The following is a 55,122-nucleotide window of genomic DNA, read 5'->3' as shown; positions in this document are numbered from 1 at the left end:
CTGATCGGCCTTGCGCCGGTTCCGGGTCGTGCAGTCGGACCGGGTCAGCCGGTGCAGCCGCTCGAGCAGCGGGCCCGCGTCGGTCACGTAGCGGCGGACCGCAGAGTCGGTCCACGCCCCGTCGCCGTACCCGTGGAAGCGCAGGTGCAGCTCGGTGAGCCGCGCGACGGCCTGCACCGTCACCTTGTCGAACCGCAGCTCGCGGAGCCGGCGGGCGACGAGCTTGGCGCCGACGACCTCGTGGTGGTGGAAGCTGACGACGCCGCCGGCCTCGAACCGTCGGGTCGCGGGCTTGCCGATGTCATGGAGCAGCGCCGCGAGGCGCAGCACGAGGTCGGGACCCGGGACGGGGCCAGCGGGTCCGGTCTCGAGCGAGATCGCCCGTTCGAGGACCTGGAGCGAGTGCTCGTAGACGTCCTTGTGCCGGTGGTGCTCGTCGCGCTCGAGGTGCAGCGCCGGCAGCTCGGGCAGGACGTGCTCAGCGAGGCCCGTGTCGACGAGGACCTCGAGCCCGGGTCGCGGCACAGGGGCGAGCAGCAGCTTCGTGAGCTCGTCGCGCACCCGCTCGGCCGACACGATGGTGATCCGCTCGTGCATGTCTCGGATCGCTGCGAGCGCGTCGTCGTCCACAGCGAAGCCGAGCTGAGCAGCGAACCGCGCCGCCCGCATCATGCGCAACGGGTCGTCGTCGAAGGACTGCCGTGCCGCGACCGGCGTCCGCAGGACCCCGCGCGCCAGGTCCGCGAGGCCGCCGAACGGGTCGACGAACGTCAGCCCCGGGAGCCGGACCGCCATGGAGTTGACCGTGAAGTCGCGCCGCGACAGATCGCCCTCGAGCGAGTCCCCGAACGCGACCTCCGGCTTGCGCGACGACGCGTCGTAGGCGTCCGTCCGGTACGTCGTGACCTCGACGACGACGTCCTCGCCGCCGTGGCGTCGACCGTGCCGCCGCGCACCGATCGTTCCGAACGCCTTGCCGATGTCCCAGTGCGCGTCGCCCCACGCGGCGAGCAGCGCCTCGGTCTCGTCGGGGCTCGCGGACGTCGTGAAGTCGAGGTCGGCGCTCACCCGGCCGAGGAACGCGTCCCGGACCGGTCCGCCGACGAGCGCGAGCTCATGACCCGCCGCCGCGAACGTCTGCCCGAGCTCGATCGCCTCAGGCGCGAGGCCCGCGAGCACCCCGAGCGCGCGACGCTGGAGCGCGAGCAGCGCGCCCTGATCGGGCGCGCCTCCCCCGGAGGTGGCGGTCACGGACGGGTCGGTGGATGGCACAACGCCCAAGCGTGCCAGATGCCGACGCCCCTCGACGGCTCCGATCGGGCATCGGACGGGGACCGGACATGCACAAGACCGGCACGAGCCCGACGCCACGGGTGAAAGCGGCGAACCAGAGAGTCGTTACAGTGTCGATATGTCGAGCCCAGCGCGTGACGGAGGCGTCCCCACGCCACCCGGCGGTCACGCCCTGCGCATCGACCCCCACGCGCTCGGCGAGCGGGCCGTTCCGCACGTCCTCCCCGTGGTCGAGGAGACCTCCGCGGGTGGGCTCGTCGTGCGCACGCAGGACGGCATCCACCGCGCGGCCGTCATCGCGCGCCGCAACCGGGCCGGGCGCCTCGAGTGGTGCCTGCCCAAGGGTCACCTCGAGGGCGATGAGACCCCTGAGCAGGCGGCCGTCCGCGAGATCGCCGAGGAGACCGGGATCGTCGGTCGCGTCGTGCGCCGGCTCGGCATCATCGACTACTGGTTCACGGGCGACGATCGCCGCGTCCACAAGGTCGTCCACCACTTCCTCCTGGGGGCGGTCGGCGGCGAGCTGAGCGTCGCGGGCGACCCGGACGGCGAGGCGGAGGACGTCGAGTGGGTGGCGTTCGCCGACCTCGCGGCACGGCTCGCGTACCCGAACGAGCGGCGGCTCGCCGAGGCGGCACACCTGGTGCTCGCCAGCGGGGCATGAGTCCGTCGCGCCTCGGCCACGCGATGCCCCTCCGGTGGCGGGCCCTGCTGTGCGTGCTGGCGCTCGTCGGGCTCGGCGTCGGCGGAGCGGTCGGCGGACCGTTCGGGCCCGGCTCGGCGTCGGCGGCCACGCCTGCTGCGACTCCGGTTGCCGGCGGCGTGCTCGTCCAGGTCACCGCCGTCGAGCCGCAGGTCCTGCAGCCCACCCAGGACCTGGTCGTGACGGCGACGATCCGCAACGACACCGCGGCAGTGCTCGAGAACCCCCGCGCGACGCTGCGCATCAGCCGGTTCAGGCTCGCGTCGACGACCCAGCTGGAGACGTGGGCAGGCTCGGCGGTCGCGGCGGACGCCGGCAAGGCGGTCGGCTCGGTCGACATCCCCGGGCCTCTCGCGCCAGGCATGAGCGTCCAGGCGACCCTGACGGTTCCCGCGTCGGCGTTCGCGCTCCTCAACACCCCCGACGCCTGGGGTCCCCGCGGGCTGGCGGTCGAGCTCACCGACGCGGGCCGGCGTCTCGGTCTCGACCGCACCTTCCTGCTGTGGCTGCCGGACGAGACCGCGCCCACGGCGTCACCGGTCAGCGTGCTCGTCCCCGTCGTCGGCCCGGCGTCCGCGCCCGCTGCGACCACGACACCCAGCCCGGCACCGACCCCCGCGTCGACCCCGAGCCCGGCCGCGACAGCAAGCGTCGGCTCCTCGGCGGCCGCACTCGCGCTCGACGCCCTGACCAGCGCGAGCGGGCGCCTGCGCGCGGTGATCGACGCGACGGGCCACCACACCGAGGTGTCGTGGGCTGTCGACCCCTCGCTCGTCGAGGCCGCGGCTGCGGGCGGGTCGAGCTCGACGTCCTGGCTCGCCGACCTGACGCAGCGCTCCGCCCGGCGGGACGTGCTCGCGCTGCCCTGGGGTGACCCGGACCTGGCCGCGATCGCGCACGCCGACCGACCCGACCTGCTCACGCTCGCGCGCGATGCGTCCGCGAGCTCCGCGGCGACGGTGTTCGGCGGGAGCCCGCAGACCCAGCTGATGTGGGCCGCCGACGACATCCCCGATGCGACGACGGCCTCGCTCGCGGTGCGGTCCGGAGCCCGCGCCCTCGTCGTCGGCCCCCAGGCGCTCGCCCCGACCGACGGGGCGACGCCGACGAGGTCGGGCACCGTCGCGGTCCAGACCGACGCCGGCTCGCTCACCGCCCTCGTCCCCGACGCCGCGCTGACGGCCGCCCTGACCGACGCGAAAGCCGTGGACCCGGGCGCAACAGCCGCCACCGCGGCCCAGCGGATCCTCGCGGAGACCGCCGTCGCGGCGCACGAGAAGGCCTCAGCCGGGCAGCACCTGCTCGCCGCCCTCCCCCGCGACTGGGTCCCCGACGTGCCGATCGTCCAGGCGCAGCTCGACGCGCTCGCGACCGCACCGTGGGTCGACCTCACGTCGGTGACCGGACTGATCGGCCGTGCCCGCGACAGCTCGGCCCGCACGCCGCTGCCGACCAGCACGCGCAGCGCGCAGGAGCTGTCGCCCGCGCACGTCGGTGCGCTCGGCGACGCCCGGGCAGCGGTCGCGGCCTTCGCGACCGTCGTCGCCGTGCCCGACGCGCTGCTTGCCGGTCTCGACCGCGAGATCCTCAGCCCGCTCTCGGTGGCGTGGCGCGACGCCCCGTCGAAGCGCAGCGCCCTCGTCAACACCGTCCTCACGGACGCCAACGCGCGGCGCACCGGCCTGTCGGTCCTGGTCAGCCCCAAGTTCAACGTCATCGCGAGCGCGACCCAGATCCGCCTCACCGTCCACAACGCGCTCCCGCAGGCCGCCACCGTGCGGGTCGACCTCCGCCCGCGCAAGGCCTGCCTGACGGTGCCCGACGGCCCCACGCCGGCAACCGTGGCCGCCGAGAGCGACGCGACCGTCACGGTCGACGTGCAGGCCAACGCCAACTGCGACGTCGCCGTCGACGTGTACCTGCTGGCCTCGGACGGCACCATCGTGGCGTCGCCTGCCCAGTTCAGCGCGCGCCTCGCACCCACGATCGAGAACGTCGGGACCCTGGCCGTCGGTGCCCTGCTCGCCCTCGGGCTCGTCGTCGGGATCGTGCGGACCGTCCGGCGCGGGCAGACCGCCAACCGCGGCGCGCGGGTGCCGGCATCCGCCGCGACCGCTCCGGCTGAGGAGGACATCCCGTGACCGGGCCGATCGAGCCGGTCGACCCCGGCGCCGAGCTGGCGGGGGGCTCGACCGCCGGCCTCGGCCGCTCGACCGCGCTCATGGCGTCGGGGACTGCCGTCTCCCGTGTGCTCGGCGTCCTGCGCGGAACGATGCTCGTCTGGGCCATCAGCCTCAACGGCAACGCGGCGAACGCGTTCGCCCAGGCGAACAAGCTGCCGAACATCCTGTACCTGCTCGTCGCGGGCGGTGTCCTCAACGCCGTCCTCGTGCCCCAGGTCGTGCGCGCCTACCGGCGGGCGGACGGCCAGGACTACGTGGACCGGCTGCTGACCCTCGGGATCGCGCTGCTGCTCGGGCTCGGTGCCGTCCTGACCGTCGCAGCACCGTTCCTGATCGGGTTCTACTCCGACTTCACGGACCCGGCGGTCACGGCCCTCGCGGTCCTGTTCGCGTACTGGTGCATCCCGCAGATGTTCTTCTACGGGCTCTACTCGCTGCTCGGTCAGGTGCTCAACGCGCGCGGGAGCTTCGGCCCGTACATGTGGGCCCCCGTCGTCAACAACGTCGTCGCGATGGCTGGGCTGGCTGTGTTCATCGCGGTCAACGGCCCGTTCTCGAGCCACGAGGCCGCCTTCAACGACCCGGCCTGGTGGGGTGCGCCGCAGGTCACGCTCCTCGCGGGGACGTTCACGCTCGGCGTCGTCGCGCAGGCCGTCGTCCTCGTCATCCCGCTGTACCGCAGCGGCTTTCGCTACCGGCCGCGCTGGGGCTTCCGCGGGGTGGGTCTGCGGACCGCCGGCCGGGTCGCGTACTGGACCTTCCTCGGCCTGCTCGTCGGGCAGGTCGGCGTCTGGGTCGTCAGCCGGGTGACGACGGCGAGCGCGAGCAACAACCTCTACGACAACGCGTTCCTCATCTTCATGCTGCCGCACTCCATCGTGACGGTGTCCCTCATGACGGCCCTGTTCACGCGGCTCTCGGCGCGCGCCGCGGCCGACGACGTCGACGCCGTGCGCGCGGACCTGTCGCTGGGGCTGCGCACCGTCGGCCTGTTCACGGTCCTGGCGACGGCTCTCATCGCACTCCTCGCGCTCCCGCTCAGCCGGGTGCTGTTCCCCTCCGAGAATCTCGGCCCCCTGGGCAACCTGGCGCCCGTGATCGTCGCGATGGTGCTCGGTCTGGTCGCGTTCGGGGCCTGGTCCCTCGCGCAGCGGGTCTACTACGCGTACGAGGACGCCCGCTCGATGGTCCCGATCCAGGTCGTCATGGTCGTCGTCGTCATCGGCGGGACCCTGCTGGCGCGTGTGCTCCTCGCACCCCGGTACTGGGCCGTGGGTGCCGCGGGGTCCATGACGCTGTCGTACGTGGTCGGTGCAGCCCTCGGCCTGGTCGCGGTGGGTCGACGCCTGCACGGCATCGACGGGCGCCGTGTCCTGCAGGTCCACGTCAAGGCCGTCGTGGCGGCGGGCCTCGCGACGGTGGTCGCCGCGCTCGTCCTGCACCTCCTCGGCCCCGTGGGCGGATGGACGCACGCGGTCGTCATGTGCGTCGTCGGAGGCGGTGTGATCACGGCCGCCTACGTGGGACTGCTCGCCATGATGCGCGTCGAGGAGCTGACGGTGCTGATCCGGACGGTGACCGGGCGCCTCGGTGGCAGGCGGGCCGCGCGACGCGGTTGACGGTCCGCGTCTAGCATGGGGTCTCGGCGCACAGCCGGACTCATGGACCGCAGGAGGCCTGGTGGTGGACGTCGTCGGACGTGGCACGGTGCTCGCAGGACGGTATCGCGTCCTCCAGCCGCTCGCGTCGGACCTCGAGGGCTCGCCCGCGTGGCAGGCGACCGACCAGATCCTCGACCGTTCGGTGCGCGTGCGCATCCTCGTGTCCGGCAACGTCCCGCAGGCGCTCGACGCCGCCCGGCGTGCCGCCCTCGTCTCCGACCCGCGGCTCGTTCGCGTGCTCGACGTCGGCAGCCACGAAGGCGTCAGCTACGTCGTGACCGAGGAGGTCCGCGGCCCGTCGCTCGCCGACCTGCTCGCACGAGGACCACTCACGGGCGACCAGGCCCGCGCGATCGTCGGAGAGGTGGCCGCAGCGCTCGAGATCGCGCGCCGCCGCGGGGTCCACCACCTCGCGCTGCGTCCGTCGGTCGTGCACATCACGCCCGACGACAGGGTGCTGCTGACGGGTCTCGCGTTCGACGGTGCACTGCTGGGCCAGGGGCTCGGCGACGCACGCACGACGACCCGCGCCGACACCGTGGGCCTCGTCCGGCTGCTGTACGCCGCCCTGACGGGCCGGTGGCCGGTCGGTCCCCAGGACCTCGTCCCGACGACCGGACTGGGTTCGCTGCCGGCTGCGCCGCTCGCCGCCGACGGACCGGTGCCCCCGGGCGACCTGGTCGCGGGCGTCCCTGCCGACCTCGACACGCTGTGCGTCGTGACGCTCGGCTCGAACGACGACGGACCCCACAGCCCTGCCGAGCTCGTCCGTGAGCTCGAGCCCTGGGGTGAGATCCGCTCGATCGGACTGGCCGGTCGCGCCGACTCGGGCCCGTCGGTGCCCACCGGCGCCGCCGCGGCCGCGCCCGCCCCGTCGCTGGCTCCGGCACGCGTCGACCGGCAGTCGGTGCGCGCCACGTTCGAGCAGTCGCCCGCCGGCCCTCGGCTGACCGGTACGCCCCCGCCGGCGCACCCCGGCATCGCGTTCCCACCCGTGTCGAGCGGTCCGGAGCCCGCCGCAGCTCCTCCGCGTGTCGAGCGTCCGACCGTGGTCGGCCCGCTGTTCCCCCCGGTCGAGCCCGTCGTGGCACCCGCGTTCGAGCCCCGTCCCGATCCGGGCTTTCCCCCCGGTCCGCCGCCGTCCGTCCCGCCGGCACGCGCCAGCGCCCCCTGGAGCGAACCGGAGCGGCCCGGCGGGTTCGGCCTGCCGTTCGACGACCGGACCGACGAGCCGGAGGCCTTCTCGGAGCGCCGATTCGACCCGACGAAGCTGGTGATCGCCTTCGTCGCCGTCGCCGTCGTCATCGGTGTGATCATCGCGTTCCAGCTCCTGACGAAGCCCGTGACGCCGCGCGACGACGTCGTGCCTGCGCCCGTCGTCACGAGCTCCGCGCCCGCGAGCTCCACGGCTCCGGCCGCTCCGGCCGCACAGGCGACCTCGGCACCGCCCACCGTCCCGGCCGGCGGTGCGCCCGTCATCGCGTCGGTCTCGACGATCGACCCGTCGGACCTGGCTGCCGGCGAGCACCCGGAGCTCGCCGCCCGCGCGGTCGACGGCGACCCGTCGACCGCCTGGTACACCCGCACCTACACCAAGCCGAACTTCGGCGGAATCAAACCGGCGGTCGGGTTCGTACTGAGCCTCGCGTCGCCCGCGACCGTCACGTCGGTGACGCTGCACGTCAACGGCACGGGCGGCAACGTCGAGCTCCGGGCGACCGACGCCGCAAGCCCCACCGCGGGCCCGGTCCTGGCCTCCGGGCCGCTCTCGGCCGACACCGTGCTGACTCTGTCCACCCCGACACAGACGTCCTCGATCGTGCTCTGGTTCACCGCGCTCGCCCAGACCGCGGACGGCTCCAACCGCATCGAGATCACGGAGATCACGGTCTCCTGACGCTCGTTCACCGCTGCCCGCCACCGCCGGAGATCCGGAACAGATCCGGCCCCGGATCTGTTCACCGATCACCAACCGCCGACCCGCAAGGACTCCCCCGATGACCGACCAGACCTCTCCGCGCGACCTGATCATCGTCGGCTCCGGACCCGCCGGATACACCGCAGCGATCTACGCGGCACGCGCCGGCCTCGCTCCGCTGGTCATCGCCGGGTCGGTCACCGCGGGCGGCGCGCTGATGAACACGACCGAGGTCGAGAACTTCCCGGGCTTCCCCGATGGCGTCCAGGGGCCCGAGCTCATGGAGAACCTCCAGAAGCAGGCCGAGAAGTTCGGCGCCGAGGTCCTCTGGGACGACGCGACGTCCCTCGACCTGACCGGTCCGATCAAGACCGTCGTCGTCGGAGGTGGCGAGACGTTCACCGCCAAGGCCGTCATCCTGTCGACGGGCTCGGCCTACCGCGAGCTCGGACTGCCCGACGAGAAGCGGCTCTCGGGTCGCGGGGTGTCCTGGTGCGCGACGTGCGACGGCTTCTTCTTCCGCGACCAGGAGATCATCGTCGTCGGCGGTGGGGACTCCGCCGTCGAGGAGGCCACGTTCCTCACCCGCTTCGGCAAGCGCGTGACGATGGTCCACCGCCGTGGTGAGCTGCGCGCCTCGAAGATCATGGCCGACCGCGCCAAGAACGACCCGAAGATCGACTTCGCGTGGAACAGCGAGATCGTCGCGATCCACGGGACGGACAAGGTCACGGGTGTGACGCTCCGCGACACCGTCACGGGCGAGACCCGCGAGCACCCCGCGACGGGCGTGTTCGTCGCTATCGGGCACGTGCCGCGCACCGACCTGGTCGTCGGCCAGGTGGACCTCGACGAGAACGGGTACATCGAGGTCGTCGGGCGCTCGACGGCGACGAACCTGCCCGGCGTGTTCGCGGCAGGCGACGCGGTCGACCACGTCTACCGCCAGGCGATCACCGCCGCCGGCTCAGGGTGCGCTGCGGCCCTGGACGCCCAGCACTACCTCGCCGACCTGGAGGACGCCCGATGAGCACGACGTCGCCCGTCACGGACGCCACGTTCACCGCCGAGGTCCTCGAGTCCTCCATCCCGGTCGTCGTGGACTTCTGGGCGCCGTGGTGCGGCCCGTGCCGCCTCGTCGCGCCCGTCCTCGAGGAGCTCGCCGAGCAGTACGCGGGCCGCATCAAGATCGTCAAGCTCAACTCCGACGAGAACCCCGTGGTGACCGGGGACTACGGGGTCGTGTCGATCCCGACGCTCAACTTCTACTCCGGTGGCGAGCTGATCCGGTCCGTCATCGGCGCCCGCCCGAAGCAGGTCCTCGCGCAGGAGTTCGAGGCCGTGCTCGCCGAGGTAGCAGGGGCGTAGCTGCGTGCGTCGCTGACGGCGTAGCCCGGGCGTTCGGGGCAACACGCGGGTCGACGTCCGGACGAGGCCTGGAGCGGCCCTGCGCTCGTGCGACACTCGGGGGATGTTCCCGCACCTGAGCCCCGGCGACGCGACGTCGGGCACCCCGCCGACGCCCGCTGCCGGTACTCGGCTCGACCCGTGGCTCGGCGCCTACGCCGAGCGTGCGCACGCGATGCGAGCCTCCGAGATCCGGGCCCTGTTCGCGGTCGCCAACCGGCCCGAGGTCGTGTCGCTCGCGGGCGGCATGCCGAACCTTGCGGGCCTGCCGATGGACGTCCTCGGCGAGATTGCCCAGCGGGTCATCGCCACGCAGGGCGCGACGGCGCTGCAGTACGGCTCCGGTCAGGGCGACGAGACGCTCCGGGAGCAGATCCTCGAGGTCATGCGCCTCGAGGGAATCCATGCGCACCCCGACGACGTCGTCGTCACAACCGGTTCGCAACAAGCCCTGGACCTGGTGACGCGTATCTTCGTCAACCCCGGCGACGTCGTGGTGGCCGAGGCCCCCAGCTACGTCGGTGCCCTCGGGGTGTTCCGGGCGTACCAGGCCGACATCGTGCACGTGACGATGGACGCCGACGGGCTCATCCCCGCGGCGCTCGAGTCGACCCTCGCGGCGCTCGCCGCAGAAGGTCGCCGCGTCAAGCTCCTGTACACGGTCCCGAACTTCCACAACCCGGCGGGAGTGACCCTCTCGGCTGCGCGCCGGCCGCAGATTCTCGAGATCGCTCGGCGTTACGGGGTCCTCGTCCTGGAGGACAACCCCTACGGCCTGCTCGGGTTCGACAGCGAGCCGCTCGCCGCGATGCGCTCGATCGACGACGAGGGCGTCATCTACCTCGGTTCGTTCTCGAAGACGTTCGCGCCCGGCTACCGGGTCGGCTGGGCGGTCGCCCCCCACGCCGTCCGGGAGAAGCTGGTCCTCGCGAGCGAGTCCGCCATCCTGTGCCCGTCGAACGCTTCGCAGCTCGCGATCAGCGCCTACCTCTCGACCTGCGACTGGTACGGCCAGATCAAGTCCTTCCGGGAGATGTACCGCGAGCGGCGCGACGCGATGCTTGGCGCGCTAGCGGAGCACATGCCGGACTGCTCCTGGACAGTGCCCGACGGCGGCTTCTACACGTGGGTCAAGCTTCCCGACGGTCTGGACGCGAAGGACATGCTGCCGCGCGCCGTCACAGCTCGCGTCGCCTACGTGCCCGGCACCGCCTTCTACGCCGACGGCCAGGGCCGCGACCACATGCGCCTGTCGTTCTGCTACCCGACGCCGGAGCGCATCCGTGAGGGCGTGCGCCGCCTGGCCGGCGTCGTCGCGGGCGAGAGCGAGCTGGTCGACCTGTTCGGGACCAGCGGCGGCGACGGGCGCGACGGCGTCCAGACGCCCGGCCCTGACCTCGCCTGACTCGTTCGCCACCCCTGACCTACGGAGCGACAGACCTCGTGACCCCCTCCTCTGCAGTGACATCGCCGCGCGTCGTCATCCTCGCCGGCGGGCTGTCGCACGAGCGTGACGTGTCCCTGCGATCCGGTCGGCGGGTTGCCGAGGCGTTGCGCACCGTCGGGCTCGAGGTCAGCGTGCACGACGTCGACGCCGACCTCATCCCCGCGCTCTCCCAGACCCGTCCTGACCTGGTGTGGCCCCTGCTGCACGGGGCGAGCGGCGAGGACGGATCGATCCGTGACGTCCTCGAGCTGCTCGGGCTGCGTGCGCTCGGAACCGGGCCGCGGCAGAGCCGCATCGCCTGGAGCAAGCCGATCGCGAAGACCGTCGTCCAGCGTGCCGGCCTCGCAACGCCGGAGTTCGTGACGCTCCCCCAGAGCCTGTTCCGCGAGCTCGGCGCCAGCCGAGTGCTCGACGCGATCGTCGGTCGCCTCGGTCTGCCGCTGGTGGTCAAGCCGTCGAGGGGCGGATCCGCCCTGGGTGTCAGCTACGTCACCAGCGCGGCCGACCTCCCCCGTGCCATGGTGGCGTGCTTCGCCTACGGCGACACGGCGCTCATCGAGCGTGCCGTGATCGGCACTGAGCTCGCCGTCAGCGTCATCGACACGGGCGACGGGCCGCACGCGCTCCCCGCCGTCGAGATCGTCACCGACGGACCCTATGACTTCGACGCCCGGTACAACCCGGGGCGGACCGAGTACTTCACGCCAGCCCGGCTGACCGCCGAGGTGGCCGATCAGGTCGCCGAGATGGCGATCGCCGCGCACCGGGCACTCGGGCTCACGCACCTGTCCCGCACCGACCTCATCGTCGACGACGCCGGGACGGCACAGTTCCTCGAGGTCAACGTGGCGCCCGGCATGACCGAGACCTCACTCTTCCCCCAGGCCGCCGAAGCCGCAGGTCGTCCTCTCGGCGAGCTGTACCGGGAGCTCGTGATGGCGGCGCTAGCTCCCTGACCTGCGCAGATGCACTGTTTCACGTGAAACGGCGGCCCCGGACCGGCGATGGCGGCACAGGTGCAGACCTGGCTGCGGGTCACGACCCTGACGTGAGCCCGGCGTAGACGCGACCCCTGCGTACGAACGGCAGTCGGGGCGCAGGCGCCCACCGAACGGGGTCATGAGCGTCTTCACGTGACGCGGTGTCCAGAACGGCACGCGCGGCTCTCGCACCCGACGGGCTGCAGGTCACGAGCGCCTCCACGTGAGATGCGCTCGCAACGACGACGGCGGTCCACTCTCTCGAGCACACCGCCGTCGTCGTTTGCGGCTGCTGAAACTCAGTTGCGCAGGAGGCCCGGGTCGTCGGGAGCGAAGCTCTCGAGGATCCGGTTGAGGTCCTGAACCGACGCGAACTCGACGGTCAGCCGCCCGCGCTGCTTGCCCAGGTTGATCTTCACGCGAGTCTCGAAGCGGTCCGAGAGCCGGGTGGCCAGCTCGTCCAGAGCCTCGTTCCGGTCACCGGCCCGTGGCCTCCGCCGGACGGCCGGAGCCGCCGGATCGCCGCCGAGCGAGACGATCTCCTCGACAGCCCGCACTGACAAGCCCTCTGCCACGATCCGCTGAGCGAGCCGCTCGATCGCCGCGCCGTCCTCGAGTCCGAGGAGAGCGCGTGCGTGACCGGCCGACAGCACACCGGCAGCGACGCGTCGCTGGACCAGCGGCGGCAGCCGCAGGAGACGGAGAGTGTTGGAGATCTGCGGACGCGATCGGTGGATCCTGCTCGCGAGCTGCTCATGCGTGCACCCGAAGTCGTCGAGCAGCTGCTGGTAGGCGGCGGCCTCCTCCAGCGGGTTGAGCTGTGCACGGTGCAGGTTCTCGAGCAGCGCGTCGCGCAGCAGGTCCGAGTCCTCGGTGTCACGAATGATCGCGGGGATCGTCGTGAGGCCCGCCGCCTGGGTGGCGCGAAGCCGGCGCTCCCCCATGATCAGCTCGTAGCCCGAGTCCCCATCGGGTCGGACGATGATCGGCTGCAGGACGCCGACCTCGAGGATCGAGCCGACCAGCTCGTCGAGCGCATCCTCTTCGAAGATCGTGCGGGGCTGGCGCGGGTTCGGCTTGATCGAGTCCACGGGAAGCTCAGCGAACCGCGCACCCGGAACGGCGACCAGCCCGTCATCTGCGGGGTAGCCGTTGTCAGCGCCGGCGAGGCTCGCGCTATACGTCGAGGAGTAGCCGTTGCCGGACACTGAGCCGTTGCCGGACACAGGGGCGTGGCTGGACGCGGAGCCGTTGCTAGACGCGGAGCCATTGGCCGACGCGGAGCCGTTGTCGGACGCGGTGCCGTTGGCCGACGCCGAGCCGCCAGCCGATGGTGAACCGTTCGAGGAGCGCAAGCCGTCGCCGGAGACCGCGCCGCCCGTCGTGGGCGAGCCATTGGACGTGCCGGAGCCGTTCAAGGATGACGCGTGGCCAGGCGTCGCGGTGCCGCCCTCGACCGAGGACTCATGGCTCCCCGGAGGTCCCGCCGTTTCACGTGAAACAGCGGCCTCGCCGTTCGCGGTGGCCGTCAGATCGGCGACGCCGTCGGTCGGGAACGTCTCACTGTGCGCATCCCGGCGGTTCTCCGGGAAGAAGACGTCAACGGGACGCTGTGTGTCGGACGACCGCTGCCCGTCAAGTCCCGTCGGGATGAGTGCGCCCAGGCCACGGCCCAGACCACGTCGCTTCTCGCTCACTGCTCCTCCTGATGACTGCCCGCGATGCTGCCGACGACGCTGGGCGAGCCGCCGGCCGTGCCGTTCGTGTGGTTGATGCGATCGCCGCCTGGTGCGGAGAGCGAGATCGCCGACGCTGCTCCGTCGCTGTCGGCCCCGGCGCCTGTGTCCGCGGCCCCGCGCTCGGCCAGCTCGCGCGCGGCTTCGAGGTAGGCCAGGGCCCCTGACGATCCGGCGTCGTAGGTAATGACCGTCTGTCCGTAGCTCGGCGCCTCCGAGATGCGGACGGACCTCGGAACAGAGGTGCGCAGCGTCGTCTCGGGGAAGTGATCGCGAACCTCTTGTGCCACCTGCTGCGCCAAGTTGGTGCGCGCGTCGTACATCGTCAGGAGGATCGTCGAGACGTGCAGACCTGGGTTCAGATGCGCCTGGATCAGCTGGATCGTCTTGAGGAGCTGAGTGAGACCCTCGAGCGCGTAGTACTCGCACTGGATCGGGATCAGGACCTCGCGTCCGACGACGAAGGCATTCACTGTCAGCAGACCCAGGCTCGGGGGGCAGTCGACAAAGACGTAGTCGATCGGCTCCTGACCTGCAGCGATACGACCGGCCAGATATGCGTCGAGTGCCGTCCGGAGCCGAGTCTCCCGCGCCACCATGGAGACGAGCTCGATCTCCGCGCCTGAGAGGTCGATCGTCGCGGGGACGCACCACAAGTTCGGGACGTCAGGACACTCCTGGACGGCGCCCGCCATGGGCGCCTCGTCGACGAGGACCTCATAGATCGATGGTGTGCCGGCATGGTGCGCCACACCGAGAGCCGTCGACGCGTTCCCTTGGGGGTCGTTGTCGAGAACAAGGACGTTCAGTCCTGACTGCGCGAGCGCCGCGGCTACGTTGACGGTGGTCGTCGTCTTGCCGACCCCGCCCTTCTGGTTGGCGACCGTGATGATCCGGGTCTGCGCCGGCCGAGGGAACTTCCGGCCGCGCAGCTGGATCCGACGCGTGGCGTCTGCCTGGATCTGTGCCATCAAAGGCGTGTCTTCATCGGCGTCGGGCAGGCTGTCGACGAGCGCCGCTCGGCGCGCCTCGTCGTCGTGACCGGCTCCATGGATCACGTCGGGCTGACTGGACACGTCCTCGTTCTCTCCTGTGCGGTCGGGCTGAGCAGGCGCAGCATCAGCCGTGAAGGGGCCGGCGCCGACCCCGGCGCTCCCGACCGCCGTCGCCGACCCCGGAAGGTGTTCTGTTTCACGTGAAACACCGGCTGCAACCTCCGACGCCGGTGGCTGGCTCGCCAGAGCACGCGGTGCGCTCGAGAAAGCACTGTGCGCAGCTGCGGAACCGTCGCGACTGGTGCTGTCTGTGGCGCCGAGACCGAAGCGGCCAGCCGCGTCGGGGCCGGAGCGGCCTGCCGCATCGGGGCCCATGGTGTCTGCCTGGTCCGGCCGGCTGGGCAGCTCACCACCGAGAGGCGCCGACGGCTCGTCACCGGCTGCCTCGCGCGCGGGCTCCGTTGAGCCCGCGCTCCACGACCCCCGGTCGGGGCCGACCTGCCCGTTCAGCGACGACCGCGCACTGTCCTCGGGGTGGACCAGGACACCGGGCTCGACCTCAGTACTCCGCGGAGCTCCTGCAGACGGCACCCAGGCGGTCGCGGTGGTGGCGAATGGGCTGGTTGCGGCCTCCCCCGTCAGGGCCTGATCGGCAGAAGGACCGGCGGGCCCGCCAGTGAGGTCGCCGTGATCGCCGACTGCAGTCCCCTCATGTGCGCCTGTTTCACGTGAAACCTCCGGCGAGTCCCCGCGGCTGTCGACAATCACGCCGTCGTCTTCGAAGCCACGCTCCACACCGACGGGGGCCTGCCATGCTCCCGGCGCGAGTGGCTCGGGTGCAACCGCGGAGATCGGCTCCTGCCGCCTCTTCTTCCTACCGAACACCGCGTACTACCTCCCGGACAACCCGCACGACTGTGGTCTCCTCGGCTCCGTCGACCGCACGGACGCTCGCGATCTCGGCGGGTCCGCCGCCCAGCTTTGCGCCCACCCGAGCTGCCGACTCAACCTCCTCGTGCGCCCGGGCTCCCTTCAGCGCGACCAGCACGCCGCCCTTGACAAGGAGCGGGAGAGCCCACCGGTAGAGCCGGTCGAGTGGCGCAACAGCCCGCGCGGTGACCGCCACGCCGGACAGCTCGCGGTGCACATCCTCGGCGCGTGCACGCATGACAACCACGTTCGCAAGGCCCAGCGCCCCGACGACCTCGAGCAGCCAGTCGGTGCGCCTCTCCATCGGGTCAAGGAGCACGACCTCCGCGTCCGGCCGCATCGCCGCAACCACGATCCCGGGAAGGCCAGCGCCCGATCCAAGATCGATGATGCGGCCGGTCTCGGGCAGGAACGGGACGACGACGGCCGAGTTCAGCAGATGTCGCTCCCAGAGCCGGGGAACCTCCCGCGGGCCAACGAGTCCACGACGCACGCCTTCGTCGACGAGCAGGGTGTGGAACGCCGCGATCGCGGGCCAGGAGGCACCGAAGAGGTCAGGGAGCCGGCTGTCGCCCTCCCATGGGTCTACTTCGAGCGCCACGTCGACACGGTCGTCGTGCGTCACGCGGCCTCCCCTTGATGGCATACACACTGGTCAGTCATCGCCCGCGAGGGTTCTCGATGACGAGCACACTCCTGGAGCTGGCGGAACCGCACGCACATGGCCGCGACCGCGGTGCTGCTGAGCCTCGCTCGACTGTCTTCTGGAAGCCCCACCGTACCCTGCGGCCCAGCGGGTACCCGCCCAGGCACACCGCTGTGCACAGGCCTCTCCATTGCTGTTTCACGTGAAACCACGGATCAGCGCGTGTGCCGCATAGTCCTGCACCGCCCGGGCCTCGTGGCTGCGTGGGTCCCGCGCGACCCACGCTCCGCGATCGGCGTGCTCGAGAGCTCGACGCAGGCCAGTCACCTACCGAGACGCCTCGGTTTCACGTGAAACAGGCCCCGATCCGCACATCGGGCGACCGCCGAACCTGGCCCGGGCCCCCGCGTTCGCTCCCGCGAGCTCACCGCGATTCCCGCACCGTTGATCCGCTCACACTGTTCTCCGCCGGCCTCCGCGCCGGCCACGGGAGCGATGGGGCACGAGGCCCACGACCGCCACGCGTGCTCCCCCGACGAACAGCCCCGCAAGGTGCCGGCCGATGGCCTTTCTGATTCCCTGGACGTCGTCACACAGTCGAGGCGCTACACGGCGCGCCGCACAGTCGACCTGACACCCATGGCCAACCGGACACATGCGACTGGCAGTCCACACATCAGTCGCAGCCCGTACACGAACCGAAGTCCACCCATCGGCGGTAGTCCCGCTGACTGTCGGTCCACGTACGAACGGCCGGCTCCTCAGGAGCCGGCCGTTCGCCAGACGATGTGCCCTGCGTCGAGTCTCAGGACGCGCGAATCACCACGTGTCGCGCCGGCTCCACGCCCTCCGAGTCGCTGACGAGCCCTGCGGCCGCCACCGTGTCATGCACCACCTTGCGCTCGAACGGGTTCATCGGCGCGAGCGCCACCGGCGCCCCGGACTCCTGCACCCGGGCGATCGCCTCTTCTGCCACAGCGACCAGCTCGGTCCGACGCTCGGCCCGGTAGCCGGCGATGTCGAGCATCAAACGGCTCCGCTCCCCCGTCTTCGCCTGCACGGCGAGCCGCGTGAGCTCCTGAAGGGCGTCCAGGACCTCCCCGTCCGCGCCGACGAGGCGTCGCAGCGCACGCTCCGAGTCGGGCTCAGCCACGATCTCCACCGCGGCACGACCGTGGTCGACGTCGATGTCGATGTCACCGTCCAGGTCGGCGATGTCGAGCAGCTCCTCGAGGTAGTCGGCAGCGATCTCGCCTTCCTCCTCGAGCCGGCTGGTGGGGTTCTCCTCGCCGGGGACGATCTCGTTCTCTACGGATGACGGCATGGGTGCTCCTCGGGATGCGGCTCGTTGCCGGTGGGTGAGCGTTACTTCTTGGGCTTGCGTGGTGCTGCTGCAGCCGGGGGCGTCTGGTCTCCGTCGGTGGAGGACTGACCCTTGGCTGTGCTGCTCGGTGCCGTGCTGCCCGCGGAAGCGGTCGACCCAGTCTTCGCCGTCGAGCCGTCCGCCGGTCGCGGCTTGGCGCGGTCCTTGCGCTTCGGCTGGACGCGCTGACCTCGCGGCTTGTCATCAATGACGGGACCGTCGGCCACCGCCAGCTCCAGGCCCGACTGATGAGCCTTACGGGCCTGTCGTGCCTTCATGGCGGCCTCGGCCGCCGATCCTGGCGCGGGCATCCGGCGGATCGTGTAGAACTGCTGGCCCATCGACCACAGGTTCGTCGTCGTCCAGTAGAGCAGCACGCCGATCGGGAAGTTGACGCCCGAGAAGGCGAAGATCAGCGGCATCAAGTACAGGAGCATCTTCTGCTGCTGCGCCATCGGGCCCTCGAGCGCGGCGGGCGGCATGTTCTTCATGGTCAGCTGCCGCTGCGTCAGGAAGGTCGTCAAGGACATGGCGAGGATGAGCACGATCGTGACGATCTTGACGGTCGTCCCGCCGTCCTTCGACATGAAGTAGCCCGACAGCGGCGCACCGAAGATCGTGGCGTGCTCTACCTGCCCCGCGGTGGCGGCATCGAGCGGGCCGATCGACGACTTCGGGTAGGTGCCCGTCGACAGCTTCGGCAGCGAGTACAGGACCCGGAACAGCGCGAAGAAGATGGGCGACTGGGCGAGGATCGGCAGGCACGATGCGAACGGGTTGGTGCCGTGCTTCTTGTACAGCTCCATCGTCTCGCGGCTCATCGCCTCGCGGGACGCGGGGTCGGACTTGCCCTTGTACTTCTTCTGGATCGCCTGCATCTCAGGGCTGAGCATCTGCATGCCCCGGGACGCCTTGATCTGCTTGACGAACAGCGGGATTAGCACGATCCGGATGACGATCACGAGGCCGACGATCGACAGCCCCCATGCAGCGCCGGAGGCCGGGTCCAGGCCGATCGCTGTGAGCAGCGTGTGGAACTGGACCATGATCCAGGCCACCGCGACCATGATCGGGTAGAGCAGGCCGTCAAACCACGACATGTGGCAGAGCTCCTCGTTCGGTGATCAGGACGTGGCCGAGGCCACGTGATGGTGATGACGCTGCCGGTCCTGCGCAGGCGGGACGTCGTCGACGCCCCCGGCGCTCCAGGGATTGCAGCGCAGCAAGCGCCAGGCCGCGAGCCCGGTTCCCCGGATCGCGCCGTGCCGGGTGATCGCGATCACCGCGTACTGCGAGCACGAAGGGTAGTACCGGCACGTCGGAGGTCTCATCGGGGAGATGAAGAGCTGGTAGCCGCGGATCAGCAGGAGCAGGACGCGGCCCGGGAACCGGACCACGGCGCGTGCGACCGAGCCCATCGAGACGTGGGTCATGGGATGACCGCTCATGCCCGCACCGGACGCCTCGACCGACGGGCGGCTGTCTCGAGTGCTGCGTCCAGGTCCGCGCCGAGGTCGAGGTACGGGCGTGTTGCCGCGGGACCGAGCGCACGCACGACCACGCCCGCATCGACCGGGATCGAGCCGAGCCGGGCACGCACGAGCGCACGGAGCCGCCGCTTGACCTTGTTCCGCGTCACGGCGTTCCCGATGGACTTGGACACGACAAGACCGACCACCGGACCAGGTCCGGGGTCGGTCCGTGTCGCGAGGTGCACCACGAGCGAGTCACGCCCACCGCGCGCACCACGCCGCACCGCCTGCTCGAACTCCGCAGGGCGGCGCATCCGGTGCGCTGCTGGCAGCACCGGAGCAGGCGTCAGGCCGAGAGCTCTTCGCGACCCTTGCGCCGACGAGCGGCGAGGATCGCGCGGCCTGCGCGTGTGCGCATACGCAGACGGAAGCCGTGGGTCTTGGCCCGGCGCCGGTTGTTCGGCTGGAACGTGCGCTTGCTCACGAGTCTCTCCAACTACTTCGGGGCATCGATCGCGCACAGGTACGCGACCAGGTCTGAGTGCCGAGCTCGACTGCTCCGGATCACCACGCCGCATGTCAGCACGCAGCGCTTGATTCCGGCGCCAGGGCGCGCCAGCAGGAGCCATCAGGAAGGCTTGGCAACGCTACGCCGGACGACCGTGCCCGGTCAAATGCCGGACGACTCGGGGGGACCGCCAGCACGCCTCACGCCGACGACTACCGTCACCAAGGCTTCCATGCCCGCTCGGCGCAGAGCTACACCGACACGCGCACCGGTCCCACATCACCCGTGCGGACTATCGCAGGGCTGTGCACAGGCGGCTACGCTTGCCCGTCGTCACCCTCCTCGCGGCGCGGTGCCTGCCTTCTCGGTACGACGCATCGGCCGCGGTCCACCGGTCGTGCCGTCCCTACCATGGGTTTGCCGGTCGCCGCACACAGGCTGTGGACAAAGGTGTGGATCACGCACAGCCGTGCGAAACTCGACCACGCGAGCGCCGACGGGTAGTGAGGGAAAACGTGTCATCACAGGACGATCAGCCGGTCCGCGTCTGGGCGCAGGCGGTCGCTGAGCTCGAGCACAGCCCGGACATCACGCCGCGACAGATCGCCTTCGTGAAGCTGGCCAAGCCGCTCGGCCTCCTCGACGGCACCATGCTCCTGGCGGTCGGCAACGACCTGACGAAGGAGTACCTCGAGACGCGCGTGCGCACCGAGGTCACCGAAGCTCTGACGTCGGCCCTGGGCCGCGAGGGACGTTTCGCCATCACGATCGATGTCGACCTGGCCTCGGACGAGCCCGCCATCGCCGCGCCCCGGCCCACCGCCTCCCATGAGGTCGAGCGTGCGCACGACGCACCGAGCTCGCGCGACACCACCTACGACGACGACGAGGACGAACGACACTCCCAGGACTCCCAGCCGTTCCGCCCGGGGTCCGGACGGCGACCGTCGAGCCCGTTGGAGCCCGCGCGGCTCAACAAGAACTACCAGTTCGAGACCTTCGTCATCGGCTCGTCCAACAGGTTCGCGCACGCCGCCGCGGTCGCTGTCGCCGAAGCTCCCGCGAAGGCCTACAACCCGCTGTTCATCTACGGGGACTCGGGGCTCGGCAAGACGCACCTGCTCCACGCCATCGGGCACTACGCACAGAACCTCTACCCGTCGGTGCGCGTCAGGTACGTGAACTCCGAGGAGTTCACGAACGACTTCATCAACTCGATCCGCGACGACAAGGCCGGTGCGTTCCAGCGCCGCTACCGCGAGGTCGACGTCCTCCTCATCGACGACATCCAGTTCCTGCAGGGCAAGGAACAGACGATGGAGGAGTTCTTCCACACGTTCAACACCCTGCACAACGCCAACAAGCAGGTCGTCATCACGTCCGACCTGCCGCCCAAGCAGCTCAACGGCTTCGAGGACCGGATGCGCTCGCGCTTCGAGTGGGGCCTGATCACCGACGTCCAGCCCCCGGACCTCGAGACGCGCATCGCGATCCTGCGCAAGAAGGCCGGCAACGAGCGCCTCAAGGCGCCGGACGACGTGCTCGAGTACATCGCGTCCAGGATCTCGACGAACATCCGTGAGCTCGAGGGTGCCCTGATCCGGGTCACGGCCTTCGCCAACCTCAACCGCCAGCAGGTCGACCGTCCGCTCGCCGAGATCGTGCTCAAGGACCTCATCACCGACGGCACGGCCGCGGAGATCACCTCCACGGCGATCATCGGTCAGACCGCCGCATACTTCGGTCTCACCATCGAGGACCTCTGTGGTTCCTCGCGCTCCCGCGTCCTCGTGACCGCACGACAGATCGCGATGTACCTGTGCCGTGAGCTCACGGAGCTCTCGCTGCCGAAGATCGGCCAGGCGTTCGGTGGCCGCGACCACACGACAGTCATGCACGCGAACCGCAAGATTCGCGAGCTCATGGCTGAGCGCCGCAGCATCTACAACCAGGTGACCGAGCTGACCAACCGGATCAAGCAGCAGAACCGCAGCTGATCAGCTCCTTCCCCCACGAATGACATTCCCTCCGTGGCGCCATCTTCAGGTCCGACACGGGGCACTGAGTCGCGCCTGGAAAGCGGCGTCGCCGCACGCTCCCCCACGGGCAACCCTTGACATCGGCTTGAGAGAGGCGTGGGACGAATATTCACACCTGTGTACAGACCTGTGGACAACGGTGGACGACACGCCGATACCGTGTGGACAGAGGACCCCTTGTCGGTGGACGACAGATGAACGTCGGATGCTCGTCCACCGGCCTCATGACTTGTCCCCGGTCCGTGCACACTCATCGTCCACACCCGAATCACACGATGACCTGCGACTCGACCCGTCATCCCCAGGATTCACAAAGGCGAAGACGACGATGAGACTTCTCTCATGGGGAAATCCACACACCAGCGAAGAGAGAACGACGGCCGGCCCAGCCAGACGCTCGGACAACACGATCCAGGACGCTCCCCAGCAGGTACCAGCGCTGTGTCCACTCGCGTAGTGTTCGCTCCGACCTGTGCGTCGATGTCGCGCCGGCACTGCACGCTGAGGATCAGGCTTCCCGTCTGGTCGCCGTGCGTGGGCAGCCAGCTCAACCGACGCGTCACGATGGACCGAGAGGTGGGGCATGAAGTTTCGAGTCGAGCGTGACGTCCTCGCGGAAGCCGTCACGTGGACAGCTCGTAGTCTTCCGACCCGCCCGCCCGTCCCCGTCCTAGCCGGTGTGCGCATCGAGGCGCGCAGCGACGGGACGCTCCAGCTGTCGAGCTTCGACTACGAGGTGTCGGCTCGCTCCGAGATCGCGGCCGACGTGAGCGAGCCCGGCACGGTCCTGGTCTCGGGTCGTCTTCTGGCCGAGATCTCCCGTGCGCTGCCTGCGAAGCCCGTCGATGTCGTCCTCGAGGGCACCAAGGTCACCGTGACGTGCGGCGCGAGCCGTTTCACGCTCCTGACGATGCCGGTCGAGGACTACCCCGCGCTGCCGGTCATGCCCGCCGTCACCGGCACGGTCGACGGCGACGCCCTCACGCACGCGGTCACCCAGGTGACGGTTGCGGCGAGCCGGGACGACACGCTGCCGCTGCTGACAGGGGTGCGCGTCGAGATCGAGGGCGAGAAGATCACGCTGCTCGCGACCGACCGCTACCGCCTCGCGCTGCGCGAGCTCACGTGGCACCCGACGTCCCCGGACATCTCCCAGGTCGCGCTCGTCCGCGCGAAGACGCTGTCCGACGCGGCCAAGTCGCTCGGCTCCGCGGGTTCCGTGAACATCGCACTCTCGACCGGTCAGGGTGTCGACCTCATCGGGTTCGAGGCGGGCGGCCGTCACACGACGTCGCTCCTCGTCGACGGCGACTACCCGGCCGTGCGCCGGTTGTTCCCGGACGAGACCCCGATCCACGCCGTCGTGCTCACGCAGTCCCTCACGGACGCGGCCAAGCGGGTCGCGCTGGTCGCCGAGCGCAACACACCGATCCGGCTGTCGTTCAGCGACGGGCAGGTCGTGCTGGACGCGGGCCAGGGTGACGACGCCCAGGCGTCGGAAGCCCTCGAGGCGACCCTCGTCGGCGACGACATCTCGGTCGCGTTCAACCCCCAGTTCCTGCTCGACGGGCTGGGAGCGTTGACGACGCCGTTCGTGCGGATGTCGTTCACGCACCCGAACAAGCCGGTCGAGTTCACCGGGCAGGAGTCGCTCGAGGGCGACGACCTCCCGGAGTACCGCTACCTCTTGGTGCCCATCCGGTTCGCGAGCTGAGGCTCGCGGCGCCAGGCTGGACGCGTGATCGGTCCGTTCCGTCGCCCGGACGGTCCACGGGAGTGACGTCGGGCGACGTCGAGCAACGAGAGGCACACTCATGCACATCGGTCTGATCGGGCTCGGCAAGATGGGTGCGAACATGCGTGAGCGCCTGCGCGCCGGCGGCATCGAGGTCACCGGGTTCGACCGCAATCCGGCGGTGACCGACGTGGCGACGCTCGGCGACCTCGTCGCGGCGCTGCCGGCCGGCGAGCGCATCGTGTGGGTCATGGTGCCGGCCGGTGACATCACCCGCGGTGTCGTCTCCGAGCTCGCGAGCCTCCTGCAGTCCGGTGACCTCGTCATCGAGGGTGGCAACTCGCACTACACGGACGACGCCCCGAACGCGGAGCTGCTCGCCCAGCACGGCATCGGCTACGTCGACGCGGGTGTCTCGGGCGGCGTGTGGGGACTGGCCAACGGCTACGGGCTCATGGTCGGCGGCGAGGAGGCCGACGTCGCGCGGGCGATGCCCGTCTTCGACGCGTTGCGCCCGGAGGGCCCCCGTGCCGAGGGATTCGTCCACGCGGGGAACGTCGGCGCAGGTCACTACGCCAAGATGATCCACAACGGCATCGAGTACGGCCTGATGCAGGCCTATGCCGAGGGCTACGAGCTGCTCGTCGCGAAGGACATCGTCAAGGACGTCCCGGGAACCCTGAAGGCCTGGACGCGCGGGACGGTCGTCCGGTCCTGGCTCCTAGACCTCCTGGTCAAGGCGCTCGAGGAGGACACCGAGCTGGCCGCGATCGAGGACTGGGTCGAGGACTCGGGCGAGGGCCGCTGGACGGTCGACGAGGCCATCGACGCCGCAGTCCCGCTGCCGGTCATCTCGGCCGCACTGTTCGCGCGGTTCACGTCGCGCCAGGGGGCCTCCCCCGCGATGAAGGCGGTCGCCGCCCTGCGCCAGCAGTTCGGCGGCCACGCGACCAAGCCGGCGACGCTCTCGAGCTGACCGTGATCCCCACCCACAACCCGTCCGTCTGAGCTCGAGCATGTATGTCTCGCACCTCTCGCTGACCGACTTCCGCTCGTACGCCCAGGTCGAGCTGCCGCTCGACGCGGGCGTCACCGCGCTGGTCGGACCCAATGGCCAGGGCAAGACCAACCTCGTCGAGGCCATCGGCTATGTCGCGACGCTCGCCAGCCACCGGGTTCCGTCGGATGCGGCCCTCGTCCGGTCGGGTGCCTCGCGCGCGGTCATCAGGACGAGGATCGTGCGGGAGCACGGGCGCGCGGACGGTTTCGGCCGTGCCGCCGGTGCCGAGACCACGAGCCGCACGAGCCTCGTGGAGATCGAGATCACCCCGGGCAAGGCGAACCGCGCCCGGGTCAACGGTGGGTCGCCCGGCCGGGCCCGCGACGTCCTCGGACTCCTGCGCACGGTCCTCTTCGCCCCCGAGGACCTCTCTCTCGTCAAGGGCGACCCCGACGGCCGGCGCCGGTTCCTCGACGAGCTCGCCGTCCTCGTGACCCCGAGGCTCGCCGGGGTCCTCGGTGACTACGACCGGGTGCTGCGCCAGCGCGGCGCTCTCCTCAAGTCCGCGTCGGCGGCCGTGCGGGGGTCGCGCGGGGCCGCCGACCTGCGCACGCTCGACGTCTGGGACGCCAAGCTCGCCCAGGCCGGCGCCCAGGTCATCGTCGCGCGCCGACAGATCGTCGCTGCGCTGGCGCCGTACGTCGCGCAGGCGTACGAGCAGGTCAGCGCGGGCCAGGGCGAGGCGGTCATCGGCTACCGGTCCTCGCTCGACGTCGAGCTCGACCGCGCCGACGAGCAGGGACGCGGCCCGACGGCTCCCGGCGAGCCCGGCCCGACGGTGCCGCGTGAGCCGAACGGGTCGACGCGGCTGGTCGAGGCCCAGCTGCTCGAGGCGATGGGCCACCTGCGTCCCAAGGAGATCGAGCGGGGGGTGTGCCTCGTGGGCCCGCACCGGGACGACCTCGTCCTGACGCTCGGCGGGTTGCCCGCGAAGGGGTACGCCAGCCACGGGGAGTCGTGGTCGTTCGCGCTCGCGCTCCGGCTCGCGTCGTACACGCTGCTCACGCGGGGGCCCGACGCCGCCGCCGCGGGGACCGGCACGGGCGACGACTCCGGGACGGACCTATGGATGGCTGACTGGGGCGAGGACGGTGAGCCGGTCCTGATCCTCGACGACGTGTTCGCCGAGCTCGACGTCCGTCGCCGGGACCGTCTGGCCGAGCTCGTCGCGCCGGCGCGGCAGGTGATCGTCACTGCGGCCGTCCCGGGGGACGTGCCCGAGCAGCTCGCCGGTGCCCGTGTCGACGTCATGGGTGGCGAGGTCGCGCGTGTCCTCTGACGAGACCGGCGCAGACCTGCCCGGGACCGACTCGGCGGACGCCGACACAGCCGACCGGGTGCCCCGACCGGTCACGGACCCGCCCGACGGCGCGCCCGTCGGAGCGTTCATCGAGCTGACGCCACCCGGCAGCGTCGCCCGCGCAGCCCTCGAACGCGCGAAGGCGGGGGCGAAGTCGCGAGGCATCTACCCGGGCCAGGCCGCCAAGCGTCGATCACCCCTCGACCCGCCGCGCGGTTCCCCCGGTCGCGACGGTCGCGATCCTCAGCCGGTCGCCGACACGCTCGCGCGGCTGCTGCGGGACCGTGGCTGGGTCCAGGAGGTGTCGGTCGGCGGTGTGATCGGTCGCTGGCGGGACGTCATGGGCGACCAGATCGCGGATCACTGCGAGCCCGAGACCTTCGACGCCGGGATCCTCACGGTGCGGACCGACTCGACGGCGTGGGCCACCCAGGTCCGCCTCCTCGTCCCGCAGCTCTTGCGCCGGCTCGCGGACGACGTCGGCGAGGACGTGGTGCGTGAGATCCACGTGGTCGGGCCGGCCGGTCCGGGGTTCAAGCGAGGTCCACGCTCCGTCCCGGGACGGGGTCCTCGCGACACCTGGGGCTGACCCTGGGGATGACACGGGAGCTGACGCCACTGACGACCCCGCGAACGACCCCGCGTCACAGGGTGTGAAGAGCGGGCCCGGCGCGCTTCGCCAGGTAGACTGTGAAGGTCATTCCTGGCGCGTCTGTGCCTGGAACTCCAGCGAAGTGGAGTGATCCGCTCTCTGACACCTCAGAGGGCCGCCCCATTCGCGTGTGAGACCTTGAGGAGTACCACCGCCCGTGGCCGAGAAGAGCGCTTCCACCGGATCTGTCGCCAGCGAAGGCGCTCCCCCCGCATCATCGAACGGCGGCTACGACGCGAGTGCGATCACCGTTCTCGAGGGCCTCGACGCCGTCCGCAAGCGGCCTGGCATGTACATCGGGTCGACGGGCGCGCGCGGGCTGCACCACCTGGTCTATGAGGTGGTCGACAACTCGGTCGACGAGGCGCTCGCCGGGTACTGCGACCACATCGAGGTGACGCTCCTCGCGGACGGCGGCGTCCGCGTCGTCGACAACGGTCGCGGCATCCCGGTCGACATCGTCAAGTCCGAGGGCAAGCCGGCCATCGAGGTCGTCCTGACCGTCCTGCACGCAGGCGGAAAGTTCGGCGGGGCCGGCTACGCCGTCTCGGGCGGGTTGCACGGTGTCGGCGTCTCCGTCGTGAACGCGCTGTCGTCGCGCCTCGACGTCGAGGTCCGTCGGCAGGACTCGGTGTGGCGTCAGAGCTACCGCGACGGAGTCCCGCAGGCGCCGCTCGCGCAAGGCGAAGAGGCCGACCACACCGGCACGACCATCACGTTCTGGGCGAGCGACGCCGTCTTCGAGACCACGACCTACGACTTCGAGACGCTGCGTTCGCGCTTCCAGCAGATGGCCTTCCTCAACAAGGGCCTGCAGATCTCGCTCACCGACGAGCGCCCGGAGCACACGGGCACCGAGGACGAGATCGCGCGGCCGGACAGCGTGGAGCGCGACGCTGACAACCTCGGGGCACCCGCGAGCCTGCGCACCGTGACCTACCGGTACGAGGGCGGGCTCATCGACTACGTCCGCCACCTGAACTCGGCGAAGAAGGTCGAGGTGATCCACCCCGAGATCATCGACTTCGAGTCCGAGGACAAGGAGCGGCGCATCTCGGTCGAGATCGCCCTGCAGTGGACCAACGCGTACTCCGAGTCCGTCCACACCTACGCGAACACGATCGCAACGACCGAGGGCGGCACGCACGAGGAGGGCTTCCGTGCGGCGATGACCTCGCTCATGAACCGCTATGCGCGCGAGAAGACGATCATCAAGGAGAAGGACGAGAACCTCACGGGTGACGACATCCGCGAGGGCCTGACGGCCGTCCTGTCGATCAAGCTCGGCGAGCCGCAGTTCGAGGGCCAGACGAAGACGAAGCTCGGCAACACCGAGGCCAAGACGTTCGTCCAGAAGGTCGTCAACGAGCAGCTCGGGGCGTGGCTCGACGCGCACCCCACCGAGGCGCGCGACGTCATCCGCAAGTCGATCCAGGCCGCAGCCGCGCGGATGGCCGCGCGCAAGGCGCGGGAGGCGACGCGGCGCAAGGGCCTGCTCGAGTCGGGCGGCATGCCGGGCAAGCTCCGCGACTGCCAGTCGAACCGGCCCGAGGAGTGCGAGATCTTCATCGTCGAGGGCGACTCGGCCGGTGGCTCGGCGGTGCGCGGGCGCAACCCGCGCACGCAGGCGATCCTCCCGCTGCGCGGAAAGATCCTCAACGTGGAGCGCGCGCGGCTCGACCGGGCGCTCGGCAACATGGAGATCCAGGCGCTCATCACGGCGTTCGGCACCGGGATCGGCGAGGACTTCGACCTCGCGAAGCTGCGCTACCACAAGATCGTCCTCATGGCCGATGCCGACGTCGACGGCCAGCACATCTGCACGCTGCTGCTCACGCTGCTCTTCCGGTACATGCGCCCGCTCATCGAGAGCGGCAACGTGTTCCTCGCGCAGCCGCCGCTGTACCGCATCAAGTGGACGAACGCGCCGCACGACTACGTGTACTCCGACCGCGAGCGTGACCAGTTCCTCGTCGAGGGACAGGCCGCCGGCAAGCGGATCCCCAAGGAGAACGCGATCCAGCGCTACAAGGGTCTCGGTGAGATGGACTACTCGGAGCTGTGGGAGACCACGATGTCGCCCGAGCACCGCACGCTGCTGCAGGTCAACCTCGACGACGCCGCCGCGGCCGACGAGACCTTCGCGATCCTCATGGGTGAGGACGTCGAGGCCCGCCGGTCCTTCATCCAGCGCAACGCCAAGGACGTGCGCGTCCTCGACATCTGAGGACGCGCCCCTTGACGCCCCCGCGCCCACCGAGCCGCACAGCTAAGGACCTGATCCGTGACTGACCTTCCCACCGACATCGAGCACGGCGACATCGAGCAGGTCGACCTGCAGCTCGAGATGCAGCGGTCGTACCTGGACTACGCGATGTCCGTCATCGTGGGTCGTGCGCTGCCCGACGTGCGCGACGGGCTCAAGCCCGTCCACCGCCGCGTGCTCTACGCGATGTACGACGGCGGCTACCGCCCGGACCGGCAGTTCTCCAAGTGCACGCGCGTCGTCGGCGACGTCATGGGCAAGTTCCACCCGCACGGCGACACGTCGATCTACGACGCGCTCGTGCGCCTGGTCCAGGACTGGTCGATGCGCTACCCGCTCGTGTCCGGGCAGGGGAACTTCGGCTCCCCCGGCAACGACCCCGCGGCCGCGCCCCGGTACACGGAGTGCCGGATGGCTCCGCTGTCGATGGAGATGGTCCGTGACATCAACGAGGACACCGTCGACTTCCAGGACAACTACGACGGGCGCACGCAGGAGCCGGTCGTGCTGCCCTCGCGGTTCCCGAACCTCCTGGTCAACGGGTCGTCGGGCATCGCGGTCGGCATGGCGACGAACATCCCCCCGCACAACCTGCGCGAGGTCGCCGAGGGTGTCCTGTGGCACCTCGACCATGCCGAGGCGACGCACGAGGAGCTCCTCGAGGCGCTGATCCAGCGGATCAAGGGCCCGGACTTCCCCACCGGCGCGACGATCCTCGGGCACCGGGCCATCGAGGACGCGTACCGCACGGGCCGCGGCTCGATCATCATGCGCGCGGTCGTCGAGGTCGAGGAGATCCAGGGGCGCATCTGCCTCGTCGTCTCCGAGCTGCCTTACCAGGTCAACCCCGACACGCTCGCGCTGAAGATCGCGGACCTCGTCAAGGAGGGTCGCGTCACCGGTATCGCGGACATCCGCGACGAGACGTCGGGCCGCACGGGCCAGCGACTCGTGATCGTGCTCAAGCGCGACGCCGTCGCCAAGGTCGTGCTCAACAACCTCTACAAGCACACCCAGCTGCAGGAGACGTTCGGCGCGAACATGCTCGCGCTCGTCGACGGGGTCCCGCGCACGCTGAGCATCGATGCGTTCGTCCGCCACTGGGTCACGCACCAGCGCGAGGTCATCGTCCGTCGCACGCGCTACCGCCTGCGCGAGGCCGAGGAGCGGGCGCACATCGTGCGCGGCTACCTCAAGGCCCTCGACATGCTCGACGAGGTCATCGCCCTGATCCGTGCGTCGGCGACAGTCGACGACGCGCGTGAGGGACTGATGGAGCTCCTCGACGTCGACGACGTCCAGGCGCGCGCGATCCTCACCCTCCAGCTGCGCGCGCTCGCCGCGATGGAGCGTCAGCGCCTGACGGACGAGTTCGCCGCACTGCAGGCCAAGATCGCCGACTTCCAGGAGATCATCGCCTCGGACGCCCGCCAGCGCGGGATCGTCAAGGACGAGCTCGCGGAGATCGTCGAGAAGTACGGCGACGAGCGCCGCACCCAGATCCTCCCGTTCAGCGGGGAGGTCTCGATCGAGGACCTCATCGCCGAGGAGGAGATGGTCGTCACCATCACGCGCGGCGGTTACGTCAAGCGCACCCGCAGCGACAACTACCGGGCCCAGCACCGCGGTGGCAAGGGTGTGCGCGGCGCGCAGCTGCGCGAGGACGACATCGTCGACCACTTCTTCGTCACGACGACGCACCACTGGCTGCTGTTCTTCACGAACCTCGGCCGCGTCTACCGGTCCAAGGCGTACGAGCTGCCCGAGGGCGGCCGGGACGCCAAGGGTCAGCACGTCGCGAACCTGCTCGCGTTCCAGCCCGGCGAGAAGATCGCGCAGGTCCTGGACCTGCAGAGCTACGAGCAGGCGGAGTACCTGGTCCTGGCGACGCTGCGGGGCCTGGTCAAGAAGACGCGGCTGAGCGAGTACGACTCGACACGCTCGGGTGGCGTCATCGCGATCAACCTGCGCGAGGACGAGGACGGCCTGCCCGACGAGGTCGTCTCGGCGTGCATCGTCAACTCGACCGACGACCTGATCCTCGTCTCGCGCAAGGGGCAGTCGATCCGCTTCACGGCGAACGACGAGGCGCTGCGCCCGATGGGTCGCGCGACGTCCGGCGTCACCGGCATGAAGTTCCGCACCGAGGACCAGCTGCTCGCGATGGATGTCGTGCGCGACGGGTCGTTCCTCTTCACGGTCACCGAGGGGGGCATCGCCAAGCGCACGGCCCTCACCGTCGAGAACTACCGGGTCCAAGGTCGAGGCGGCCTCGGCATCAAGGTGGCGAACCTGCCGGAGGCGAACGGCGACCTCGTAGGAGCCCTGGTCACGGACGAGGACGACGAGGTTCTCGTGATCATGGAACGCGGGAAGATCGTGCGGTCGGCCGTCAGCGAGGTCAACGCGACCGGGCGCGCGACACAGGGCGTGATCTTCGCCAAGCCCGAGAACAACGACCGGATCATCGCCGTCGCTCGCAACATCGAGCGACACCTCGGCGACGATGCCGGTACCGTGGTCGACGAGACCGCGTCGTCGGACGTGTCAGCGGATGCGCCGGCGGCCTCCCCGCAGCCCGTGCCGGAGGACCCGACAGGCGCTGAGTCATCCCCGCAGGAGGATGCATGAGCACTGAGCCCGCTCCCCCGTCGATCCCGCCGCGCAACCGGCCGACCGGGCCGGTGAGCCGACCCGCCGCGTCGAGCGCAGGTGCGCCCCCCGGCACGCCGACGAGCGGACCGGCCACGCTGCGGCCCGCCGGGTCCGAGCCGATCGACGAGGGCGTCACGTTCGCTCCGCGGCCGGCGCGCGGCCCCGCGGCCGTCCGGCCGTCCGGCTCGACCTCGGCGCCGGTGCCGAGCGCGTCAGCGCCGGTCGATGTGGACGACGCCCCCTCGCCGCTGCAGGTCGCGGTCGGCTCCGTCACCACGTCGCTCAAGAAGGCCGCTGCCGCCACCTCGGCCGCGATCGGCTCGGCCACGCACTCCCGCACCGAGGAACCCACCATGACCGGCACGACGCACACCGCCCCGCCGCGAGCGTCGGGCACGCCCGCTCCCCGTCCGACGACGGGCCGGATCCCCACGGTGTCCGCGACCGGTGCACCCCGCCGAGTCCGGCTTGCTGTCTCGCGCATCGACCCGTGGTCGGTGATGAAGCTGTCGTTCCTGCTGTCGGTGGCGCTCGGGATCATCCTCGTCGTCGCGGCGGCAGTGATCTGGTTCGCACTGGACGGCATGCACGTCTTCGCGCAGATCGACACGCTCGTCAAGGAGGTGCTCGGTGCGGAGAGCAACGTCGACATCCTCCAGTACGTCTCCTTCAGCCGGATCCTCTCGGCCGCGACACTCATCGCCGTCGTCGACGTGTTCCTGCTGACGGCGCTCTCGACCATCGCCGCATTCCTCTACAACATCACCGCCGCGCTGGTCGGTGGGGTGCACCTGACGATGACCGACGAGTAAGGCCGACCGCGTTTGGGCGGCATGGCTCGACTGGGGTAGTCTCGACCGGCGCGCCCCGCCCAGCGTGGTGCGCATACGGGCCTATAGCTCAGACGGTTAGAGCGCTTCCCTGATAAGGAAGAGGTCACAGGTTCAAGTCCTGTTAGGCCCACTCCCGACCCGTGGGGGACCGATGAAGAAGCTGCTTCTCCTGATGGCAGTTGCGGCAGTCGGCTATGTCGCGTGGCAGCAGTACTCGCAGAACCAGGACGACCGGGATCTGTGGGCAGAGGTCACCGACACGTTCGAGTGATCCACCGCTCTAGGGGCCATGGCGCAAGTGGTAGCGCACCTGCTTTGCAAGCAGGGGGTTAGGGGTTCGAGTCCCCTTGGCTCCACCCATACTCCGCGGGTCGCAGGTTCCCGTCACACCATCTAGACCCTCACACCATCGTCTGTGCGACGGCGTCGGCGTGCTGGCCGGCAACCGCGTCACAACTCATGGCGTGCGCACAGGTCGTTCTGGGCCGGCTCCGACCCGGGAGGTAGAAGATCAAGCCTGGGCGTTCTGTCAGGTGACGCCCAGGTCGGACTCAGACGACGCACGTACCGTCCGGGGTATGGCTCTCTGGTTCACGCTCGTCATGACGAAGGCTGCCGCGGCGCTCAGCCGCCGGCTCGGCCTGGGCGTCGGACAGGCCTTCCCTGGACTGGTCGCCGAGCGCCTGTACCCGCGGCTGGCGGGACGGCTCGCCGCGGGGTTGCCCCACGGCGTCATCCTCGTGACCGGGACCAACGGCAAGACGACCACGACCATGCTGATCGCGGCGGCCCTCCGGGCGAACGGCGAGCGGGTGCTCACGAACAGCACCGGGTCGAACCTCAAGCGGGGGATCACAGCGGCGCTGCTGGCTGCCGCGAGCCTGCGGGGAACCGTGCAGGAGACGATCGGGCTGTTCGAGGTCGACGAGGCCAGCCTTCGACTGGTCGCCGCAGACCTGAACCCGACGGACATCGTGGTGCTCAACCTGTTCCGGGACCAGCTCGACCGCTACGGGGAGCTCGACGTGACCGCCGGGCTGATCGCCGACGGGATCGCGGCGACGACCGCCCGGCTGCACCTCAATGCCGACGACCCGCTGGTGACCAGCCTGAGCCGGTACGCCGCGCGGCCCGAGCTGGTGACCTACTTCGGTGTCGAGGCACGCTCGATGACCGGGACGGGCCAGGGGGTCGCGGACTCCGAACGATGCCCTGTGTGCGGCGCGCGCCTGGAGTTCAGCCGGGTCTTCTACGCACACATCGGCCACTACCGGTGCCCCCACGGGGACTTCGCCCGCCCCCGCCCCCGCGTCGCGCTGACCGATGTGCAGGCGGCCGACGCCACCGGATCGCGCTTCACGGTGGAGGTCGACGGACGGTCTACCGAGCTGACCCTGCCGCTGGCCGGCAGCTACAACCTGTCGAACGCCCTCGCCGCGGTCAGCGTCGCGCACGCGCAGGGGATCGACGCGGCGGTCCTGGCGGAGCCCCTGGCCGCAGTCAGTGCCGCCTTCGGCCGGGCCGAGGTGTTCGAGCTTGCCGGCCGGAGGGTCCATGTCCTGCTCGCCAAGAACCCCGTCGGCCTCGCGCGTGTGCTCGAGACGTTCGTCAGCCCCCTGCCCGCGCCGCGCCTCCTCTTCGCGATCAGCGATCTTCGCGCTGACGGGCGGGACGTCTCCTGGCTGTGGGACGTGCCGCTGGGCACCCTCGTGCCCGCCGGCTCGACCGTCCTGACGACGGGGACCCGCGGCGCCGACATGTCGCTGCGCCTGCACTACGACGGCATCGCGTCGGACGAGCTGGAGGACGTCGAACGTGCCGTGGACAGGCTCGTCCGGGAGACGCCGGTCGGTGGTGACGCCTACATCCTGCCCACCTACACGGCCATGCTGAAGATCCGTGCGCTGCTGACCAGCGGCGGCGCACTGAGCCTCACCGCCGCATGAGCGCGCGGGTCGTCATCGCGCACCTGTATCCCGACGACATGAACATCTACGGCGACGTCGGCAACGTCATCGCGCTGCGTCGGCGACTCGAGTGGCGAGGCATCGACGTGGAGGTGCGGTCGGTCGAGGTGGGCAGCCCCTTCGACTTCGCCGGCGTCGACATCGTCTTCGGCGGCGGTGGGCAGGACTCGGGTCAGCAGGTCGTCGCCGAGGACCTGCTCGCGCGCGGCGACGACCTGCGCAGCCTCGCGGCCGGAGGCACCCCGATGCTCGTGGTCTGCGGGACGTACCAGCTGTTCGGCAGCAGCGTCGTCACGGCCGACAGCGCGGCGCTCGACGGCATCGGCATCTTCGGTGCCCGCACCGTGGCGGGCGCCTCGCGTCTCGTCGGCAACATCGTCGTCGACAGCCCCTTCGGCCGGCTGGTCGGGTTCGAGAACCACTCCGGGCAGACGATCCTCGACCCCGGGCAGGACGCTCTCGGCACGGTGACCTCAGGCTTCGGGAACGACCGCGCGAGCCAGCGGGAGGGCGCCAGGACCGGCAACGTGATCGGGACCTATCTGCACGGCCCCGTCCTGCCGAAGAACCCGCACCTCACCGACCACCTGTTGCGCGTCGCGCTCGAGCGTCGCTGCGGCCCGACGGAGCTCGCGCCGATCCCCGACGACCTGGAACGGCGAGCGGCCGACTCCGCGGCGGCCCGCCCGAGGTAGTCAGCTCGCGTCGGGCTCGGTCCGCGCCGCCGCTGCCCGCCGACGTCTGACCTGCCACACCGCCACGAGCGCCAGGACGACGACGAGGGCGATCAGGGCGGCATCGCGCCCGATGGTCCGTTCGACCTGGGCGTACGAGTTGGCCGCCAGGTAGCCCACGAGCACGACGACGGTTCCCCAGACGATCCCGCCCGCGGCGTTGAACGGCAGGAACATGCGGTACGGCATCTTCGCTGCGCCGGCGAGCGCGGGCATCACGGCCCGGAAGAACGCGACCCACCGGCCGAGCAGGACTGCGACGCCACCGCGGCGCGCCAGGAGGGTCTGAGCGGTCTGCAGGCGCTCTCGGTGCTTCGCGAACACCCGCAGGTCGAGCAGCCGGGTGCCCCAGTGCTTGCCGACCTCGTACCCGACGCTGTCACCCACGATCGCGGCCGTGACGACCACGATCGCGACGACGAGCACCGACGCGTGCCCGCGGCTCGCGGCGACACCCCCGAGGATCGCGACGGTCTCCCCCGGGACCACGAACCCGACGAAGAGCGCGTCCTCAGCGAAGACGACGAGACCGACCACCAGGTAGACGATCCAGCCGGGCGCGCCGAGGATGTTGTCGAGGACAGCGCTCATCCTGACGCGCCCGCTACCTCTCGGCCGTCAGACGGTCTCGTCCGGGCTCTCCGGGGCGACGTCGGCAGCCTCGACTGCGTCGGACTCTGCGGTGTCGATCGACTTGGGCACCGAGCGCCGGGTCGTGACCTTCTTCGCGGCGTCCGCGACCTTCTCGGTCAGGTCCTCGCGGGCCTCGCTGACCTTCTCCGTGAGCTCTTCAGCGGCGGCGGTCACCTTGTCGGCGGCCTTGCGCGTCGCCTCGCGGCTCTTCGCGACCGTCGCGCCGGCGACCTCGCCGACAGTCTCGGCAGCGTCGCCGACCTTCACGGTCAGGTCCTCGCGGGCCTCGTGGGCGCGGGCACGCAGCGTCTCGGTGCTGTGTCCCGACTCGGTGGCGGGCTCCCAGGGCTCTGCCCACGGGTCCTCGGTCGACCGGGTCCGGGTCCAGGCGGCGACGGCCGCGCCGATGCCGGCGATGAGCGCGAAGAACCAGAAGGCGTTCCGACCCGTGTGCCTCTTCTTCTCGGACACGGCGGCCTCGGCGGCTGCGGCAGCTGCCGCGACGGCCGCGGGGGCGGTGGCGGCCTTGTCGGCGGCCTTCTCGACGGCGGCACCCGCACGCTCGGCGGCCTCGTTGATCGCCGCCACGAGGCGCGGGAGCAGGTCGTCGACGAGCTTGTCGTGGGCGGTGTCGATGGCCGGTGCGGCCTTCTCGGCGGCCTTCTCGACGCGCGGCGCCGCAGCCTTCACGCTCTCCTTGTACAGCTGCTCGATCCGCGGGACGAGCCACTCGATCGCAGCCTCGACGCGCGGCGTCGACCACTCCTTGGCCTGGCCTGCAGCCTCGGCGGCGTGCGTCGCGGCTTCGCCGGCGTGAACCTTCGCGCTCGCTGCGAGCTCCGCGGCGTGCTCCTTGATCCGCTCGGTGTCCACCTGGTCGAGCGTCGGGCGACGGATGCTGAAGGTCATGTCCACTCCCGTGTTGTGCGGCTGGCGTCCTGAGGTCCCACTCTGCCACCACGCGCGGGCGCGCGCAGGGTCCCGGCGCACGTCACGGGTGCGCGGATGCCGTGCGGGACGACCTAGAGTCGGGCTCATGTCGTCGTCCGCCACCTCGTCCCCCGACTCGTCGACCCTCACCCCTGCCACCTCGTACCCCCGGTCGGCGGCGGACGCCACCGCCGCGACGGTCGTCGAGATGTGGACCGACGGCGCCTGCAAGGGCAACCCGGGTGTCGGCGGGTGGGGTGTCTGGATGCGGTCGGGCACCCACGAGCGCGAGCTCTTCGGGGGCGAGGAGGACACGACCAACAACCGCATGGAGCTCACGGCGGTGATCGAGGGTCTGCGTGCCCTCACGCGGCCGTGCACGGTGATCCTCAACATCGATTCGCAGTACGTCATGAAGGGCATGACCTCGTGGCTCGCGGGCTGGAAGCGCAACGGCTGGCGCACGGCCGACAAGAAGCCGGTCAAGAACGCCGAGCTGTGGCAGGCCCTCGACACCGAGGTCGCGCGGCACACCATCACCTGGCAGTGGGTCAAGGGGCACGCGGGCGACGTGGGGAACGAGCGGGCGGACGAGCTCGCCAACCGCGGCGTGGACCAGGTCAGGGAGCGACGCGGCTGACGGGTCGTGAAACACTGCTCACATGTTCGCGACGCTGCACACGACCGCCGGTGACATCCGGATCGAGCTCTTCCCGAACCACGCGCCCAAGACGGTGGAGAACTTCACCGGCCTGGCCACGGGTTCCAAGGCCTGGAAGGACCCCCGCACCGGTGCTGAGCGCACCGACCCCCTGTACGACGGTGTGATCTTCCACCGCGTGATCTCCGGCTTCATGATCCAGGGTGGCGACCCCCTGGGCACCGGGACCGGCGGCCCGGGCTACAACTTCGACGACGAGATCCACCCCGAGCTCGGTTTCACGGAGCCGTACCTGCTCGCGATGGCCAACGCCGGACCGCGCCGCGACCCGATCACCGGCAAGGTGGGCGGCACCAACGGCTCGCAGTTCTTCATCTCCGTCGCCCCGACCACGTGGCTGACCGGCAAGCACACGATCTTCGGCAAGGTGGCCGACGACGCGTCGCGCGCCGTCGTCGACGCGATCATCGCCGTCCCGACGCGTGCGGGCGACCGTCCTGTCGAGGACGTCGTTATCTCGTCGGTCACGATCGAGGACTGAGCGGCTTCCCGCCCGCCGTCTCATGAGCTCCTTCCAGCCGTTGCCCGAGACGGCGGGCCCCCCGGTCTGCCCGCGCCACCCCGACCGGATCTCCTACGTCCGCTGCCAGCGGTGCGGGCGGCCGGTCTGCCCCGAGTGCCAGCGGCAGGCGCCCGTGGGCGTGCAGTGCGTCGACTGCGTCGCCGAGGCGGCGCGCAACGCCCGACCGACGCAGACTGCGCTCGGCGGACGCGTCCACGGCGGGCGCCCGGTCGTGACGATCACGATCGTCGCTCTGTGCGTCGTGAGCTACGTGCTGCAGCTGGCCGTGACCGGGTGGACGAGCCGGTGGGCCTTCTCACCGGCCGCGGGTCAGGTGGAGCCCTACCGGTTCCTCACGACGGCGTTCCTGCACTCGCCGAACAGCATCTTCCACATCCTGTTCAACATGTATGCGCTGTGGATCGTCGGGCCGTTCCTCGAGAACGCCCTCGGCCGCGCGCGGTACATCGCGCTGTACCTGATCAGCGCCGTCGCCGGGTCGGTCGGGGTGCTGCTGTTCGCGTCGCCTGCGACCGACGCGTGGTACCTCGGCGCGGTGGGCGCATCAGGTGCGGTGTTCGGGCTGTTCGGCGCGGTGCTCGTCGTGCTCCGCCGGCTCGGGCGCAACGCGCAGAGCTTCCTGATGGTCATCGGGCTGAACCTGGTCATCGGGTTCGTCGTGCCGAACATCGCGTGGCAGGCCCACGTCGGCGGGCTCATCGTGGGCGCGGGGCTTGGGGCCGCCTACGCGTACGCGCCGACGCTCCGTCGGCGCGAGGTCGGCATCATCGCGACGGTCGTGGCCGCCGTGCTCGTCGTCGGGCTGGCGCTCCTCAAGTACGCGGGCGTCTGAGGAAGCGAATTACACCGGTGTAGTTATCCACAGGGTTGTCCCCGCCTGGGGACAACCCCCGTGGATCGTGGGCTCAGTGCCAGCGGGTCGTGAGGCTGAAACCCGCCAGGATCAGCACGAAGCCGATCGCGAGGTTCCACTGCCCGATCCCCGGGATGGGGTACTGGGACTGCATCATGTAGGTCACGACGATCCAGGCCAGGCCGACGACCATCAGGGTGAGCATGACCGGCACGAGCCAGGTCGGGTTCACCACGGGTCCGGCCGCCTTGGGGGGCGGGATGTACGCGGGCTTCTTCCGCGACCTCGACTCAGGCACGTCAACAGCTCCTGTCCTGCGATGGGGCGGGGCGGCGACACGCAGAACGGCGCCGACCCGCCGGAACGTGGCTTAGCGTAGTGGCGATCACGCCCGAGAGGAGCATGCGTGCCGGACCGCACCCACCACGTCGTGCACAGGGTCAGCCGTGGAACGCTCTCGGTGACGCTCGTGCTCGCGCTCGCCGGCATGATGTTCGTGGCCAACGCGCGGCTCGCGCGCGGGACAGACGAGCGCCACCCCCAGAACCTCGCGGACCTCGCGAGCGTCGAGGAGTCCCGGGTCGCCCGGCTCCAGGGCGAGGTGGGCACGCTGCGCGCCGACGTCGACCGGCTGACCGAGGAGCAGGCGCGTCTCACGGGCCTGCAGATCGGCTCGCCCGGGGTCGGGTACGACGTCGCCTCGGGCAAGGTCGCGGTCACCGGCCCGGGGATCACGGTGAGCATGACCGACGCCCCCGCCGACTCGCAGAACCTGCCGAACGTGCGCCCCGACGACCTCGTCGTCCACCAGCAGGACCTCCAGGCGGTGGTCAACGCGCTGTGGGCGGGCGGCGCCGAGGCCATGAGCCTCATGGACCAGCGGGTCATCTCCACGAGCGCGTTCCAGTGCATCGGCAACGTCCTGTCGCTCCACGGCCGGCGGTACTCGCCCCCGTTCGTCGTCCGCGCGATCGGCGACCCGGCCAAGCTCCGGGCGGCACTCGCCGCGTCGCCCGCCGTGCAGATCTATCTGCAGTGGGTCGATGCCGTCGGGCTCGGCTGGAAGGTCACGACCGCTCAGGACCCGCTGAACCTCCCTGCGTACGAGGGGATCACCGAGCTCAAGTTCGCGCAGGTCCCCCGGGGCGTCGAGGTGCTCCCCGGCCTCACCGCGGCGACCTCGGGCACGGGGTCGTGACCGCGCCGGACCGCGTCGGGGCACCTCGGCACGGTCGGTCCCTGCGGAGGACGAGCGCCGGCTCGGTCGCGCTGGCCGGGCTCGGGGTCGTCGGCGAGCTGCTGATCACGGCTGGCGTCCTGCTCCTCGCGTTCCTCGTGTGGCAGCTGTGGTGGACCGACGTCGAGGGCAACCGCGCGCAGGCCGAGATCGTCCGGAACCTGGACTGGGCCCAGGCACCCACGGCCGTCCCGTCGGCCGCAACGCCGACGCCGGGTGCGACAGCTGGCGCGACGACCGGTCCGGTCATCGCCGCACCTCGCCGCGGCGAGGAACCGCCCGTCGAGGCCGAACCTGACGTCCTCACGACCTTCGCGACGCTGCAGGTGCCGCGCTGGGGCGGCGAGCCCCAGCGTCCCGTCAGCGAGGGCGTCGACAAGGCGACGGTGCTCGACGCCCTAGGGATCGGCCACTACCCCGGGACAGCGATGCCGGGCGCCGTGGGGAACTTCGCTGTGGCAGGGCACCGCACGACGTACGCCAAGCCGTTCAACCGCGTCGCCGAGCTGCAGGTCGGCGACCCCATCGTGGTCCGGACCGCGTCGACCTGGTACGTGTACCGCGTGACGTCGACGGAGATCGTCCGTCCGCAGGACGTCGCGGTCATCGCCCCGGTCCCGGGGAAGCCGGGCGTCGCGCCGACCGAGCGCTCCATCACGCTCACGACGTGCCACCCGATGTTCTCGGCCCGCGAGCGGTTCATCGTGCACGGCGTGCTTGACTACTGGGCACCGGTCTCGGACGGCGTCCCCGCTGAGATCGCCGGAGGAGCCTGATGTACGGGTGGTTGTGGCGGCACCTGCCGGGTTCGACGGCCGTCCGGGTCGCGATCCTCGTCGTCCTCGCGGCGGCGGTCCTCGCGGCGTGCTTCACGTGGCTGTTCCCGGCGATCGCGCCGCTCATGCCATTCAACGACACGACTGTAGGGGTGTGAGATGACCCGGATCCTGGTGGTCGACAACTACGACTCGTTCGTCTACACGATCGTGGGGTACCTCGCGCAGCTCGGCGCGGAGACCGTCGTCGTCCGCAACGACGCCGTGCCCCCGGTCGAGGAGCGCACCGGGTTCGACGGCGTCCTGATCTCCCCTGGACCCGGCACCCCGGCCGAGGCCGGCGCGAGCCTGCAGGTCATCCGCGACTGCGCGGAGGCCGGGATCCCGATGCTCGGCGTGTGCCTCGGGCACCAGGCGCTCGGCGAGGTGTTCGGTGGCACCGTCACGCACGCGCCCGAGCTCATGCACGGCAAGACGAGCCAGGTCGTCCACCACGGCGCCGGCGTGCTCGCCGGGCTGCCGAGCCCGTTCACCGCGACGCGGTACCACTCGCTCGCGGTCGTCGACGGCACGTTCTCCGACGAGCTCGAGGTCACGGCCATCGTCGAGAGCGCGCACGGGCGCATCATCATGGGCCTCCAGCACCGGACGCTGCCGCTGCACGGTGTGCAGTTCCACCCCGAGAGCGTGCTGACCGAGGGCGGGCACCGGATCCTCGCGAACTGGCTGGCGCTGTGCGGGGACACCGAGGCGCTCGAGCGCTCGGTCGGTCTGCACCCGCTGGTCCGGACGAGCGCGGCCCCCGCCGCGAGCTAGCCGAGCCCCTTCTCGAGGGCTCGCTCGCGGCGGCTGGCTAGTGCACCCGCGTGGCTACTTGCCTGCGGTCGGGACCGGCACAGTGGGCGCTGGCGTGCCCCCGGTCGCACCCTGCGACACGTTGAGGATCACCGTCGAACCGGGGTCCACCTTCGCGCCCTTGTTCGGGTTCGACGACGTCACGATCCCCGCGGCGTAGTCGGCGCTTGTCACCAGGTTCTGCGACGCCTGCAGCCCGAGAGCCTGCAGCTGTGCGGCCGCGTCGGCGTACGTCTTGCCGACGAGTCCGTCCGGGATCGTGACGGTCGTCGGCGCGATCGCGACCGAGAGCCCGACGGTGCTGCCCTGCTGGATGAGCCCCGGCGGCCGGTCCTGCGCGAGGACGCTGTCGGGGGTCTTGTCGGCGGACTCGACGTTGGTGATGCTGCCTGTCAGGTGCAGCGTCGTGAGGATGCCCTGGGCCTCGGTGCGGGTCTTGCCCACGAGGTCAGGCAGCTGGACGTTGCCGCTCGAGATCGACAGGTTGACCGCCGAGCCGGCCGGGACGGGCGAACCCGCGGGCGGGTCGGTGCTGATGACCTTGCCCTGCGGCTGCGCCGGGTCGTCGACCGGCGTGACGTTGCCGACCGTGAGCCCGAGGTCCTTGAGCTGGGCGCGCGCCTGGTCCTGCGTGAGGCCGCTGAGGTCCCCGAGCTTCACCGAGTCCGGGCCGGTCGAGATGAAGACCTTGACGTCGGACTTCTCCGGGACGGCCGTGCCCTCGACCGGATCGGTGCGGATGGCGTTGCCCGCCGCGACGGTCGCATTGGCCTCCACCTGCCGATCGAACTGCAGGCCCAGGCCGACGATCTTCGACCTCGCCTCGGCCTCCGAGAGGCTCGCCACCGTCGGGACGGTCACCGTCGTCGGGGTCTGCACCTTGTTGGCGTTGGCCTGCATGAGCGCGAAGATCCCGGCGATCGCGAGGATGGCGACCGCGAGGAGCGTCCACAGCAGCCAGCGCTTGCGCGGCGGCTCCTCGTCCTCCGTCTGGTACGACCGAGGCAGGACTCCGGTAGCGCCTGGCGTCGTCGGCGCCCACGGGCTCGCACCGGCCGGCACGATCTGCGTCGAGGCCGTCGCCGCGGCCGCGGGGGACAGGACCTGCGTCGCGGGACCCGACGCCGCAGCGCCGACGGCGAACGCGCTGATGGGCGGTGCCGCGACGCGTCCGCCACGCGCGGCCGACTCGAGGTCGGCACGGAACTCGGCGGCCGACGAGTAGCGGTCGTCGCGGTCCTTGGCGAGCGCCTTGAGCGTGATGCGGTCGAGGGTCTCGGGGACGTCGGCCGCGAACGAGCTCGGCGTCGGGGCGGCCTCGCGGACGTGCTGGTACGCCACAGCCACGGGGGAGTCGCCGATGAACGGCGGGCGGCCGGTGAGCAGCTCGAAGAGCAGGCAGCCGGTGGAGTAGAGGTCGCTGCGCGCGTCGACCTGCTCGCCGCGGGCCTGCTCGGGCGACAGGTACTGCGCGGTGCCGATGACGGCCTGGGTCTGGGTCATCGTCGCGGCGGAGTCGGCCACCGCGCGGGCGATGCCGAAGTCCATGACCTTGATCGCGCCCGTCGGGGTGAGCATGACGTTCGCGGGCTTGATGTCGCGGTGCACGATGCCCGCGTGGTGGGAGTACTCGAGAGCCGACAGCACGCCGGCGGTGATCTCGACGGCCTCGTCGATCGGCACGGCGTTCCCGTCGCGCAGGATGTCCCGGACCGTGTGGCCCTCGACGTACTCCATGACGATGAACGGCACGTGCGCGACGACACCCGACGCCTCGGTGACGAGGTCCTCGCCTGTGTCGTACACCGCGACGATGGCGGGGTGGTTGAGGGACGCAGCCGCCTGGGCCTCGCGCCGGAACCGGGCGAGGAAGGACGGGTCGCGTGCCAGGTCGGAGCGGAGCACCTTGATCGCGACGGTGCGCCCGAGCCGCGTGTCGTGGCCGATGTGCACCTCGGCCATCCCGCCGCGCCCGATGAGCTCACCGACCGCGTACCGTCCGGCGAGGATCCGGGAACCTTCGTCCACCACTAGGCGTCCTTCGTTGTTGTCAGGGTGTCGGGATCGCCCGGCACACTCTCGGAGATCATCCCATCCTCGGTCCGAGGACGAGGGTATCCGGCGTCGTCCGCGCGCAGGCGATGTTCTGCGACAGCCAGCACGGCCGAGCCACCCGTCGGGTCGGACGAGGGGCCGTCCGCGCGCGTCAACGCCTGGGCGAGGGCCGCGCCGAGCAGTGCGATCAGCAACAGCATCAGCGCGACGAACGGCCAGGTCAACCGGCCCACGCGCGTGCCGGTGGTCGTCGAGGTGCGCCGGGCCGCCGGCTCGGACGTGGCACGGTGCGAGCCGGGGGGACGTCGCGCGTCCTGCTCGCCCTGGTCGCGCAGCTCGCGCCGCGGCGGGTACGACGGCGGGACCACGGCCGGGTCGCTCGGCCTGGCCGGAGGAGCCGCCACGAGCGGGACGGGTGCGGGCGCCGGCTGTACCTCGCGCCGGGGCTCGGGTGCGACCTCGGCGCGCCGACCCGACCCCGCCGCGCGCGGATCGGTGACGACGACGTGGATGCCGGTCGGCGGCGTCTGCTCGACCATGCCGTCGAGCGTGTGGGCCAGCTCGGCCGCCGAGCGGGGCCGGTCGGCCGGCTCCTTGGACAGCAGGCGCATGACGATGGCCGCCAGGCGTGGCTCGACCGACTGCGGCAGAGGCGGCACGGGCGTGTTGACATGCGCGACGGCGATGTCCACCGCGGTCGGTCCGGTGAACGGCCGGTGCCCGACGAGGGACTCGTACGCGACGATGCCGAGCGAGTACAGGTCGGACGCGGCGGTCGCCGGCTTGCCGACGGCCTGCTCGGGCGACAGGTACTGCGCGGTCCCCATGACCATGCCGGTCGCGGTCATCGGGACCTGGTTGGTCGCGAGCGACACCCCGAAGTCGGTGATCTTCACGCGCCCGCCGCGGCCGAGCAGGATGTTGCCGGGCTTGACGTCGCGGTGCACGACGCCGGCCGAGTGGGCGGCATGCAGCGCCCGGGCGGTCTGGGCGAGGATCGGCAGCAGGCGCTGCGTCGGGAGCACGGGCTCACGCTCGAGAAGGTCGGACATGGGCTCGCCGACGACGAGCTCCTGGACGAGGAACGCCGAGCCGTCCTGCTCGCCGTAGTCGTAGAGCTGGGCGATGTTCTGGTGCGACAGCGACGCCGAGTTGCGGGCCTCGGTGCGGAACCGGGACAGGAACCCCGGGTCGCCCGCGTACTCCTCGCGGAGCACCTTGATGGCGACGTCCCGCGCGAGCGACTCGTCGTGCGCGACCCAGACCTCACCCATGCCACCGACGGCGATCTGCCGGACCAGCCGGTACCGGTCGCCGAGGACCTCACCCTGTGCGGCTCTCACTTGCCGAGCACCGCCTGCATGACGGCCTTGGCGATGGGCGCTGCGACGCGTCCGCCGGTCGCCTCGTTGCCCAGGTTGCCCCCGTGCTCGACGAGCACGGCGACGGCGACGCGGGGGGCGTCGGCGGGGGCGAACGCCGTGAACCACGCGTGCGGGGCCGAGCTGTCGGTGGTCTGCGCGGTGCCCGTCTTGCCCGCGACCTGGATGCCGGGGATCTTCGCGGCCGTGCCGGTGCCGTTCTCCACGACGCCGACCATCATGTCGCGCAGCGCGGTCGCCGTCGCGGGGGAGATCGCGGTGGACAGCACGGACGGCGACGCCTTGCTGATGACGTCCAGGTCAGCGGTCCGCACGGTCTGGACGAGGTACGGCTCCATGAGCTGGCCGCCGTTCGCGATCGCCGCGGCCACCATGGCCATCTGGAGCGGCGTGACGCGCACCGAGAACTGGCCGATCGCGGACTGCGCGGTCTGGGGCGCGTCGAGACCCGGCGGGAAGACGCTCTTCGCGGCGGGCATCGGGATCGTCAGGCCGTCGTTGTCGAATCCGAACTTGTCGGCCTGCGCGGCGAGCGCGTCCTGACCGAGGTCCATGCCGAGCTGGGCGAACGCGGTGTTGCACGAGATCCGCAGGGCGTCGGCGAGCGTCGACGAGGTGCCGTCGCCGCACTTCTCGCCGCCGAAGTTGGTGATGGTCGCGGACGTCTGCGGCAGGTCGAGCACGGTCGGCGACGGGATGGCCGTGTCGGGCGCGTACCGGCCGGACTCGAGCGCGGCGGCTGCGGTGATGAGCTTGAACGTGGAGCCGGGCGCGTACGTCTCCTTGATCGCGGTGTTCAGGAGCGGGTTGCCGTCCGCCGCCAGGAGCTCCTTGTACGCCGCGCCGGCCGCCGCGGTGTCGTGCGACGCGAGCACGTTCGGGTCGTAGCCCGGCTTGGACACCATGGCGAGGATCGCGCCGGTCGTCGGGTCGATGGCCACGACCGCGCCGCGCTGGTCGCCGAGCGCGTCCCAGGCAGCCTGCTGCGCGGCAGGGTTGATCGTCAGCTCGACCGACGAGCCCAACGGCTGCTTGCCGGTGATCAGGTCCTGGAGGCGCGTGAGGAAGAGCGAGTCCGCGGACCCGGTCAGCACGTCGTTCTCCGCCGACTCGAGCCCGGAGGCCCCGTTGACGACCGAGTAGAAGCCGGTGACCGACGAGTACAGCGGACCGTTCGCGTAGCTGCGCTGGTAGCCGAACGCGTCGGCGCTCGGCGTGGAGGAGGCGATGGCCTGACCTGCGACGACGATGGGTCCGCGCGGCTTGCCGTACTCGCGGTAGAGCGTGCGCACGTTGCGGGTGTCGTTGTTGAGCGCGCTCGCCTGGCCGAACTGCACCCAGCTGACGCCGCCGATGAGCACGACGAACATGACCACGACGACCGTCGCGAGCCTGCGCAGAGGCGTGTTCATGCGTCCGCCCCCCCGGTGCCGATCCGTTCGGTCGGCTGGTCGTCACCCTCGGGTCCGGTGCCGCCGGCCAGGGCGCCGGCAGACGCGCCGGACGTCCGGACGGGGATCGGCGCCGTCGTCGCGGGCGGACGCGGCGGCGGACCCGCGATCGCGACCCCCGCGGGCCGGCGCGCGTCGTCGGAGATCCGTAGCAGGAGGGCGACGATGATCCAGTTGGCGAGCAGCGACGACCCGCCGTATGCAAGGAACGGGGTCGTCAGGCCGGTCAACGGGATGATCCGCGTGATCCCGCCGACGACGACGAAGCACTGCAGCGCGACGACGAACGCGAGCCCGCCCGCGAGCAGCTTGCCGAAACCGTCGCGCACACCGATCGCTGTCCGCAGGCCCCGCTGGGCGAGGACGAGGTAGCACATGAGGATCGCGATGAGGCCGGTCAGGCCGAGCTCCTCGCCGAGCGACGCGACGATGAAGTCCGACTCCGCGTACGGCACGAGGTCCGGACGCCCCTGACCCCACCCGGTGCCGAACAGCCCACCGCTCGCGAGCCCGAACAGGCCGCGGACGAGCTGCCCGGAGCCGCCCGGGGCGCGGTTGAACACGTCGGTGTCGAGCGCGTGCAGCCAGACGGTGAACCGCGCACCCACGTGACCGATGAACATCGCGGCGAGCGCCGCGCCGCCCGCGAACAGGACCAGACCGATGACGATCCAGCTCGTGCGCTCGGTCGCGAGGTAGAGCATCGCGACGAACAGCCCGAAGAACAGCAGCGACGTGCCCAGGTCGCCCTCGAACACGAGGACGGCGAGGGAGACGGCCCAGGCGACGACGAGGGGGCCGAGGTCACGGAGGCGCGGGAGCTGCAGACCGAGGACCCGCGGCCCGGCGAGCGCGAGCGTGTCGCGGTTCGTCACGAGGTACCCCGCGAAGAAGACCGCGAGCAGGATCTTCGACAGCTCGGCGGGCTGGAGCGAGAAGCTGCCGACGTGGATCCAGATCTGGGCACCGTTGATGTCGGCGCCCAGCCCCTTGACCAGCGGCAGCACGATCAGGATGAGGCCGGCGACCATCGCGGTGTAGGTGTACCGGCGCAGCGTCCGGTGGTCGCGCAGCGCGACGAGCGCGACCGCCGCGAGCACGACCGACACGGCCGTCCAGCCGAGCTGGCGGGTGGCGAAGCTGCTCTCGATGCCGCGCGCCGACCGGGCCAGGTCGATCCGGTAGATCATCGCGAGGCCGATGCCGTTGAGCGTCACGACGACCGGCAGGATCACCGGGTCGGCGAACGGAGCGCGCAGCCGCAGGACGACGTGCATCGCGACCGCGATCACCGTCATCCCGAGCCCGTACCCGAGGACGTTCGCGGGCACCGCTCCCGTCGCGCCGATCCCGACGAGGGCGTAGGAGGCGACGCCGATCGCGAGGGCGAGCGCGAGCAGCCCGAGCTCGACGCTGCGACCGACGCGGACCCGGTGGGGCTGGACGGTCGCCATCATCCCGTTGCCGCGTTGGCCAGGGCGTCCTGCTCGAGCAGCCGGACGCGCTCCCGTGCGTCATCGAGGGAGTCGGTGTGGATCGTCTGCTCGAGGCGGTCGCGTACGTACGCCGAGAGGTCGTCGACCCGTGCGTCGGAGCGTTCCACGACGGTCGAGAGGGAGAACGGCCCGACGGTCTGCGGGATGCCCTGGTAGATCGCGACGTTGCCGGCGTCGATCCCCACGTAGTGCTGCGTCTGCGTCCACCGGTAGGACAGCACGCCGGCAGTGACGAGTGCGGCGAGCACGACGAGCGCGACGAGCGTTGCCACGACCCGGCGGCGTCGGCGACGGCGCGGGTCCGGTGCGTCGGCGTTCTCGGCGTCTTCGGTCCCGTCGGCGCCGGTTGCCTGGGGAGGCTGGCTGCCGTCGGTGGCGGGACGTGCGGCGGCCCCGGCCTGCTTCGACAGCGCCGAGGCGCGCGCCGCAGGACCATCGGCCGCGGCAGTCGGACGGTTGCGGGACGTGGCCGCCGACCCGACGATGGCCGCCGACGTCGACGGACCGCCGCCGTCCGGGACGGTGTCGAGCTCGACGACATCCGCCACGACGACCGTCACGTTGTCGCCGCCGCCCGCCCGCAGCGCGAGCTGGACGAGACGGTCGGCGCACGCGTCGACGTCCGCGACGTCCCGCAGCGTGTCGGCGATCGTGTCGCCGCTGACGAAGCCCGACAGGCCGTCCGAGCACAGCAGCCAGCGGTCGCCCGGGCGCGCCTCGCGGACCGACAGGTCGGGGGCGACATCGGGGTCGAAGTCGCCGAGCACGCGCATCACGACCGAGCGCTGCGGGTGGTGCTCGGCCTCCTCGGGCGTGATCTTGCCCGTGTTGACGAGGTGCTGGACGAACGTGTGGTCGGTCGTGACCTGCGTGAGCGCACCGTCGCGAAGCAGGTAGCCGCGCGAGTCGCCGAGGTGCACCATCGCGAGCTTGTTGCCCGCGCGCAGGATCGCCGTGACGGTCGTGCCCATCCCGGCGAGGTCCGGCTCCGCCTCGGTGCGGGCCACGATCTCGTCGCGGGCAGCCTCGAGGGCACGTTCGAGCTCGTCGAGCGCGTCGTCGGGCCCGTGGGACTCGCCGTCGAGCGGGGCGAGCGCGGCGATCGCGACGGACGACGCGACGTCGCCGCCCGCGTGCCCACCCATGCCGTCCGCGACGACGAGGAGGTGCGGCCCCGCATAGGCGGAGTCCTGGTTGTTCGCGCGGACCAGCCCGACGTCGGACCTCGCCGCGTACCGCAGAGCGATGCTCACCCGGGTTACCTCTGCAGCTCGATGACGCTCTGGCCGATGCGCACCTGCGCGCCGGGCGGGACGGGAGTCGGCTGCTGGACCTTGACCTCGCCGAGGAACGTGCCGTTCGTCGAGCCCAGGTCCTCGACGAGCCACTGACCGCCCTGCGGGAAGATCCGGGCGTGCCGCGAGGACGAGTAGTCGTCGTCGAGCACGAGCGTGCACGACGGTGCGCGTCCGATGAGGACCGCCGACGAGCCGAGCGGCAGCGTCGTGCCGCGCAGCGGTCCCTCGGTCACGACGAGGCGTGTGGGGGTCGTCGACGCGCGCGCCGCCCGGCTGCCGCGGCCACCGGCCTGCGGGGTGGGCTGCTCGGCGCTCGCCGTGCCGACCGCGGTGCCGGTCGCTCGCGTGCGCGGGGCGGGCCCGCGCCGGTCGACGATCTTGGTGCCGTACAGGTCGCGACGCAGCACACCGATCGCGGAGAGCACGAAGACCCAGAGCAGGACGAGGTAGCCGAGGCGCAGGAGGGTGATCGTCAGCTCACTCATGCGGGCCGTTCACTCGTCCTGCTCGGCGGCCGCGTCGCCGGTCCAGAACATGATCCGCGTGCGGCCGATCGTGAGCGTGTTGCCGTCGAGGAGCGTCGCCGCGGGGACCTGGTGACCCTCGACGAACAGACCGTTCGTGGAGCCGAGGTCGGTCGCGACGACGCCGTCGGGCCCGACCCGGATCTCGAGGTGACGGCGTGAGACCCCCGGGTCGTCGACGATGATGTCCGCCTCCGAGCCGCGCCCGATGACGGTCACCGGCCCGGTCAGCAGGTAGCGCTGGCCGTCGATGTCGACGAGCGGGTGGCGCGGGCTCGGTGCGACCGTCGTCGCGGGTGCGACGGCACCGCGAACCGTCGCGCTGCGGACCCGGAACCGTCCGGTCTCCAGGTCCTCGTGCTCGAGGAACGTCACGGTCACCGGGCCGACGAACGCGTAGCGCTGCCCTGCCGCGTGGTCGGTGACGTTCGCTGCCAGCTCGTCGGCCAGGGCCTCAGCACCCCACGCCACGACCTGCTCGTGGTCGGCCGGGGACAGCTCGATGGTGAAGTCGTTGGGGACGACCGTGCGGTCCCGGTCCACGACGGCGGCCCGGTCGTCGACCTCACGGCGCAGCGCGCTCGCGAGCTCGACGGGCTTCAGCTCGCTGCGGAACGCCTTGGCGAAGGCGTTGTTGACCGCACGCTCGACCCCGTGCTCGAACTTGTCGAGGATGCCCATCGCCCCACCTCCTTCGCCGCTCCTGCGTCTCCGGTATGCCTGTCGCGTGGGTGACGTCGCCCGCTGACAGACCGCGCGCCCGCGGTTCGTCGGCCTTGATCGTATCCGCGGTCCGCCGACTCCCGTCGCGTTCCGGCCCCCGCCACGCTGCGTGCTAATCTTCTCCGGCGCGCGCGAGTGGCGGAATGGCAGACGCGCTGGCTTCAGGTGCCAGTGTCCGAAAGGGCGTGGGGGTTCAAATCCCCCCTCGCGCACAGTGGGGTCTTGGGACAACCGAGGCCCAGCAGTCGGGACAACTCCCGGCAGGACGTGATCCTGCCGGGAGTTCCTGCGTCTGGGGTCCGCCCGGTCTCTTGACCATCACTCTGGCCGGAACGACTCACCCCGGTGATCACCTCGGGCGTCGTCGGAAGCGGCATCCTCAGGCTCGGCGTCGTCGAGCTTCGCGTCCTCGGATTCGCCCTCGTCCGACGCGGCCTCGTCGGGCTCGTCCATCGCGGCCAGCGCGGGCACCAGCTCGTGCCGGTGTCCGTAGGTGTCCAGCACGGCGACGATGGCGGCGGCCATCGGGATCCCGATCAGCGCGCCGACCGCGCCCCACAGAGCAGCGCCGATGAAGACCGACGCCAGGGCGATGCCCGCGTTGACGTCCATCGTCCGTCTGCTGACCCGCGGGGTGAACACGTACGTCTCGATCTGCTGGTAGATCGTGGCGAACACGACGATCCACACGGCGGTGATCGGCGACGAGAACACGACGAAGAGGATCGGGATGAGGATCCCGAAGTAGGTGCCGACCACCGGCACGAACTGCGCCATCAGGCCCACCAGGACGGCGAGCGGCAGCCAGGAGGGCACGCCCACGAGGTAGAAGAACGCCGCATAGAACATGGACGACAGCCCCGCGAGCACGACCTTGGAGACGACGTAGCCGCCGGTCTTGGCCTGGGCGATGTCCCAGACCGTGACGAAGACGTCCTGGCGCGCCGGCCGAAGCCAGGAACCGATCGTCGTGCGCACGCGCGGTCCGTCAGCGGCCAGGTAGAGCGCGAAGACGAGGAAGGTGACGGTGTTGAGCACGGCTGCCAGAAGGGACGTGACCACACCGAGGACGCCGCCAGCCAAGTTGGAGGCCACCGACCCGACCTGCGACGGAGTCACGTTGAGGCTGCTGGTCACGGTCGTGGGATCCAGCGTCAGCTTGAACGTGCGGTTGGCCCACGAGATCGCATTCGTGACCACGTCCGGCAGCGACTGGACGAGTGAGGCGAGCTGGTTGAAGAACAGGTTGCCGAACATCGCGCCGAGACCGACGACCGCGAGAACCACCAGGCTGCCGACGCTCGCCGTGGCCAGGCCGCGCTTCCATCCCCGCCCGGTCAGCCAGTTGATGGCCGGCTCCATGGCCATCGCGAACAGCCACGAGAGCAGGAGGAGGAACAGGAAGTGGCTGATCGACTGGAAGATCCACAGCGCGATCATCCACAGCGTGACGATCAGCAGAACCGTCAGCACCGCCCGGCGCAGCGCCCGCTGCTCGAAAGCGATCAGTCGAACCGGCGCAGCCGGAGACGGCGAGGCCGTGACCTGGCGCCGCTCATCAGTCTTCATCGGGACCCCCTCGGCACGAAGATAGCGTGCCGTCAGGGAAGGTCTCCCGCCCGCGCCGCCGAGCGCCGCCATCTGGTCGACGTGGCGGTCGGGGTCGGGGTCCGGCCCGTCGTGCAGCTGGGTCAGCGGTTAGCGTGTACCAGCCCTGACCTGCAGGTTTGCCCCTGCCGCGCCCGGAGCCGCGTGAAGCGGTCAGGCGGCGAACGGCACCCGCGTCCAGCTGAGGACCGCGGGGCTGTGCGGGTCGACCGTGACCCGCAGGTAGTTGTTGACACCGGTGGAGCCATCGATCGTCACGCGCGTCAGGTTCGGCACGGCGGAGTCGACGCCGTAGAACGAGAGCCAGGGCGAGCCGGCCGCGAGCGGCTGGTCGTCGTTGTAGACGTGGCTGTCACCGTTGAAGAGGTACACCGGGCCGTGGAACTGCGCCGACTCGTGCGCGATGGCCCTGACGATCGGCTGGAAGGCCGAGTAGTCCGCGAACGACGGGTTGACGACCGTGGGGTCGAACATGTCCGCCTGGGTCAGCAGGACGACCGCACGGTTGTGCTCGGCGCGTGCCTCGTGGAACGTCGCCCGGATGCTCGCGATGACCGCGGCCGTCCGGGCGCTGACCTCGGCGGCCTGCTCCGGAGTGGGGCCGGTGTTGCCGGTCCAGGGGGCCAGGCTGTTGTTGCTGCCGACGACGTGCAGTGCGGCGAACGCCACGTCGGCCCGCGTGTACCGGACGTCCTCGGGGAATCCGAGCGCAGCCTGCGACGTCACGTGGACGGCGTGCTGGCCGAGCGTGAAGCCCGGCCGCGGGAAGAACACGGTGCGGATCGCGGCGAGGCGCTCGAGCGGGTTGTACGAGCCGTTGCTCGGACGGTGGCAGTCGGTCCACTCGTTGTCGCCGACCGTGTAGACGAGCGGGTCGACGAACGTGTCGAACTGCGCCTTGACCTGAGCGAAGTACTCGTCGCTGCAGACCGTCGAGCCGGACTTGATGTCGCCGAGGTGGTCGACGAGCTGGACCGCCGGGTCGGCGTTGATCTGCTGGATCACGTGCGGGAAGTTGGCGATCTGGGCGGTTCCGTACGGGATGTCGCCGATCACGGCGAACGTGAACGCGCCGGCGTGGCCCTCGTCGTGCGCGCCGCGGTCCGAGGCCGACGCGGAGCCGATGGCCAGGGTGGCGGTGGCGGCCAGGGTGGCCAGGGCGATCGCGACCGGGCGTCGAAGAAGTCTCATGGGGGTGTCCTCCTGGTAGGCGCTGCCTCGTCACCCTGGGCGCAGCCGATGAACACCGGCGAACATCGCAGCCATCGTGGGGTGAACGGTGCGCCCCGGTCTGAGGTCGGCTCGTTGCTGATCAGTGGGTGACCTCCTTCGACCCGCTCCGGCGTCATGCAGCATGCTCGGGTCGACTCGCGAGCGGTCACGCCGGGCACACAAGGGAGCACACGCATGGTCACGTCCATTCGGCCGACGCTGAAGGCACCCCGGGACCTGCTGCGCCGCAAGTCCGTCGAGGCGTCGTTGGCGTCGGTCGACGACCCGGACAGGCATCTCACCCGCAGCCTGACCGCCTGGGACCTGGCCGTGATGGGCGTCGCCGTGGCAGTCGGCGCCGGAATCTTCTCGGTCGGTGCGACCGCCGCCGCTGACTACGCCGGCCCGTCGGTCATCGTCTCGTTCATCATCGCGGCCGTCGTGTGCGGGCTCGCGATCATGTGCTACGCCGAGTTCGCATCGACGATCCCCGTGGCGGGGTCGGCCTACACGTACTCCTACTCGACCATGGGCGAGGTCGTCGCGTGGATCATCGGCTGGGACCTCATCCTCGAGATGCTCCTCGCCGCCGCGGTCATCGCGAAGTTCTGGGGCGTCTACCTGTCGGACGCGTTCACGCTGTTCGGCGCGACGTTGCCCACGACCCTCACGGTCGGTGGCGTCGACGTGGCCTGGGGACCCGTCGTGATCGTCGCAGTGTTCACGACGCTGCTGGCCATCGGCACCCGGCTGAGCAGCCGCGTGAACAGCGTGTTCACGATCATCAAGGTGGCCATCACACTGTTCGTCGTCGTGGCGGGCTTCTTCTACGTCGACAGTGCCAACTACACGCCGTTCGTGCCGCCGTCGCAGCCGGCACCCGCGGGGACCTCCGCACTGCAGGAACCGCTGCTCAGCTTCCTCTCGGGCGCCGCGCCGTCGAGCTATGGCGTCGTCGGGATCCTGTCCGGCGCCGCACTGGTGTTCTTCGCCTTCATCGGGTTCGACGTCGTCGCGACGACCGCCGAGGAGACGATCAACCCGCAGCGCACCATCCCGCGCGGCATCTTCGCGGGTCTCGCCGTCGTGACCGTGCTCTACATCCTCGTCACCGTCGTCGTCACCGGCATGGTCCCGTACACCGCGCTCGCGGCCTCCGGGTCGCCGTCGCTCACGACGGCCTTCGTCCTGGTCGGAGCCGACTGGGCGGGCAAGATCATCTCCGTCGGCATCCTCGTCGGGCTCACCTCGGTGCTCATGGTGCTGCTGCTCGGCCTGACTCGCGTCGTGTTCGCGATGAGCCGCGACGGGCTGCTCCCGCGATCGTTCTCCCGGACGTCGGGACGCTTCCACACCCCCGTGCGACTGCAGATCGGCGCGGGCGTGGTGGTCGCCATGATCGCCGGCCTGTCCCGGGTCGAGGTCCTCGAGGAGATGATCAACATCGGCACCTTGTCGGCATTCGTGCTGGTCAGCTTCGGGGTGCCGATCCTGCGGCGCACCCGGCCCGACCTGCCGCGCGGGTTCCAGGTGCCGTGGTCGCCGACGCTCCCGATCCTCGCGGGCGTCGCGTGCCTGTGGCTCATGGTGAACCTCACGACCCTGACGTGGGTGCGGTTCGGGGTGTGGCTGGTCGTCGGGATGGCGATCTACGGCGGCTACTCCTACCGGCACTCGCTCGTCGGAAGGGCCCAGCAGGGCGCCGCAGACGGGTGACCGGCAGATCCTGGGTAGGCCTCAGAGGCCGAACGCGGCACCCAGCGAAGGTGCGCTGCCGGCTCCGCCCGGGGTGGCCGCACCGACGAGGTCGCTCATCCAGCGGGTCCACGACTGGTGCGTGAGGGGCTCGTCCGCGACCGCGCCGTGCAGGCCGGGCGCGACGACGACGGTGAGCACGGTGTTCTCGCCGCTGTTCTCCGCCTCGTCGAACGTGATGACCACGGCCAACCGTCCCGCCTGCCAGTCCGGTCCCGTCAGCACCTGCGAGATCCAGCCGGCGACCCAGGCGTCGGCGGTCGCCAGCGGGCAGCTGTGCGCGTCGTTGCACACGTCGGGGACGACGAAGCCGACGTTCGGCAGCGTGCCGCTCGCGAGGTCGTCGTGCAGAGCGCCGGAGGTCATGTCGCCCAGGGGCACGTCGTCGACCTGGCAGGCGCGGCGGGACGTGTCGTCGCTGAAGTAGGTCCACGGGTTGTGCCGGACGGCGTACCGGCCGTCGTTCTCGAGCGAGCACGCGGCCGGCATGGCCTCGGCATAGGTGCGCGCGCTGCGACCGCTCGTGCGGGCCAGGTCGAACACCGACGGGCCCTGGATCGGATGGGCCGCCGGCGGCGAGTCATCCGTGACGCCGAAGGTCGATCCG

The 55,122-nt window shown here is 70.8% G+C and carries 49 protein-coding genes and 3 tRNA genes; 30 read left to right on the top strand and 22 right to left on the bottom strand.

Annotated elements, in window-relative coordinates; translation table 11 throughout:
• Window positions 1-1,251: CCA tRNA nucleotidyltransferase (locus VFW79_RS02755; RefSeq protein WP_329675778.1), on the bottom strand; the 1,251-nt coding region annotated here is incomplete at its 3' end.
• Window positions 1,252-1,411: 160 nt separating this feature from the next.
• Here VFW79_RS02755 and VFW79_RS02750 point away from each other — a divergent pair.
• The 8 genes from VFW79_RS02750 (at window position 1,412) to VFW79_RS02715 (ending at window position 11,568) form a co-directional block, all read left to right on the top strand.
• Window positions 1,412-1,957: an NUDIX hydrolase gene (locus VFW79_RS02750; RefSeq protein WP_329675777.1), complete on the top strand. Its 546-nt coding sequence runs from the start codon at window positions 1,412-1,414 to the stop codon at window positions 1,955-1,957.
• Complete coding sequence (locus tag VFW79_RS02745; protein ID WP_329675776.1) at window positions 1,954-4,137, top strand: DUF6049 family protein; 2,184 nt, start codon at window positions 1,954-1,956, stop codon at window positions 4,135-4,137. Before VFW79_RS02750 ends, VFW79_RS02745 begins: the two co-directional genes overlap by 4 nt.
• Window positions 4,134-5,798, top strand: a complete 1,665-nt coding sequence (gene murJ / locus VFW79_RS02740; protein ID WP_329675775.1) for a murein biosynthesis integral membrane protein MurJ — start codon at window positions 4,134-4,136, stop codon at window positions 5,796-5,798. Before VFW79_RS02745 ends, murJ begins: the two co-directional genes overlap by 4 nt.
• 61 nt (window positions 5,799-5,859) lie before the next feature.
• Window positions 5,860-7,737, top strand: a complete 1,878-nt coding sequence (locus VFW79_RS02735) for a protein kinase family protein (protein WP_329675774.1) — start codon at window positions 5,860-5,862, stop codon at window positions 7,735-7,737.
• 100 nt (window positions 7,738-7,837) lie between these two features.
• Entirely contained in the window at window positions 7,838-8,788 is a 951-nt protein-coding gene (trxB, locus tag VFW79_RS02730) for a thioredoxin-disulfide reductase (protein WP_329675773.1), read from the top strand.
• The gene (trxA, locus tag VFW79_RS02725; RefSeq protein WP_329675772.1) at window positions 8,785-9,126 is read left to right on the top strand and encodes a thioredoxin; all 342 of its coding nucleotides are present in this window, start codon (window positions 8,785-8,787) and stop codon (window positions 9,124-9,126) included. The genes trxB and trxA overlap by 4 nt, the downstream gene beginning before the upstream one ends.
• A gap of 103 nt (window positions 9,127-9,229) precedes the next feature.
• On the top strand, window positions 9,230-10,570 hold the full coding sequence (locus VFW79_RS02720; protein ID WP_329675771.1) for a PLP-dependent aminotransferase family protein: 1,341 nt from the start codon (window positions 9,230-9,232) through the stop codon (window positions 10,568-10,570).
• Between the two features lie 38 nt (window positions 10,571-10,608).
• On the top strand, window positions 10,609-11,568 hold the full coding sequence (locus VFW79_RS02715; RefSeq protein WP_329675770.1) for a D-alanine--D-alanine ligase family protein: 960 nt from the start codon (window positions 10,609-10,611) through the stop codon (window positions 11,566-11,568).
• 323 nt (window positions 11,569-11,891) lie between these two features.
• On the opposite strand, the gene VFW79_RS02710 is transcribed toward VFW79_RS02715, so the two are convergent.
• The 8 genes from VFW79_RS02710 to rpmH all read right to left on the bottom strand — a co-directional run bounded on the left by VFW79_RS02710 (window position 11,892) and on the right by rpmH (window position 19,218).
• Entirely contained in the window at window positions 11,892-13,289 is a 1,398-nt protein-coding gene (locus tag VFW79_RS02710) for a ParB/RepB/Spo0J family partition protein (RefSeq protein WP_329675769.1), read from the bottom strand.
• On the bottom strand, window positions 13,286-14,404 hold the full coding sequence (locus tag VFW79_RS02705; protein WP_329675768.1) for a ParA family protein: 1,119 nt from the start codon (window positions 14,402-14,404) through the stop codon (window positions 13,286-13,288). The genes VFW79_RS02710 and VFW79_RS02705 overlap by 4 nt, the downstream gene beginning before the upstream one ends.
• 793 nt (window positions 14,405-15,197) lie before the next feature.
• Window positions 15,198-15,878, bottom strand: coding sequence for a 16S rRNA (guanine(527)-N(7))-methyltransferase RsmG (gene rsmG / locus VFW79_RS02700; RefSeq protein ID WP_329675767.1), 681 nt, complete (start codon window positions 15,876-15,878; stop codon window positions 15,198-15,200).
• A gap of 826 nt (window positions 15,879-16,704) precedes the next feature.
• On the bottom strand, window positions 16,705-17,223 hold the full coding sequence (locus VFW79_RS02695) for a protein jag (RefSeq protein WP_329675766.1): 519 nt from the start codon (window positions 17,221-17,223) through the stop codon (window positions 16,705-16,707).
• 41 nt (window positions 17,224-17,264) lie between these two features.
• A complete protein-coding gene (gene yidC, locus VFW79_RS02690; RefSeq protein ID WP_329675765.1) occupies window positions 17,265-18,362 on the bottom strand; it encodes a membrane protein insertase YidC in 1,098 nt (365 codons plus the stop codon).
• A gap of 24 nt (window positions 18,363-18,386) precedes the next feature.
• Entirely contained in the window at window positions 18,387-18,710 is a 324-nt protein-coding gene (yidD, locus tag VFW79_RS02685; RefSeq protein ID WP_414647844.1) for a membrane protein insertion efficiency factor YidD, read from the bottom strand.
• Window positions 18,707-19,069 carry a ribonuclease P protein component gene (rnpA, locus tag VFW79_RS02680; RefSeq protein WP_329675764.1) on the bottom strand — a complete coding sequence of 121 codons (363 nt, stop codon included), beginning with the start codon at window positions 19,067-19,069 and terminating at the stop codon, window positions 18,707-18,709. The genes yidD and rnpA overlap by 4 nt, the downstream gene beginning before the upstream one ends.
• 11 nt (window positions 19,070-19,080) lie before the next feature.
• Complete coding sequence (rpmH, locus tag VFW79_RS02675) at window positions 19,081-19,218, bottom strand: 50S ribosomal protein L34 (RefSeq protein WP_109131294.1); 138 nt, start codon at window positions 19,216-19,218, stop codon at window positions 19,081-19,083.
• Window positions 19,219-19,757: 539 nt separating this feature from the next.
• Here rpmH and dnaA point away from each other — a divergent pair.
• The 13 genes from dnaA (at window position 19,758) to VFW79_RS02610 (ending at window position 34,444) form a co-directional block, all read left to right on the top strand.
• The gene (gene dnaA / locus VFW79_RS02670) at window positions 19,758-21,239 is read left to right on the top strand and encodes a chromosomal replication initiator protein DnaA (RefSeq protein ID WP_329675763.1); all 1,482 of its coding nucleotides are present in this window, start codon (window positions 19,758-19,760) and stop codon (window positions 21,237-21,239) included.
• Between the two features lie 625 nt (window positions 21,240-21,864).
• Window positions 21,865-22,995: a DNA polymerase III subunit beta gene (dnaN, locus tag VFW79_RS02665; protein WP_329675762.1), complete on the top strand. Its 1,131-nt coding sequence runs from the start codon at window positions 21,865-21,867 to the stop codon at window positions 22,993-22,995.
• A 100-nt stretch (window positions 22,996-23,095) separates the two neighbouring features.
• Window positions 23,096-23,992: a phosphogluconate dehydrogenase (NAD(+)-dependent, decarboxylating) gene (gene gnd / locus VFW79_RS02660; RefSeq protein WP_329675761.1), complete on the top strand. Its 897-nt coding sequence runs from the start codon at window positions 23,096-23,098 to the stop codon at window positions 23,990-23,992.
• A gap of 40 nt (window positions 23,993-24,032) precedes the next feature.
• Window positions 24,033-25,355: a DNA replication/repair protein RecF gene (gene recF / locus VFW79_RS02655; RefSeq protein WP_329675760.1), complete on the top strand. Its 1,323-nt coding sequence runs from the start codon at window positions 24,033-24,035 to the stop codon at window positions 25,353-25,355.
• Entirely contained in the window at window positions 25,345-25,965 is a 621-nt protein-coding gene (locus VFW79_RS02650) for a DUF721 domain-containing protein (protein WP_329675759.1), read from the top strand. Before recF ends, VFW79_RS02650 begins: the two co-directional genes overlap by 11 nt.
• A 307-nt stretch (window positions 25,966-26,272) precedes the next feature.
• Window positions 26,273-28,255: a DNA topoisomerase (ATP-hydrolyzing) subunit B gene (gene gyrB / locus VFW79_RS02645; protein ID WP_329675781.1), complete on the top strand. Its 1,983-nt coding sequence runs from the start codon at window positions 26,273-26,275 to the stop codon at window positions 28,253-28,255.
• Window positions 28,256-28,312: 57 nt separating this feature from the next.
• The gene (gene gyrA, locus VFW79_RS02640; RefSeq protein ID WP_329675758.1) at window positions 28,313-30,925 is read left to right on the top strand and encodes a DNA gyrase subunit A; all 2,613 of its coding nucleotides are present in this window, start codon (window positions 28,313-28,315) and stop codon (window positions 30,923-30,925) included.
• On the top strand, window positions 30,922-31,761 hold the full coding sequence (locus VFW79_RS02635; RefSeq protein WP_329675757.1) for a DUF3566 domain-containing protein: 840 nt from the start codon (window positions 30,922-30,924) through the stop codon (window positions 31,759-31,761). Before gyrA ends, VFW79_RS02635 begins: the two co-directional genes overlap by 4 nt.
• Window positions 31,762-31,838: 77 nt before the next feature.
• Window positions 31,839-31,912 (top strand) — tRNA-Ile (locus VFW79_RS02630).
• Window positions 31,913-31,933: 21 nt separating this feature from the next.
• Entirely contained in the window at window positions 31,934-32,053 is a 120-nt protein-coding gene (locus VFW79_RS02625) for a DLW-39 family protein (protein ID WP_242448289.1), read from the top strand.
• Between the two features lie 12 nt (window positions 32,054-32,065).
• Window positions 32,066-32,138: transfer RNA gene (locus tag VFW79_RS02620), tRNA-Ala, on the top strand.
• 222 nt (window positions 32,139-32,360) lie between these two features.
• The gene (locus VFW79_RS02615; protein WP_329675756.1) at window positions 32,361-33,728 is read left to right on the top strand and encodes a MurT ligase domain-containing protein; all 1,368 of its coding nucleotides are present in this window, start codon (window positions 32,361-32,363) and stop codon (window positions 33,726-33,728) included.
• A complete protein-coding gene (locus VFW79_RS02610) occupies window positions 33,725-34,444 on the top strand; it encodes a glutamine amidotransferase (protein ID WP_329675755.1) in 720 nt (239 codons plus the stop codon). The genes VFW79_RS02615 and VFW79_RS02610 overlap by 4 nt, the downstream gene beginning before the upstream one ends.
• Here VFW79_RS02610 and VFW79_RS02605 read toward each other — a convergent pair whose 3' ends face one another.
• Together VFW79_RS02605 and VFW79_RS02600 are read right to left on the bottom strand one after the other, a co-directional pair.
• Window positions 34,445-35,074, bottom strand: a complete 630-nt coding sequence (locus tag VFW79_RS02605; protein WP_329675754.1) for a DedA family protein — start codon at window positions 35,072-35,074, stop codon at window positions 34,445-34,447. It lies immediately after the preceding gene.
• A gap of 27 nt (window positions 35,075-35,101) precedes the next feature.
• The gene (locus VFW79_RS02600; RefSeq protein WP_329675753.1) at window positions 35,102-36,025 is read right to left on the bottom strand and encodes a hypothetical protein; all 924 of its coding nucleotides are present in this window, start codon (window positions 36,023-36,025) and stop codon (window positions 35,102-35,104) included.
• A gap of 229 nt (window positions 36,026-36,254) precedes the next feature.
• Here VFW79_RS02600 and rnhA point away from each other — a divergent pair, with 229 nt between their 5' ends.
• From rnhA to VFW79_RS02585, 3 genes are read left to right on the top strand one after another with little or no spacing between them, the layout of a single operon-like run.
• Window positions 36,255-36,686 (top strand): ribonuclease HI, encoded by a 432-nt coding sequence (gene rnhA, locus VFW79_RS02595; protein WP_329675780.1) that lies wholly within the window; start codon window positions 36,255-36,257, stop codon window positions 36,684-36,686.
• Window positions 36,687-36,708: 22 nt separating this feature from the next.
• Window positions 36,709-37,248, top strand: coding sequence for a peptidylprolyl isomerase (locus VFW79_RS02590; RefSeq protein ID WP_329675752.1), 540 nt, complete (start codon window positions 36,709-36,711; stop codon window positions 37,246-37,248).
• Between the two features lie 22 nt (window positions 37,249-37,270).
• Window positions 37,271-38,122: a rhomboid family intramembrane serine protease gene (locus VFW79_RS02585; RefSeq protein WP_329675751.1), complete on the top strand. Its 852-nt coding sequence runs from the start codon at window positions 37,271-37,273 to the stop codon at window positions 38,120-38,122.
• A 73-nt stretch (window positions 38,123-38,195) separates the two neighbouring features.
• Here the strand turns inward: VFW79_RS02585 and VFW79_RS02580 are convergent, their stop codons facing one another.
• Window positions 38,196-38,441 carry a cell division protein CrgA gene (locus tag VFW79_RS02580; RefSeq protein ID WP_329675750.1) on the bottom strand — a complete coding sequence of 82 codons (246 nt, stop codon included), beginning with the start codon at window positions 38,439-38,441 and terminating at the stop codon, window positions 38,196-38,198.
• A 108-nt stretch (window positions 38,442-38,549) separates the two neighbouring features.
• Here VFW79_RS02580 and VFW79_RS02575 point away from each other — a divergent pair, with 108 nt between their 5' ends.
• Genes VFW79_RS02575 through VFW79_RS02560 form a run of 4 tightly spaced genes read left to right on the top strand, consistent with a single transcriptional unit; the run spans window position 38,550 to window position 40,972 of the window.
• The gene (locus VFW79_RS02575; protein WP_329675749.1) at window positions 38,550-39,341 is read left to right on the top strand and encodes a DUF881 domain-containing protein; all 792 of its coding nucleotides are present in this window, start codon (window positions 38,550-38,552) and stop codon (window positions 39,339-39,341) included.
• Window positions 39,338-40,156, top strand: coding sequence for a class E sortase (locus VFW79_RS02570; RefSeq protein WP_414647843.1), 819 nt, complete (start codon window positions 39,338-39,340; stop codon window positions 40,154-40,156). The genes VFW79_RS02575 and VFW79_RS02570 overlap by 4 nt, the downstream gene beginning before the upstream one ends.
• Entirely contained in the window at window positions 40,156-40,314 is a 159-nt protein-coding gene (locus VFW79_RS02565; RefSeq protein WP_329675748.1) for a hypothetical protein, read from the top strand. Before VFW79_RS02570 ends, VFW79_RS02565 begins: the two co-directional genes overlap by 1 nt.
• 1 nt (window position 40,315) lies before the next feature.
• Window positions 40,316-40,972, top strand: coding sequence for an aminodeoxychorismate/anthranilate synthase component II (locus tag VFW79_RS02560; RefSeq protein WP_329675747.1), 657 nt, complete (start codon window positions 40,316-40,318; stop codon window positions 40,970-40,972).
• Window positions 40,973-41,026: 54 nt separating this feature from the next.
• On the opposite strand, the gene pknB is transcribed toward VFW79_RS02560, so the two are convergent.
• From pknB to VFW79_RS02525, 7 genes are read right to left on the bottom strand one after another with little or no spacing between them, the layout of a single operon-like run.
• Complete coding sequence (gene pknB, locus VFW79_RS02555) at window positions 41,027-43,042, bottom strand: Stk1 family PASTA domain-containing Ser/Thr kinase (protein WP_329675746.1); 2,016 nt, start codon at window positions 43,040-43,042, stop codon at window positions 41,027-41,029.
• On the bottom strand, window positions 43,042-44,409 hold the full coding sequence (locus tag VFW79_RS02550) for a serine/threonine-protein kinase (protein ID WP_329675745.1): 1,368 nt from the start codon (window positions 44,407-44,409) through the stop codon (window positions 43,042-43,044). Before VFW79_RS02550 ends, pknB begins: the two co-directional genes overlap by 1 nt.
• The gene (locus VFW79_RS02545; protein WP_329675744.1) at window positions 44,406-45,860 is read right to left on the bottom strand and encodes a penicillin-binding protein 2; all 1,455 of its coding nucleotides are present in this window, start codon (window positions 45,858-45,860) and stop codon (window positions 44,406-44,408) included. The genes VFW79_RS02550 and VFW79_RS02545 overlap by 4 nt, the downstream gene beginning before the upstream one ends.
• On the bottom strand, window positions 45,857-47,353 hold the full coding sequence (locus VFW79_RS02540) for an FtsW/RodA/SpoVE family cell cycle protein (RefSeq protein WP_329675743.1): 1,497 nt from the start codon (window positions 47,351-47,353) through the stop codon (window positions 45,857-45,859). The genes VFW79_RS02545 and VFW79_RS02540 overlap by 4 nt, the downstream gene beginning before the upstream one ends.
• Window positions 47,353-48,648 (bottom strand): Stp1/IreP family PP2C-type Ser/Thr phosphatase, encoded by a 1,296-nt coding sequence (locus VFW79_RS02535; protein ID WP_329675742.1) that lies wholly within the window; start codon window positions 48,646-48,648, stop codon window positions 47,353-47,355. Before VFW79_RS02535 ends, VFW79_RS02540 begins: the two co-directional genes overlap by 1 nt.
• A gap of 5 nt (window positions 48,649-48,653) precedes the next feature.
• Window positions 48,654-49,178, bottom strand: coding sequence for an FHA domain-containing protein FhaB/FipA (locus tag VFW79_RS02530; protein WP_329675741.1), 525 nt, complete (start codon window positions 49,176-49,178; stop codon window positions 48,654-48,656).
• A 9-nt stretch (window positions 49,179-49,187) separates the two neighbouring features.
• On the bottom strand, window positions 49,188-49,898 hold the full coding sequence (locus VFW79_RS02525) for a DUF3662 and FHA domain-containing protein (RefSeq protein WP_329675740.1): 711 nt from the start codon (window positions 49,896-49,898) through the stop codon (window positions 49,188-49,190).
• Between the two features lie 171 nt (window positions 49,899-50,069).
• Here VFW79_RS02525 and VFW79_RS02520 point away from each other — a divergent pair.
• Window positions 50,070-50,152: transfer RNA gene (locus tag VFW79_RS02520), tRNA-Leu, on the top strand.
• Between the two features lie 106 nt (window positions 50,153-50,258).
• Here the strand turns inward: VFW79_RS02520 and VFW79_RS02515 are convergent.
• Complete coding sequence (locus tag VFW79_RS02515) at window positions 50,259-51,509, bottom strand: AI-2E family transporter (RefSeq protein ID WP_329675739.1); 1,251 nt, start codon at window positions 51,507-51,509, stop codon at window positions 50,259-50,261.
• A 192-nt stretch (window positions 51,510-51,701) separates the two neighbouring features.
• Window positions 51,702-52,739, bottom strand: coding sequence for a hypothetical protein (locus VFW79_RS02510; protein ID WP_329675738.1), 1,038 nt, complete (start codon window positions 52,737-52,739; stop codon window positions 51,702-51,704).
• Window positions 52,740-52,955: 216 nt separating this feature from the next.
• Here VFW79_RS02510 and VFW79_RS02505 point away from each other — a divergent pair, with 216 nt between their 5' ends.
• Window positions 52,956-54,476 (top strand): amino acid permease, encoded by a 1,521-nt coding sequence (locus tag VFW79_RS02505; protein WP_329675737.1) that lies wholly within the window; start codon window positions 52,956-52,958, stop codon window positions 54,474-54,476.
• A gap of 21 nt (window positions 54,477-54,497) precedes the next feature.
• Here VFW79_RS02505 and VFW79_RS02500 read toward each other — a convergent pair.
• Window positions 54,498-55,122: alkaline phosphatase family protein (locus VFW79_RS02500; RefSeq protein WP_329675736.1), on the bottom strand; the 625-nt coding region annotated here is incomplete at its 5' end.

Source organism: Cellulomonas sp., assembly GCF_036279715.1.
Taxonomy (GTDB): Bacteria; Actinomycetota; Actinomycetes; order Actinomycetales; family Cellulomonadaceae; genus Cellulomonas_A.
Note: the sequence above shows the minus strand (reverse complement) of the source record. Positions and strands in the feature narration are given on the sequence as shown.

What these genes read in the sequence shown, in the direction of transcription:
- VFW79_RS02750 (WP_329675777.1), top strand. Translation starts at nt 1,412, where the DNA reads ATGTCGAGCCCAGCGCGTGACGGAGGCGTCCCCACGCCACCCGGCGGT.
- VFW79_RS02745 (WP_329675776.1), top strand. Translation starts at nt 1,954, where the DNA reads ATGAGTCCGTCGCGCCTCGGCCACGCGATGCCCCTCCGGTGGCGGGCC.
- trxB (WP_329675773.1), top strand. Translation starts at nt 7,838, where the DNA reads ATGACCGACCAGACCTCTCCGCGCGACCTGATCATCGTCGGCTCCGGA.
- trxA (WP_329675772.1), top strand. Translation starts at nt 8,785, where the DNA reads ATGAGCACGACGTCGCCCGTCACGGACGCCACGTTCACCGCCGAGGTC.
- VFW79_RS02720 (WP_329675771.1), top strand. Translation starts at nt 9,230, where the DNA reads ATGTTCCCGCACCTGAGCCCCGGCGACGCGACGTCGGGCACCCCGCCG.
- VFW79_RS02695 (WP_329675766.1), bottom strand. Translation starts at nt 17,223, where the DNA reads ATGCCGTCATCCGTAGAGAACGAGATCGTCCCCGGCGAGGAGAACCCC.
- yidC (WP_329675765.1), bottom strand. Translation starts at nt 18,362, where the DNA reads ATGTCGTGGTTTGACGGCCTGCTCTACCCGATCATGGTCGCGGTGGCC.
- yidD (WP_414647844.1), bottom strand. Translation starts at nt 18,710, where the DNA reads ATGAGCGGTCATCCCATGACCCACGTCTCGATGGGCTCGGTCGCACGC.
- dnaN (WP_329675762.1), top strand. Translation starts at nt 21,865, where the DNA reads ATGAAGTTTCGAGTCGAGCGTGACGTCCTCGCGGAAGCCGTCACGTGG.
- gnd (WP_329675761.1), top strand. Translation starts at nt 23,096, where the DNA reads ATGCACATCGGTCTGATCGGGCTCGGCAAGATGGGTGCGAACATGCGT.
- recF (WP_329675760.1), top strand. Translation starts at nt 24,033, where the DNA reads ATGTATGTCTCGCACCTCTCGCTGACCGACTTCCGCTCGTACGCCCAG.
- VFW79_RS02635 (WP_329675757.1), top strand. Translation starts at nt 30,922, where the DNA reads ATGAGCACTGAGCCCGCTCCCCCGTCGATCCCGCCGCGCAACCGGCCG.
- VFW79_RS02625 (WP_242448289.1), top strand. Translation starts at nt 31,934, where the DNA reads ATGAAGAAGCTGCTTCTCCTGATGGCAGTTGCGGCAGTCGGCTATGTC.
- VFW79_RS02615 (WP_329675756.1), top strand. Translation starts at nt 32,361, where the DNA reads ATGGCTCTCTGGTTCACGCTCGTCATGACGAAGGCTGCCGCGGCGCTC.
- VFW79_RS02610 (WP_329675755.1), top strand. Translation starts at nt 33,725, where the DNA reads ATGAGCGCGCGGGTCGTCATCGCGCACCTGTATCCCGACGACATGAAC.
- VFW79_RS02605 (WP_329675754.1), bottom strand. Translation starts at nt 35,074, where the DNA reads ATGAGCGCTGTCCTCGACAACATCCTCGGCGCGCCCGGCTGGATCGTC.
- VFW79_RS02600 (WP_329675753.1), bottom strand. Translation starts at nt 36,025, where the DNA reads ATGACCTTCAGCATCCGTCGCCCGACGCTCGACCAGGTGGACACCGAG.
- rnhA (WP_329675780.1), top strand. Translation starts at nt 36,255, where the DNA reads ATGTGGACCGACGGCGCCTGCAAGGGCAACCCGGGTGTCGGCGGGTGG.
- VFW79_RS02590 (WP_329675752.1), top strand. Translation starts at nt 36,709, where the DNA reads ATGTTCGCGACGCTGCACACGACCGCCGGTGACATCCGGATCGAGCTC.
- VFW79_RS02585 (WP_329675751.1), top strand. Translation starts at nt 37,271, where the DNA reads ATGAGCTCCTTCCAGCCGTTGCCCGAGACGGCGGGCCCCCCGGTCTGC.
- VFW79_RS02565 (WP_329675748.1), top strand. Translation starts at nt 40,156, where the DNA reads ATGTACGGGTGGTTGTGGCGGCACCTGCCGGGTTCGACGGCCGTCCGG.
- VFW79_RS02560 (WP_329675747.1), top strand. Translation starts at nt 40,316, where the DNA reads ATGACCCGGATCCTGGTGGTCGACAACTACGACTCGTTCGTCTACACG.
- VFW79_RS02545 (WP_329675744.1), bottom strand. Translation starts at nt 45,860, where the DNA reads ATGAACACGCCTCTGCGCAGGCTCGCGACGGTCGTCGTGGTCATGTTC.
- VFW79_RS02540 (WP_329675743.1), bottom strand. Translation starts at nt 47,353, where the DNA reads ATGGCGACCGTCCAGCCCCACCGGGTCCGCGTCGGTCGCAGCGTCGAG.
- VFW79_RS02530 (WP_329675741.1), bottom strand. Translation starts at nt 49,178, where the DNA reads ATGAGTGAGCTGACGATCACCCTCCTGCGCCTCGGCTACCTCGTCCTG.
- VFW79_RS02525 (WP_329675740.1), bottom strand. Translation starts at nt 49,898, where the DNA reads ATGGGCATCCTCGACAAGTTCGAGCACGGGGTCGAGCGTGCGGTCAAC.
- VFW79_RS02515 (WP_329675739.1), bottom strand. Translation starts at nt 51,509, where the DNA reads ATGAAGACTGATGAGCGGCGCCAGGTCACGGCCTCGCCGTCTCCGGCT.
- VFW79_RS02510 (WP_329675738.1), bottom strand. Translation starts at nt 52,739, where the DNA reads ATGAGACTTCTTCGACGCCCGGTCGCGATCGCCCTGGCCACCCTGGCC.
- VFW79_RS02505 (WP_329675737.1), top strand. Translation starts at nt 52,956, where the DNA reads ATGGTCACGTCCATTCGGCCGACGCTGAAGGCACCCCGGGACCTGCTG.